Here is a 57,671-nt window from a genome sequence, read left to right as displayed (position 1 = left end):
TTTAAAAGGATATTATAGCTCTTCCAAATCAGTTTCCACAATCTGTACAGGTGCTATATGCTCTTGTTCTAATATAACCTGTAATCGTTTTTGCAATTCAAAACCGTCCTTTGACTCAGCCAGTAAAAAAGATTTTGAAAAGTCGTACCCATTCACAGAATAGCTCACTTCAAACATATACATGTTACTGTGCCACCTTTTCATAGGGATTAGATGGAACTAGATGATACTGTTCATGTCGTACCACTTGGCGTCCATCGATTCCAAGCTCGAAGAAGGATTCCATTTCAGAAATATCTACCATACTAGTATGTTCGAGTACACGGACAATAATAGAAATGAGTAGCTAACAATAGCTACTCATAATGGAATACCTATCATGGATGAGTAACCGTTTGAACCATCATATGGTATCAAAATTTATGCATCTTTGATGCAAAAGCTCCAAGTGAAAAGATGACTAGTATTACAAAGAACACAAGTTTAATAATCGCAAATGAAATGACAACGGCGAATATCAATAGCTTTAATATGGTTCGTAGTGACCATTTTACAATATTTAAAGATACACGCATGCTTAAAGCCCCCTATCGTGACGATTGCTCTTTGTTTTCTTCCCTGTCCTTCTCTCATTTTCCTCTTGTATTTCTTTACTGGTTGCGTTTTTGATTTTGTTCAAGTCGCCAACAGTTTGAACAGCATTTTTTGTATCGTCTATATCTATGCGGTCAGGTGTTCCATCATTATCTACATCCCGTTCTTTGAAATGTTCCAAGAAACTTTTTTCAAATACACATACGATTTGATAGCAGATCCCCGTCACTTTTGCATCCATCATGCTCCATCCCTTTCCGAAAGATAGGTGAAAAAACGATAGATCATGAACATATCCATCGTTTTTCTTTTCTATCGACTCATGGATTGCTTTTTGTGCTTTTCTTTTGCTATATCTTTTTGTTCTTGCTTTATTTTGTTATCTAGCTCTTTTACACCGTTCATTGAAAATTCAAATTTCTTGTCTTTCGCAGTCTCGTTTTCTTTTCCCTTTTCTTGTAGAGTTGTCTGTTTTTTGTTTCCTTCTGTTTGCTGTTCCGTCGTTTCTTTCGTTGTTTCATTTTTTAGTTTTTTTAATATATCAGAAAATACATGCGGATTCCATTTTTCCTCTACATTTTTTTCAGCTGAAGAAACATATTCAGAAACGATTTTTTCAATTTTTTCGATTTGTTCTGGTGAAAAATTTTGTTTCATTTTCTTGAAGTCATTATCGCTCTCTTTACCAGCGACTACGTTAACCTTTTGTTGCAAAAGCGCTTGTTCTTTTTCACTCAATGCGGAAAAAATAGCTTTCACTTTCTCTAATGGTTTTTGAGACGGGATGTCTGCTTGTTTCGCCACTGTGTTCTCTTTTTCGATTCCCTTTCCTTCTTTGTTTGTTTCCGCATCTCTCTGTTGTTTATAACGGTTTGCAAACATAGTTTCGACTCGTGTTACTTCCTGTGAATATAACCCTTTTTTGACGGCATCTAGCTCTTCTAATTTTTTGTACAGTTGTTTTTCTTGTTTGGATAAACGATCGTACGATATGTTTGTTTCTTTTGGTTTGTTTTGGTCATCTGTCGATAGGTTATCATAGACTTCTTTTACTTTTTTGGCTTGGTCTGGTGTTACCTGTTGACGAACTTCTTTCAAATCTTTTTCTGCTTGTCTGACTTCTTCTTTGTTTAAGACAACTATTTTTCGTTCTACTATATTTTTTAATGCTTTTTCAATGACATTTGCCTGTGTTGCGGAAAAGAAAAAGGAATAATCCTCTTTACCGTTTCTCACTACAGAAAAATCTACGCCTAATTTTTTTAGCTCTTTTTGATAATCTTGCAATTGTTGTTTTGTCAAATTTTCATCTAAAGCAATGACGCCCCCACTTTGTGCATGTTTTTTTATCAGGTCGCTAATTTTTTGTTTCCCGACTTTTGTATTGTTATCTAGGATGTAATCTTGAGGCTGATTCTCGTTGTTCTCGAGTAATTTTGTTAAGGATTGTAAAACAAATAATAAGGTTTGTTCTGATAGTTTAAAGGATTGTGCAACGATTTCCATCGCAATCCGTGTATTCTCATCTACAGTCACCATATCGATTCCCTGCCTTTCGTCAGTTCTTCTATAAATTATACCATTTTTCGGTCAAAGATGATATAATTTTCAGAAAGAATTACTGAGGTTTTAGGAAAAGGCAAGCTACGGGTTTGCCCGGGCAAACCCCAAAAACGTTGTTTTTGTCTTGGTAGGAGATTCCTACGACCTTTACAAATATATAGAAGCGATTTTTCATAAAATCCCTTCTATATTTGTTGTCGCTTTGCTCGAATTTTTGTGAAAGGAGAAATAAAATTGAGAGAAAATAGAAAAAAGGAAAGACTGGAAATTCAATTGTTTAAAGACGATAAAGAATTTGTAAAAAATAAAGCAACTGAATTAGGATATAAAACTGTATCAGCTTTTTTAATTGATAGTGCAAAAACACATTTTAAACTTGAAGTTGATATGAAAGTTTATAGGGATTTAACGAAAGAAATAAATTACATTGGCAAGAATATAAATAGCTTAATTAGAAGGATTCATACAGATGGCATTTACACGGATCAGGATATGGATTTTCTTAAAGTGAATCAGAAAAAAATTATCAAAATCATTCAGAAAGAATATGATCGATTATTGGATTTGAAAACCAAGTTTACTAGCGATAGTTTGACTAAAAAACAGAAGAAACAATTAATAGAATCCTTATCAGAAAATCAAATTCCACTCCCAAAAAAATTAGTATTAGAAGAAGTATATGAAAAGATAAAAGAAGATTTTATGTATATCATAGCAAGTATAGAAAACTCGCCAGCACAAAGTAAAGGAGTGGCAGAATATGTGTGGCAATATGTATATGGAGATACGCTGTATACATTAGAGGATAATCGACTCATAGAATTTGCAGATAAGATTTTTACGTTTTCACAAAAGTTAAAATTTAAGTTAGCTAAGCTGGATCAAATTTTTGAAGATAAAGATTGGTATGAATTAAAAGATATACTAGATGAATATGAAATTTATTAGGTAGGGATTGATGCCAATGTCAATTGTTAAAATACAAAAGGTCATGAATTTACAAGCGCTCATTCGTTACGGTATGCAAGAACATAAAACGAATGAGGAATTGGTTACCTCGTATGAGTGTTCGATAGAAACGATAGATAGGGATTTTAAAAGTGTTTTCGTTGACTATAATGAAAAGAATCATTGTAATAAAGATGTGCGTGCCAGAATGATTATTCAATCGTTTGATAGCGACGATAATCTGACACCAGAACAAGTGCATCAATATGGTGTAGAATTTGCTGATAATTATTTAAAAGGCAATCATCAATATGCAGTGATTACACATATAGAAACAGAGAATTTACACAACCATATTATTTTTAATGATATCGATTTTACTACATTAAAAATGTTTGATTCTAAGCGTGTGAATACGTTAGACCGATTACGAGAAGAAAATGATAAAATCTCGGAAAAGTATGGTTTGTCCATCATTGAAGAAGGGAGAAAGGGAAGGAACAAGTATGTAGATTTTAACGAGTATGTAGCTAGAGCAAAGAAGAAATCTTTCAAAGGAAGTTTAGAAGAAATGATTGATAAAAACATATCAAAATCAAATTCATTCCATGAATTTTTAAGGTTTATGCAACAAGAAGGATATGAGCATAAGCAGGGGAAATATTTATCATTTTTGAATCCAAAGTCAGGAAAGTTTATGCGGACAAAAACATTGGGTTTTCATTACCTTGCATCCTCTATACGGTTTAGAATAGAAAACAAAGATTATTCACCCATTCAAACAAGTATCATGAACAGACATTGGATAGACAAATCACATGAGAAATTTAAAGAGAATAAGGGACTTCAAAAGTGGGCTACGAAACAAAATATTCATTATCTACATGAGTTAAGTTCTAAGATGTATCAGCTAAACGTGTCCCTTTCGGAACTAGATGAACTGGAAGCAACGAAAGAAGCGTTAATGGACAGTTTTGAAAAGCAACTTTTAGGTATAGATCATGAGATTTTTAGATTAAATAAAATGAAGGGGTGTTTCCATATTTATAAAAAGAGTCATCCTTTGATCATTGCTTATAAAAAAGCTGAAAATAAAAAGGCATTTAAACAAGAACGTTATCATGAATTTAAAGAGTATGATGTTGCAAAACGTGATATGAATTATCTCAAAAAGAATTATGGTATAACAAATGAATCTGAATTACAGGATAAGTTGTCACGCATGACAGAAGATCGAAATGTATTGTATGGAAGTGTAGGGAAGGAACAAGAGATAGAAGAAAAGAAACAAGAGCAATCTAAACACCAGCATCGTAGAAAAGAAAATGAAAGATAGCAGGTTATAGCGCCTCAAAATAATGATGTTATATAGATATGTATAAAAGTCATATCTTGTTTCTTCCTATAAATTCTTATGAAAACAATAAGAATAAATGATATCATAATACAAAGGTATACGTTTGAATATTGAGAAAATAGATAAATTAGAAAACATATAGCAAAGGAAACGATATGAAAAGAATAAAAAGGAAACTACAAGAGTATGACTTGGCGTATATTTGTTATTACGCGGAAAAAATTGAGTTATCAGCGATTGCTGCGGGGTTTGATGCTGAAATTTCTACACCAGCTTTAGCAGTGTTACTACAGGAATTAAAAGAAAATGGTCAATTTGATACCTATAAAAGAAAGTATCAGGAATTACTGGAAATCATATAATAAAAAATAGACAAAGGCGGTTATTCATATGGAGAAGGTTTCACAACACGTATTAGACATTTTATCGGCTGGAATTGCAGAATATACACAAAATATTACATTAATGATAATGGCATATGAAGATGGATTAGACATGGTTGAGATAGAAGAAATTCAATCTGTATATGAAAAATTAGAAACAACGATGCTGTTTTATCAATCGCACGCAACGGGACCTGACCGTTTATTAAGTCAAGAATTGTATATCCGCTTACAGGAAACAATGCGACGTATGATGGGGAAAGAAGCACAAAAACCAGATGAGAGGGTATCTCGTAAGCTTTCTTCCTTGCCTAAAGGCGTCACGGTACATACAGAAGACGGTGAGCATACCTATTATGTTTTTCAGCATGAAATTCTCGGTCACATTGGACGTCTGTTTGTACGAGCAGAAGGCCTCAATTCCTTACATGTAGAAGCTGAAATGGCTGAGGGAGACAAGGGGAATCTTGTCAAAGAAAGAATGTTGCAACGCATTGTAGAAACATTTGAAAAGGATATTTTAGGAGTTTCTTAATTAGAGTTTAAAGATACCCATCCCCCCAGGAATATATGATGAAATTTCCAATATTCCTCTATATGAGTATATGATACAATCAAGGTGTTCCGTATATTCCATTATATTGAACACCCATAGCAAATGCCTACAAGCAGGAGGGCGCTTGTTCTTATTTTTCCCTTCAGGTAAGCTAACGACCTGAAGGGTTTTTATCGTTAGAAAAGGGACAGTTGGATTGGATCTTGTTCTTCTAGGCCTAGTGACAGGGTGCTTGCTCTAATCTGTAGAATTATTCCCATTAAAAGTAAAATACACTTGCATACTTTGAAAAAATGGTATTTCATTAAAAATCATTCGATTTCCTGTTATTTATGACCGTAAGTTATGACATCTGGTAACACTTTAAACTTACTGATTTCAAAATCATGGTTCAAAACTTGAAAGTTATGATACATAAAAATTTAGAGACATTAAAAAATCCAATTTCTACATTCTTGAGAAATTGGATTTTTTAATGACAAGATTAAATTGTAGAGTCTATTTATTCATTGTTTATTTTCTCTCTAATTATCTGTACAAATTCATTAAGATTTTTGCTTTGAATATTTTTGATGCCTACTCTTTCGTTTTTATTCCAAAAAAGTATACTAGGTACACCAAATAAATTCTTTTTCTCCTTCAGCTTTGATATATTTTCATAAAAATATTCATTAACCCATGCATCACCAACTAAATCAGGGCCGTAAAAGAATAATCTTTTATTTGTAGCAATTAATACTCCAGGACGTACAGGATGCCTAAATTCAAAAACGTCTAAAGATCCATGTAAAAAATCTAGAACTTTTTCATCTGAAGATAATATTGTCTTGGCTTGGTCTAATATATTTTGCATTGTAGGACTCCTTTATTATCTAATATCAATTATTATATCAGAAAATTCATAGAATTTTAAAACAAATATACATAATATGCAATTTTGCATATTATGTATATTTTTTACAGGAAGTAATTGAAAGAATATCCGTTATCGTTATATAATTCTAAATGTAACAACAATAAATCAATTTATATGGAGGAATAATTATGAAAGAACTAATCAAAGATGTTTTGTGCAAGCGGAAAATACAGAGAGTTGCAGCGAAAAGTGCAGAGGCTAGCAGCTCGATTTTTTAAATAGTAATTTTAGTGTTTCCAGAAGACAAAGCATTGCGTAAACGATAGCTTTCTCCCGTAAATGCAATAATGTGGGCATGATGGACCAAACGGTCCACCAATGCAGAAGTAAGCCGATTATCACCAAATATACGATTCCATTGACCAAATTCTAAATTCGAAGTAACTATCACACTTTTTTGCTCATAACAGTCGGCAATAATATGGAATAGGAGCTCCGCTCCTTGTTTTTGAAACGGTACATAACCTAGTTCATCTAAAATTAAGAGATCACATGATTCAATTTGTTTTTTTATACGAGTTAGATTCCCTTGTTTTAAAGCTTCTTCTAATATGCCTACTAAATCAGCTACTCGAAAAAACTTTACCTGATATCCTTGTTCACAGGCCTTTAAACCTAATGCTGTTGCTAAATGTGTTTTGCCGGTTCCAGGAGATCCGAGTAATAAAAGGTTCTGTTTTCCTTCAAAAAATCGCAACTCACTAATATGTTCTTTGCTTGTCGTAGAAGGTAAATGAATTTGTTCACCCCATTCATAATCTTTTAACCACTTTAGCTCTCTAAACTTTGCTTTTTTTATTAAAGTTGATACCTTTTTACTTTGTCGAGCTTCAATTTCTAAGTTTAAAATATCCTGTAAGAATTGTTCTTTATCTTCAAATACAACTTCATCATAATGCTCTAGAATAGAACTCAAATGTAATACTTTACAAGCTTCTTGTAGGTTTCTGTATGTCATAGTGAAAATGAACTCCTCTCTAAAGTTGGACAGAGTTTCCGATCGTATTGTTCTAAATCCGTTTCATAATCCACTAAAACGGATGGTGTGTGTTTCTCTTCCCATTTCTGCGGATAAGTTACTTGTTTAGCTTGTAATATGCCATCAAGTTCATAAGGAGTTTTTGATAGCCAATCCTCATTTTCTAAAACAATATGTAATTGTTGTAAAGAATACTTTTTGAGCAATCTTTTTATCCCTACTAAGCGTGATTTACGCTCTTCCGTTTGGAAGAGGAGATAATCCTGAACTCTCATAGGTAAGTATTTAAAATATCTTGAATAACGTACTACACGTGGTTTCTTTTCCCAATCTTCAAAAATTTCTTCCCAAGGAATGGGCCTATTTGTATGCATGTAAGGTCTATATTCTTTAAAGATTACTTCTCCTTCAGAAGTAAAACATGTAAATTGATCCCATTCTTTTTTTATGACAATAACTTGTTTGACATTTGTTTTGCGTAAAACAAATCGTTCTTGATCTACTGTAATTTCTCCATATTTATTTACAGTTGTAGTATCTAGTGAAAAGACCGATAGGTCTTCTAAAGGCAATGGCTTTAATGCATTTTTATCATCATTCCACAACTCCTCTATCATGATTTTCTTATCATAATGCGGTCGTTTTTGATCCTCTAATGCTTGTACTTCTAGCCACTGTGCAAGTTGTGAAAAACTTTCCATAACCGGTGAAGTTGTAAACCAATTATTACGTGTATAACTAACTTTACGCTCAACATTACCTTTTTCATGCCCGCTATAAGGGTTACATGGTTGTGTTTCAAAGTTATAATGCATTTGAAATTGTAAAAACGCTTCTGTATAAATACGATTTTCACCTTTTCCTATGGTGATTACAGCGGCGGATAGATTATCAATCCTAAGATGTGTTGGTACACCACCTGCTTGATGGAATAGCTGTTTTAAGCCTTCTAAAAAGCATTCCTTATTTTCAGCTGGTAATGGATAAGCAAATGCTGTATTGCTATGGGGAAAGCTTAACAATAGTACTTTAATATCTTTATATGCTCCATCTTTGACAACTGTCATATTTCCAAAATCAACTTGTGCTTCTCCAGGAGGATGTTCTAATCGTTCGTAACGTTTTTCTTTTGCTGTTTTTATCTGTGGTCTTCGATGTTGGATATAATCACATACGGTTCGATACGAACCTTGAAACTTATATTCTGTTTTTAATTGATTAAATATCTTTTTACTTGTTCTTCGTTCCTTACGGCGAAGCTTACTATCTTCCTCTAACCATAAATCTACAATTTCACCAAACTCACTATCATACATCATTCCTGTTTTTGTACAAACTGGACCAGTATCCGAAGGATACACTTCTTCATCAGCATACTTTTTGACAGTTCTCCAATTCTTTCCTAGTTTTCTTGCAATTTCAGAAATAGGGGTTTCTTGCCCATCCCCTCCAAAAGGTACATTAAGGATTGGTTCTATAAAAAGAAATGTCTTTAAATCAGTCTGTTCTACTCGATTCAAAGACATTTTAGTGATTTTATTTGTAAAGACAGATACAGTAAAGTTAAGATTCCCTCACTAGCCCACGTTTTTCGATTTCACGATATAACGTTGATTTTGTTACAGTCGTTTTTTTCTCGATCTGTTTAATTGTGTACTTTCCAGTTTTCCAAAGATCAATGGCATGATCTACTAAATCCTTGTTTTTTCCTTTACGCCCAAACTTTACTCCATTTCCCTTCGCTCTGAGCTTGCCTGCCATCGTTCGTTCACGAATGAAATTACGTTCCATTTCCGCAAACAGCCCCAACAGCGTAACCATTGCTTTGGTCATAATATCGTTGTTCCGGCGTGTGTCAATCCCGTCAGATATGCAAACGAGATGAATCCCCCTCTCAGTAAATGATTCGTAGGTCTTCAACACATCAGATATGGATCGTCCCATTCGGTCTAATTTGTAACCAACCACCGTATCACCGGGTTGCACTACTTCTAGTAACTGCTTAAATTCTGTACGGTCATTCACATTCTTACCTGATATCTTTTCACAAAATAGCTTATCGACACCATATCGTTGTAATTCTTCGATTTGTATTTCTAAATCTTGATGTGCAGCTGACACGCGAGCATATCCATAAACATTCCCCATTTAAATTCCTCTTTCCTGTAGATTTCCTCTTGATTATAACCTTACATTTAGGGAGAATAAATAGGGAACGTTCTAGACTAGGGAAATGGGGGTTCCTAAAGGCTTCCCTAAATTTCAGATTTTAGGGAATATAACGAGCTATATATGCTCTGTCACAGGGAGGACAAATATTATGGATATCGAAAAAAACACAACGAACCAAAAACGTTTGAGAATTCTTAATGAAGATGAAATACAAACGATTTATTCTATACCGAACTTTACCTATGAAGATCGCTGTCAATATTTTTCTCTCACTCAACCAGAAAAAGAATTGGTAGAAACATTCCGCTCTGTAAAATCTAAGGCTTACTTTATCCTACAACTCGGCTATTTTAAAGCGAAATGTTTATTTTTTACCTTCGATCTCCATGAAGTAACGGAAGATTTGCGACATATTCTAAAAAAAAATTTCAATGGTAGTAAAATAACTGACCTTAGTTCCATTGGTAAAGTTACTAAGCTTAAACAACAACACTTCATTCTTGAACTGTTCAATTACCAAAATTGTGATGCTGAAAAACGGCGACTGTTAAAGAAGAAGGCTCGTAAGTCTGCCACATTTTGTAGTAAGCCAATTTATATCTTCCGTGAAATGATGAATTATTTATCCGAACAACGGATTATTGTCCCTGGTTACAGCTTTATGCAAAAAACGATAGGGAAAGCCATTACCTACGAACAAAACCGTTTAATTACAATGTTGCAAAATCATCTGAGTGTACCCACTATCAAAGCATTGAAGCGATTGTTAGAAGATTCTTCAGGTCTATATGAAATCACCCGACTGAAACACGAACCGAAAGATTTTAGTATCACTGAAATTAAGAAGGAGATGGATCGAGGAAAGCAAATACAAAATTTATATCAACACGCTCAAACATTGCTACCCAAGTTTGCTATCTCTAACGAGAGTATCAAATATTATGCTTCCTTGGTAGATTATTACTCTGTTTATAAACTGAAACGATTAAATGAGTGGATTGGTTACTTGTATTTATTATGTTTTGTTTTCCATCGCTATCAACGGATGCATGACAATCTAATCCATACGTTTACATATCGAGTAAGACGTTACATGGATGAAGCGAAATCGGCAGGAAAGGAACAAGTATACAAATCTCATCTAGAAAGAAACCAGAATATAAGGAAAGTAGGAGAAGTACTTTACCTATTCACTGATGATCAAATCCCTGCAGAGGCTACTTTTCAGGAGATTCAGGATCGAGCCTTTGCTATCTTGGAACGTCCCAAATTGGCAGCCATCGCTGATCAAATCGTTACCAATACCAAATTAGATGAAGTTGCTTTCCGATGGGAATACATTGATCAGTTATCTCATCAATTTAAACGATCTCTGCGTCCCGTATTTTTGATGGTTGATTTCTTAGCCGCCTCTGCTCATGATCCATTGATGGAAGCTGTCCATTTTCTGAAAAAAGCTTTTATGAAAAATAAGCCATTAGGAAAGTATCCTTCCGATACGTTCCCTCAACAATTTATCCCTAACGGGATGAAACGATACCTCTATCAATTAAACTCTTTAGGACAAAAAGTGCTGCAGGCTGATCGCTATGAATTTTTCGTCTATCAACTTTTACGAAATGGTTTAGAAGCAGGAGATATTTTTTGTCGGGATAGTATCCGATTTCGCAGTTTTGAAGATGATCTCATTAGCGATCTAGAGTGGAAACAAAAAGAAACTTTACTTGCTGAGAACGGTCTAACTATTTTTAATCAACCGATTCAAGTCCATTTAGCAGAGCTTGAGAAGGAACTTGAAACTCGTATTACAAAGGTGAACCACCATATTGCATCTGGAGAAAATAAATATATTCAGATCAAAAAGCGTGGCTCACATAGTCGCTGGACACTTCCATATGTTCGTGATAGTGAATCGATGAATCATCCCTTCTTTGAAACGGTAAAGCCTGTTGAGATTAAAAATGTTTTGCATTATGTGAATCAACGCTGTCAGTTTCTTGAAGCATTTGAACATATTTTAGGTCGTTATGCAAAACAACCCCGGGAAGAGCAAACCCTAGTAGCGTGCTTACTCGCTTGGGGAACCAATATGGGCTTAGGGAGAATGGGTGACATTTCTGATATGAATCATTCCACTCTTATTTCCACATCGGATAACTTTATTCGATTAGAAACATTAAAAGAAGCAAATGATCGGGTCAGTAATGCTACAGCTAAACTGCCTATCTTTCAACATTACAATATTGACGAAGTTATTCATTCCAGTAGCGATGGACGAAAAGCTGAAACAGGTATTCATACGATTAATGCTCGTCATTCCCCGAAATACTTTGGGCTGAGAAAGGGGGTTGTTTCTTACACGATGGTAGCGAACCATATTCCTGTAAATGCGCGAATCATTGGAGCGAATGAACATGAAAGCCATTATGTATTTGACATTCTTTACAATAACACCACAGATGTTCAACCAGATGTACATTCCACAGATACGCATGGGACGAATGAAGTGAACTTTGCCATTCTCCATTTTTTTGGTTATCAGTTTGCGCCTCGTTACAAGAATATCCATGATAAAGTCAGTAAATCCCTTTATGGATTCAAACATCCCAGTCAATATGATGATGCGCTGATCAAACCTGTTCGAAAAATCAACATGAACCTGATTATAGAAGAGTGGGAAAATATACAACGTATCATGTTGTCACTTGCCCTTAAAAGTACGACACAAAGCATAATTGTCAGAAAATTGAGTTCTTATGCCCGAAAAAACAAAACCAAGCGTGCTTTGTGGGAATATGACAACATCATGAAAAGCCTGTATTTCTTACATTATATCGATTCCCCGCCTTTACGTCGTAATGTACAAAAGGCATTGAATCGAGGTGAAAGCTATCATCAATTATGCAAAGTAGTATCGTATGCTAATTTTGGTAAGCTACGTTTTAAAACGGAACAAGACCAACAAATATGGGAAGAATGTAGTCGTCTTATCGCGAATTGCATCATTTATTACAATGCCAGTATTTTGTCTAATATGCTAACTTACAGGGAGGAAAATGGTCAAAGTTCAGACATGTTGAAACAGGTTTCTCCGGTGGCGTGGCAGCATATCAATCTTTATGGTCGTTACGAATTTCATAGTAATCAAGAAATGATTAACATGGATGAGATTATTCAAGAATTAGCACAATCAAAAGCTATAACCGCAACAAAAAACCACACCTCATCTGAGTAATATTAGAAAAAAAGTACCTCTTAAACCAATAAAGTTTTGAGAGGTACTCCTTAATATACCTTTTGGAGGGGATGGGCAAGAAACCCCTAATAATTCCATAGTCGGAGAAGAATGTATACGTATTTTTGTAAGTTCAATCTCCTCAGCGTGATGACAATTGCCGTACCTGTATAATTTTTAAACGATCCATCACTATCTACGGAAAATTCTTAATAATTATAAATATCTTTATATTAAAATTTATGTTGATTATCAGAATTAAATGTGATAAAGTACATTTATAGGTTATTAATACCTTATTTAGATTTAAATTACATTGGAGGCTTAATTATGAAAAAGACAAATGATGAGTTAAAAATGGAAGATTTGGTTCAAGAATTAAATTTCGAAGAACTAGAAAACCACGTAGGAAATGGATGGCTTACTAAAGCACAATGCGCAGCTATGTTGGCTTCTTGTGGAGGCGGAGGCGCTTTTGGTTGTGGTGGTGGTGCAACTTCTTGCGAGATTTATAGAAGTTACTGTTATTAATATGAAAAGTAACTATTAATCATATAAATTCTATTTACAAATGAACGAATTTATATAGATCAAAAAGAAATTTCATCATATATTACGATGAAATTTCTTTTTGGTTTTAAATAAAAATTTATATCTTAAGGGAAGATGTATTATGTATAAAAAAAATTTCATACATACAAAGCAACTTGATAAACACGACTGTGGACTTGCTTGTATCTCTTCAATATTAAAATTCCACGGTCTTAATTATGGAATAGATTATCTACGAGATCTTACATTCGATAAAGAAGGTTATAGTTTAAAAGACTTAATTTCCCTATTTAAAAAATTCGATGATTTTTCTTGCAAGCCAGTACAAGTTAATAAAAATAAACTAATAGATGTATTAGAACGAATTAAAACTCCCTGTATTGCCTTAATAAATTATGATAATGAAGGTCATTATATAGTTGTTTATAAAAAAGAAAAAAATCATGTAGTTATAAGTGATCCCGAGGAAGAAAAAATCACTAAGATGTCAATTGAAGAATTTAACAATGTGTTTTCAGGAGTAATGTTAATCGTTGAGGGACCTAAAAAAGATTTTAATACAATAAATAATTCATCTTATAAAAAAACATTCTTTTTAAAAATTATAAAAGAAAACATACGATCTTTAATTATAGTATTTCTTTTATCCTTACTACTTGTCATATTAACAGTTGGATTATCTATGTTTTTAAAATTTGTAGTAGATCTTATTATTCCAATGCACTTAGACTCCTACCTACTTTACTTAGGAATAATATTCTTAATCAGTAATTTATTTCGTGTGTTTTTCGACTATATAAGAAATCTATGTATATTAAAAATTTCTTATAGAATAGATAAAAATATATCAGAAAAATACTTTAACAAAATAACTAAAATGCCCATTAATTTCTTCAAAAATAGGGATGATGGAGAGATTATTTCTAGATTTAATGATAGTTCTTATATTCGAAATATATTCAGCGTAAATATTGTATCTGCAGTATTAGATATCATCATAGTATTAGGAATAAGTTTTATTCTTTTTAAAATAAATCACATTCTATTCTTTACAGCTCTATTACCTTTACTCCTAATAATCTGTCTAACAATTATTTTTTATGAAATTCTTGAAAAAAGAAATAAAAATCTAATGATAAATAGGGCGAAAACGACTTCTTTTTTAGTTCAATTTATAAAAAACATGCCCACTATATATGCTTTTAATAAAAAAGAATACTTTTCAACATCATTTGAAAAAATATTTGACAAACAACTTAACTCAACAATGAAAGAATTAAAAACAGTAAATAACAATAACACTTTAAGATATTTGATTAACAGTTCTTCATCTATAATTATCTTGTGGATTGGATCTCAACAAGTTTTAAATGATGCAATTACACTAGGAACCTTATTACTTATTAATTCCCTTGTACTATTTTTGATAAATTCCTTAGACCGATTAATAAATGTACAATCAGATTTACAAAAAGCGTTTGTTGCAGCAGATAGATTCTTAGACATTTTAAATTACCCTATAAATAAAATAAAACACATAAAAAAACTACAACACATTTCCAAAATACAGTTTCGTAATTTTTCCTTTAGTTTTGATGAATTTAGCAACATTATTGAGAATGTAAACTTATCAATTCTTAAGAACGAGAAGATTTTATTAGTTGGAGAAAGTGGAGTAGGAAAAAGTACACTTGCACAAACATTAGTTAAATTTTATAACGTAGAGCAATCAAAAATATTTATTAATGATATAGATATTAATAATTTTAATGAAGAAGAATTAAGAAAAAAGATTATTTATTTAAATGAAAACCCATTCTTGTTTAAAAATACCATTGAAGAAAACCTATGTATGGGAAAAAATTTCGACAACAAAAGTATTATAAAAGCATGTCAAGTTGCAGAAATTTACGATCTTATAAACTCTTTACCACAAGGGTTTGACTTTCATTTAAATGAAAATGCTTCAAATTTATCTACTGGTCAAAAACAGAGATTATCATTAGCACGAGCTATTCTCCATCATCCAAATATTTTAATTCTAGATGAATCGCTTAGTAATGTAGATTCAAAAACATTTAAACAAATATACAGTAATTTATCTAAATTGGAATGTACTATATTATTTATCACTCATAACCCTGAAATGATAAATGATTATGATCGAAAATTCATTATTAAAGATAAAACAATAAAGGAATTTACAACTACAAAGGCGGTAAATATATGAAAAAAAGATTTTTTATTATAGCCCTATTAATAATTACTTCAATTTGCATAATAGGTTTCATTTCTCAATCAAATAGCCTAAAAAAACCCTTATACACAAAGATAAGTTTACAACAATATAAAGATGAAATAAAATCTAAGGATGAATTTGTTATTTATATTTATAAGACAAGTTGCCCAGGATGTGAACAAATGAAACCTATTGTAAACAAAATAATAAAAGAAGAAAATATTAATCTTATTGCAATGAATGTAGAGGAAGATAAAAATTTAGATGTATCTTTCTTAAAAGAACAAAAAATCACCAAAACACCAACTTGGTTACATTATAAAAATGGAAAAGAAATAGCACGGTTAGAAGAAGTACAATCAGAAACAATATTGAAAAACTTTCTTAAGTATAACTAACAACTAAATAAATCATAGGAGGAAAAAATGTTGAATAACTTAAATAAACTTACACAAGATTTAAGTTTAAAATTTCCTAATTCTTCACTGTTACAAGATATACAACTTATAAAAGAAGTTAATACAATGCAACATATAAAAATTAATTTCAAAGAAAGTTTAGAAGAGATGGTAAATAAATATCAAAAACTAAAATCTCCTTCTATTACTTGTGGAATTTTAACTTATAACGAAGAAAGATGTATAAAAAGATGCTTAAATAGTATTATTAACGAATTTGATGAAATTATTATCATTGATTCTTTATCAACAGATAATACAGTAGGAATTATAAAACAGCATTTTCCAAATACAAAACTAATTTTTGAAAACTGGATTAACGATTTTTCATTTCATAGAAATAAAATTATTAATCTTGCTTCAACTGACTGGATATATTTTATAGATGCAGATAACACCTATGATATAAAAAATAAAGGAAAAGCTAAAAGAATAGCAAAATTGCTAGATTTTTTAAAAATCAAATGTGTCGTTAGTCCTATAATTACTGAACACAACGGACATATATATACAGACACTAGAAGATTGTTTTCTTTAAAGAACAACCTTCTGTTTACTGGAAAGGTCCATGAAGAACCAATATTTATAGATAAAACTATTCCTAATAATATTACTGTAAATATTTATGTGCATCACGACGGATACAACCCTAAAATTGTTAACCAAATAACAAAAAATAAAAGAAATATTGAATTAACAAAACAAATGATTAACATAGAACCTAAAAATCCTAAATGGTTATTTTTTTACGCACGAGAACTAGAACAAGGAAATAAAGATAGTACATTAATAAAAAATGTATTATTAGAAGGAATAGAATTATACAATTCTATTCCTGATAAACATTATTATCTAGATACTATGTTACTACTTTGTAAAATACTTTTCCAAACTAATGACTTTAAAAAATTAAATGAATTACTAAAACTATTAGAACAAAATTTTCCGAATTGTTCTGATATAACTTATTATAAAACAGCTCTAATATTTCTAGATATACAATTAAAAGCAAAAAAACTAATAAATTATCTACAAATAAATTTGGATAACCCTGAAGAAAATAAATATAGTCTTATTAATTCAACAAATGATCATATTAAATATACAATGTTGAAATTACATTTTTTTCTAGGAGAATGGGATCAATCAATAGACATATATAGAAATTTAAAATCTAGAGAAATACAAAAAGAATTCTTAGAATACGCTAATAATTTAAAAGAAAAATTAAACGAAATTTGATAAGGAGTCATTTATATGAAACGACTTTCATTAAAACAATTTTCAATAATCTCCCTCTTGATTTCAACATTAGCTACCTTAGGTAGTTTATATTTTAGCGGAATTCTAAAATTAGTTCCTTGTGATTTATGTTGGTATCAAAGAATTTTAATGTATCCCTTACCATTAATTATTATCATTTCTTTGATAATAAAAGACGCTAATTCTAAATATTACCTTAGGATTTTATCTTTTTTCGGATTATTAATATCTTCTTACCAATATATAATTCAAAGCTTACACACAAAAAGTACTTTTTGTGATATTACTAGTGATTGTACTACTATTCAAATTGAATATTTTGGTTTTATTACTTTACCCTTTATGAGTATTTTATCTTTTTTATTAATTTTTCTATGTTCTTTCTGGATAGAAAAAAAATAACTTGAAATTATTTTTAAATTTCAAGTTACCTTAATCGTATATATTATAAAATCAATTAGATAATAAAAATTATAACTATAGAAAGGTTTTGATGATATGTTTACATTAGGAATTAACGTTAAAAAAACAAAAGAAGAATTAATTATTAAATGGCAATTCGCAAAAATTAACATTCCATTAAAAGAAATCATTGAAATTACTGAAGATGATACTTATGCTGGAGAAAAAAATAATGCTGTTCGAATAGGTTCACCCTATGGTACAACTAATCGCATTTTAATTAAAACTCAAACGCAAGATTACATATTATTTACTACTAACAAATCTAAAATTTTAAATGAAATAAATTCATAAAATATTAAATCAACAAAATAACATTCTTCCAGGCTTAGCTGGCTCTAATCTGTAACTTTAGATGGTAATTTGCGCTCTTTTTAAGTGCTAAATTACATTTAATTCAAAAAAGAATTTTGTACTTAGGGATTGTAATATCAAAAGAGGACAAAGAATTCCTAGACACATTTTAATTATTAAAGATGCATTTGATTAGAAGGATTCGCTATAAATAGCGAATCCTCCTGTTTTTGTGCAAATAATGACGAATCAAACGTTTGTTTAAACATTACGGCATGGATGTACCCTGTTTAACATGTATAATAGCAACCCCAACCTATCAAGAGAATCCCCTTAACAGGTATTACGTCTTCGCCAAATTTTGCAAGACACGTTTAGGAAATCGAGAGGGATGCAAATGTCTCCGCTGTTCTTTCTATATAATAGGAAGAAACTCAATTATCCTTTCTCTACATGGCATTCTTTTTTATCAGCATGTTTTGTATTTTCTTGCGCTTCATATTCTTTTACTAGTTTGTAAAAAGAAGAACGCTTTATCTGATATTTTCTCATCGCCCCGACGGCCGTAATTTTTCCGGATTGCCATTCCTCATATGCCTCAATAAATTGCTCTGTAATTTGTACGGGTGGTCTTCCTAAAAGTTTTCCCTGCTTCTTTGCTATTGCAATCCCTTCTGCTTGTCGTTGTTTGATATCATTCCTTTCTTTTTCTGCAAAGGCCGAAAGAATGGTAAGAGTTGCTTTTTGTACAGCCTGTTGAATGATATCATTCGTACTTTCTCCGCTATAATTCACATTAATAAAAGGTTCTTTAATAAATTGTAAGTTAATTCGCTGTTGTTCGTAATATCTAAATTCTTCTAGCACATCATTCATGCTACGACCTAATCTTGTTAAGGAATCAAAAACAATTGTATCGCCCGTACGAGCCAAGCGTTTTAGCATTTGATAATTTTCTCTCTTCATATTTTTCCCAGACTGCTTATCAATAAAAATGTCTCGATCTTCTATGCCAAGATATTTCATATTTTCGATCTGACGTTCTTCATTTTGGTCTTTACTAGAAACACTTGTTTAGTGCAAAATAAAAGTACAGAGTCGAGCAACGATTTTGTACATAGATAAAGTGCATAAAAAAAGGCTTGTCAGCTCTTAATAAATCCCTTACTGTTTTCGTTACCACACGAAACAGGAGGACTAGAAAGGATGCTAACAATGCCTGAAATTCATTATATCAAACATTTAAGAGAAAATGATGATTTAAGTATTTCTGAAATTGCAAGAAAACTAGGAAAGAATTGGAGAACTGTCAAAAAGTATGCTGATGAAGAAGTGTATCCTTCGGATACTGGTCCAGTTTGTACAAAAACAGGAATGATGTATGATAGTGAGTTTGGTGAAATTGTAGATTTATGGTTAGAGGAAGATAGTAAGCTTCGCCGTAAGGAACGAAGAACAAGTAAAAAGATATTTAATCAATTAAAAACAGAATATAAGTTTCAAGGTTCGTATCGAACCGTATGTGATTATATCCAACATCGAAGACCACAGATAAAAACAGCAAAAGAAAAACGTTACGAACGATTAGAACATCCTCCTGGAGAAGCACAAGTTGATTTTGGAAATATGACAGTTGTCAAAGATGGAGCATATAAAGATATTAAAGTACTATTGTTAAGCTTTCCCCATAGCAATACAGCATTTGCTTATCCATTACCAGCTGAAAATAAGGAATGCTTTTTAGAAGGCTTAAAACAGCTATTCCATCAAGCAGGTGGTGTACCAACACATCTTAGGATTGATAATCTATCCGCCGCTGTAATCACCATAGGAAAAGGTGAAAATCGTATTTATACAGAAGCGTTTTTACAATTTCAAATGCATTATAACTTTGAAACACAACCATGTAACCCTTATAGCGGGCATGAAAAAGGTAATGTTGAGCGTAAAGTTAGTTATACACGTAATAATTGGTTTACAACTTCACCGGTTATGGAAAGTTTTTCACAACTTGCACAGTGGCTAGAAGTACAAGCATTAGAGGATCAAAAACGACCGCATTATGATAAGAAAATCATGATAGAGGAGTTGTGGAATGATGATAAAAATGCATTAAAGCCATTGCCTTTAGAAGACCTATCGGTCTTTTCACTAGATACTACAACTGTAAATAAATATGGAGAAATTACAGTAGATCAAGAACGATTTGTTTTACGCAAAACAAATGTCAAACAAGTTATTGTCATAAAAAAAGAATGGGATCAATTTACATGTTTTACTTCTGAAGGAGAAGTAATCTTTAAAGAATATAGACCTTACATGCATACAAATAGGCCCATTCCTTGGGAAGAAATTTTTGAAGATTGGGAAAAGAAACCACGTGTAGTACGTTATTCAAGATATTTTAAATACTTACCTATGAGAGTTCAGGATTATCTCCTCTTCCAAACGGAAGAGCGTAAATCACGCTTAGTAGGGATAAAAAGATTGCTCAAAAAGTATTCTTTACAACAATTACATGTTGTTTTAGAAAATGAGGATTGGCTATCAAAAACCCCTTATGAACTTGATGGCATATTACAAGCGAAACAAGTAACTTATCCGCAGAAATGGGAAGAGAAACACACACCATCTGTTTTAGTGGATTATGAAACGGATTTAGAACAATACGATCGGAAACTCTGTCCAACTTTAGAGAGGAGTTCATTTTCACTATGATACACAGAAACCTACAAGAAGCTTGTAAAGTATTACATTTGAGTTCTATTCTAGAGCATTATGATGAAGTTGTATTTGAAAATAAAGAACAATTCTTACAGGATATTTTAAACTTAGAAATTGAAGCTCGACAAAGTAAAAAAGTATCAACTTTAATAAAAAAAGCAAAATTTAGAGAGTTAAAGTGGTTGAAAGATTATGAATGGGGTGAACAAATTCATTTACCTTCTACGACAAGCAAAGAACATATTAGTGAGTTGCGATTTTTTGAAGGAAAACAGAACCTTTTATTACTCGGATCTCCTGGAACCGGAAAAACACATTTAGCAACAGCTTTAGGTTTAAAGGCCTGTGAACAAGGATATCAGGTAAAGTTTTTTCGAGTAGCTGATTTAGTAGGCATATTAGAAGAAGCTTTAAAACAAGGGAATCTAACTCGTATAAAAAAACAAATTGAATCATGTGATCTCTTAATTTTAGATGAACTAGGTTATGTACCGTTTCAAAAGCAAGGAGCGGAGCTCCTATTCCATATTATTGCCGACTGTTATGAGCAAAAAAGTGTGATAGTTACTTCGAATTTAGAATTTGGTCAATGGAATCGTATATTTGGTGATAATCGACTTACTTCTGCATTGGTGGACCGTTTGGTCCATCATGCCCACATTATTGCATTTACGGGAGAAAGCTATCGTTTACGCAATGCGTTGTCTTCTGGAAACACTAAAATTACTATTTAAAAAATCGAGCTGCTAGCCTCTGCACTTTTCGCTGCAACTCTCTGTATTTTCTACTTGCACAAAACTCTGACATATCCAAATTGTTTATATTGCAATTCCTTCACCTCGACCATAATTATATCTCATTCTCATCTGTAAAGGTACATGAAAATTAAAGACATCTGTAAAGTGAAAACACAACTTTTATGGATGCGCTTTTCCCTATGTTTCTATGGATCTGTAAAAGTACACCTTTATGAACAGGTTGAAAAATACTATGCTAGTTATTATTATAAAATTAACCCTATATCTTAGAATTAACCGTATTTTAATTATCTGAATTCTCTTTCATAAATTCAATTGAAATGAGTGATGACATGCTTGCCGTTAGAATTGAAGAAATCTATCAAGAAATATTAGATGGAGACAGAAAGAAGTTTCCACCTGGAACTTGGAGTGAAGATGAAAATAATGAACTAGCTAGGCGTGTTACAAAATATTTAATTGAACAAGTGTTAATATGGAATATACAAGATCTTCGTGAAGGCTGGAATCAAAAATTAATTCAAAAAATGAAATTAACAACAGTGCTTGCAAAATATAATAACAGTCCTTATAGGATGTTAAATGATGCGTACCCAGGACACGTAAAAGAATGGGAATTAAAAATGGCCCCTCTACATTTTTGGACGAAGGAAAATGGATTGAACGCTTTGAAATGGACTATTGAAGAGAAAGAACAATTAGATGAAAAAGAAATTTTGAAAGTATATAGTACAAAATGGCTTGCAAAGCATAAACTTACGACTCCTTGTCGAATTTTTTTTAAAGACAGTCCTTATATGATGATTAATTCATTATATCCTGGAAGGTTTAAAGAGTGGCAATTTCAATGTGTTCCTAAATATTTTTGGACAAAAAAAATAGCAATCGAAGCACTACTATGGACCATTGAAAAAAAAGAGCAATTAAATGCGGGAGAACTCTTGCAAAAATATAGTCTGCGTTGGATAAAAGAGCAAAATTTATATTCACCTTGCTTCATTTTCTGGAAGGGTAGTCCCTACGCATTTTTAAATGAGTTATATCCGAATCGATTTAAAGAGTGGGAATTACTAGTAACTCCAAAAGGGTTTTGGACAAAAGAAAAAGCATTAGAAGCACTAAAATGGACAATTGAGGAAAAAGAAAAATTATCAGACAAAGAGCTAAAAAGCAAGTATAGTATGAAGTGGTTAATTCAACATGGTCTACGCACGCCAGTAAACCAATTTTTTAAAGATAGTCCGTATCAATTTTTAAATGATTTATACCCCAATCGGTTTAAAGAATGGGAATTACCGGTAACTCCGAATGGGTTTTGGACAGAAGAAAAAGCATTAGAAGCATTAAAGTGGACAATTGAAGAGAAGGAGCAATTGTCGGACGAGGAGTTGAAACGAATATATAGTGCTAGGTGGATTAAAAATCAGAAATTATCTGTGCCATTACATAAATTTTGGAGTAATAATCCATTTATTATGTTAAATTCTTTGTATCCAGGGCGGTTTAAGAGATGGGAATTCTCAGTATCTCCTTATAATTTTTGGACAGAAAAGAATGCGTTAGAAGCTTTACGATGGACGATTGAAGAAAAGGTAAAATTAACGGAGGAAACATTGCTACAAATATATACGGGAAAATGGATCAAACAGCAAGGATTGAAGTACCCTTGTGATAAGTTTTGGGGAAGCAGTCCGTATGATATGTTACATGCATTATATCCGAATCGATTTTCTAAACATATGTTAAAAGGATACAAGCATCAAAAAAAGAACAGACTATTGGTATAGTCCATCCTTTGAAAAGGGAATAATGGCAATTATTCTTCTTTATTATACCAAATTAAACAGAAAATTCGTTCTATTATACATTGAGAAAATACTCATCTTCTGAAGTAAGGTGGTTGTTATGAATAAAGGCGATGCCATTTTAAGATTGCTATCAGAAATTAAGTTGGAACTTAAGGAAGTAAAAGAACAAGTGGAACAAATGCAAACAAAATTAGATATATTCGAACAACAAAATCAAGTGAAGAACAAAGTGGAGCAAAAGAAACCAAAACAAAAAACAAACATAAAACCTGATAAAAAAGATAAGCCAGATTGGAAATATCCAGCTAAAATGAAATAACAAATTGAATAGTGACTTCCCCTGATATATAATGAATATAGACCATTCTTTTATTCAGTTGAGGGAATGAGCGGATGATACAACAGTATACGATTCTTATTCTCTCTTATATCTTCACACATCATATGAAAAGGGTGTGCTATGTGTATATGATTTTCTTATATCGATTTGATGTAAAAGAAAATGGCATTCAATTTGTTTTAAATAAACAAATTGCTGCTGATATGCTTCCACACCATGATATTCTATTGAGACCATTAGTGACAGTATTGGCTGAAACCTTACAATTGTATTGCTTGTTAAGTAAAGAGCCGACCTTATTAACGAGTAACATGCGAGAAAACGGTGAAATAGAAGTCATGTTCAATCAAGAATTAGGACAATGTATAGACGAGTATACAAAAAATCACGTGATTTTGAAAAATGGCAAACGAATTGCTGATATTTTAATAGAAATTCGGAATGCTTATACCATATACCACTAAACTTACAAGAATAGTAATACATATATAAATTTCAATTATAAAAACAATTGAAAAGAATGTAACAGAAGAAGTGTATCGTTTGAATTTCCAGATTTCCTTTTCTATTTTTCCATAGTAACATGAAAACTATCAGTAAATTGGATGCAAATAGATATCGAAGACAGGAGAGGGATTATACGTGGACAAGTCATGGTCTGGTAATTCTGCACAATTGTTACAAGAAATTGATGGAAAAATGGGCAGAATTGAGTCTATTCTTCATCAGGTTTATATAGACGGTTTGATAGAAGAAGCATATGAGATTCACGAGATGCTTATAAAAGTGTCCCAGTTATTGCTCATCTTACAACAAGACCTCAAGATGGCACCAATGGCAAAAGGACTAAGTTTACAACTCCAAAGTATACAGGAACAGTACAATCGCTTGTTTAGCAGGAGAGAAATACAAACAAAACTCTCTGAATAATCAGACAATAACAAGTAGGCATCTCATGTAGGGATGCCTACTTGTTATTGTCCCAAAATATGACGTATATCCGACAGGTCCATACTCGTAAACTTTGCAATATCTTCTATATCCATTCCGTTTTTATGCATGCCCTGAATTAGTTGGATTTTCCCTTCTTGAATGCCAACTTCTTTTCCTTTTTCCATTCCTTTTGCTATACCCTCTTGAAGCCCTTCTTCTTTTCCAACTTGCTTCCCTTTTTCCATTCCTTCTTCTATACCAACCTCACGAGCATGTGCTAATTTTGCTTGTTCATCAAATAATACTTTTTCACGTGCTTCATATGCGAGACGGAAAGAGCTACTCTGACTCATATTTTCCCATTTGTGGATTGCCTTCTGTAACATTGGATCTTGTTTCATGGCTATATCCTCCAACGTGTGGGTTAAATGTTCATCTTCGTGCGCTGGTAGTAAAAGTAACCAACGAGCGAATTCATTTTCCCACGGATTAATTTTTTCTTCTCTCCATTGTCTTACTAGCTTTGGAATCTCGATGAAATGTATTTCTAGGTCTTCAAGTAACACTTCCTTCTGTTGCCTGCTCCAAAATTCTCCGACTGTATGCATATCATCATAATGAGGAAAGAGCTTAAAATCTAATAGATTGATGGCAATCGTTTTTCGCAAAGAGCGGTAAGGCATCCCCTGCTCTAATTGGGATGTATATAACTTACTCCAATAATACAGGGAGCGTTTCACAATTTCTTGTGTATTTCGCAACTGAATTTCAATATTAACTTTTGTTTCATCTTGAAGTGTCGCTAATATATCTAGTATGGATAATTTATCTTCTTCGTATTCTTTATGGAGGTGTGGGTCTTCAATTTTTAGCGATACTATCGGTATAGATAAGGATTCATGCAAGATTGCATTTAAAAAAGAAATCAATAATTCCTCTTGTCCTTGTACACCAAATAATTGTTTAAAAGCAAAATCCACTCGTAAATTCACTAAAGGTTGATTCATAGAGTGAGTCACCTTTCTTATTTCATATTCTGTCTTTTTTGCTATTCCCCTTTTTCGGGGGATGGGCAAGAATCTATATATCTATTGTAGCGGAGAAAGGAGAGAAGAAGCAACCCTTGTGGATTTTTTGGAGGTTTTATTTTTATAAACATTGTGGTACGTGAAATTTTATATTATTCCTTAAACTTTCTCCTATATTTTTTCGGTATCTAGACCCGTTCTATCTGCAAATTCACCGCTCTGCTCTTTATACGTGCTTATCACGTTGTCTATGGCGTTTTCATCTTTCGACACAGGAATGCATTCACTATTCCTTTTTGTGTTGTTAGAACGGAATCTGAACGTTCATTTTTTACCCTCTCGATTAACTAATTGGATATAATTACCATGTCGAAGTGGACAGAACATTCTCCTGTACACCCTACATTACATGTGAATCGTCAAATGAGTCGTACAGTAAGACACCGCTCGGTGTTTCAACTCTTCATACGTGTGCAATCTTTGTTTCTCAAATAATTTCGGATGCTTCTGTCTATAGTATTGGAACAATTCTTCTCCATTGTTTTTTATCCGATATCGTCGTCTTTGTGCCTTTGTTCTTGTCATTTCTTCCTGAGCAATCTGTTCTAGAATCTGTAATGCCTGTGAAGAGGAGATTTCTTCCCCTGTCACATAGGCATGGATAAAAATAAGTTCTTTTACTGTAATATGCGTGTAATAGGAATTTCCACCCATAAAAGAATCCCCTCCTCGTGCTATTTTTGTATCCGTACATGATGAACTAGACAAATACACGAAGCGATCTGTTTATCCCATCAGGATGTTCACCGTTTGTTTCACTTTTTCATCATCCACTCGATAAAATACTTCTAATCCTTTTCGCTCATATGCTACAACCTTATTTGATTTTAACTTGCCGAGATGTTGTGAAACAGTGGATTGTGGCATATCAAAATACTGTTGTAATTCTGTCACATTTAAAGACTGTTTTTTTAGCAATTGATGTACAATTTGTAGACGAATAGGGTGTGCCAATACCTTTAATATCTCTGAAACACGTTCAAATTCGCTTATCTCCGTGCGAAAGATATTTCTCATCTTCTTTTTTCTCCCCCTTCCTTTTACAGGATAGCACTTCTATAAAACACTATAGTTACGAAAATAATCTGAACTTTATCGCCGCACAAACTCTCTTGCACCATTCTCTTTCTCCCCTTATACTAAAACAAATATTACTTACAATAAGAGGTGTCCGATGAATAAAACAGAATTAATCCAACAAGTAGCAATAAAAACAGGTCTCAAAAGACCACAAGCAAGTCTAGCAGTAGATAGCGTATTCGCATCCATTCAGCAAGCTTTGCAAAATGGTGACAATGTCCAGCTAATTGGATTCGGTACATTCGAAGTGCGAGAGCGTGCTGCACGAGAAGGACGAAATCCAAGTACGGGAGAATCTCTTATCATTCCTGCAAAAAAAGCACCTGCCTTTAAAGCCGGTAAACAATTAAAAGAAGCAGTAAACAACTAAATATGTAGCTGTCTATCAGACTACAGAAGCATGAAATCATTGGGATTCATGCTTTTTTATAATCGAATCGTTGAAATCGCATGTTTATAAATCAGGTGATTTTTATCATCGGATTCTACCAAAATAGAAAATGCATCATATTCTTTTACGATTCCTTTCATATGAAATCCGTTGATTAAAATCACAGAAGTGATCTTCTTTTTTTGTATGACTTCTTGTAATAACCGTTCCTGCATCGATACGGTATTTCTGGTTCTTTCTTTTAAAACAGGTTGTGCTTTTCTCTCCATCCTTCGTTCCCCCTCGTATTCTTAATCTCTGTCCAGATACTGTTCTAATTCCTCTAGAAGCTGTATCGCTCCTTCCGGACTCAGCATCAGCTGTCCGTCCGCCAACTTGATATTCTGGGAAGAAATTTCTCCTGTTATGAGACACGTACCATACGATTTATATTTTTGTAGAATGATATTTTCCCCTTCTACAAATATTTCTAATGGGTCTTTTTTGTGAATATGAAGGGTACGCATCATTTCTCTCGGTATTACGATACGACCAAGGGTATCTAGTTTTCGTACAATCCCTGTTGATTTCATCTGTCTGTTTTCCCCTTTTACAAATGGAATATTTTACATACCATATTGCCATTTCTATTTATCTGAAATGCAAGTATACTGAACAAAATTATATGTCTATCCGAAACAGGAGGGATTTTCATGTCTGTCTCCACATCCAGTTTACTCCAACTACAACAACAAATTACGGAACAAAAAAAGAAACTATATCGATTAGTTCGAACACACGGGTACACCCACCCACTTGTCATTGCCTGTAGTCAAGAATTAGATCAATTAGTCGTTCTTGTCATGCGCTATCTTTCCTCTTGATGAAGGAGGAATTCGAATTCGGCAAAAGAACCGAATTCGAATTCCTTATACACATGTCTCCTCTATTTTACCATACTTTTTCATAGAATGGTTTTTATAACCATTTTCGCATAAAATTTTTCTTTTTGCACATCCTAACATGACAATCCCATCCAACTACTGTTATTTACACCATAACTACATCTGTTTCGTTGGATTGTCATTGCTTATTTTTCCTTAACTCCATTCAAAATGAGGACAAGACATATCAACATACATCGTCTTGTCCTCATTTTATGATTTCACTCAAAAATAAAACGAATCACCTAAAGAACATATAGTAAGAACAGCAATTCCACCATACAATTCATTCATTGCACACGAAATCCCTACAGAATACTACAAAGTGGCATTGCGCTTTCTCCTGAAAGGCATAAGGGCACAGAAAGGCGTACTGTTCTTCCGTACGTCTTTTTTCATACGCTCCCCTTTCGCATAACAAATCAGCATTCCGATTCTTTCATTTGTTATGCGAATCTATTTCTCTTCTTCCATCCTTCTACTTTCTAACTCGCTTTCTAATTTCCGATACCACTTTCCTTTTTTTCGTGTGAAATACGTCTTTACTTCTACATACGGTATCCAAATATCACGTGCCTGAATTCGTTCCATCACACTATCTAACATATATTCTTCTTCATAACGTTTGGGTTTTCGCAAATACATGACGATAAAACCTCGATATTCTTCTTGTAACCATCCTGCTATCAAATTCTTCTGATTCTGTTTCAGATGTGACCATTTCTTGTTCGTTTGGAGAATTTGACCATTTACATGCTCATGATTTTTCATCGTTCTCCCTCACTTTGCTCACCATTATTTGTTCCTTTATTATACCATATTCTACTTTCTTTTCGTTGTACTCCCCCAACCTATCCCAAAACGGAAAAACACGTCCCCACAGCGATGGGAACGTGTTTTAGGAAATCAGCTATTTAAGTAACAACACTACTCATATTAACATGCTAATTTCCTCACGTAAATAAGGAGGCGGAAGAACTCCAGAAAAATCGTCTAAATGGGTTGTCACTGCACAGAAAGAACAAGAAGATTGTGCGAAGGTCCTTGACAGACACCTTTACATACGTGCGATGAACGGGCGGGCTAAAAACAGATACCCAAAAGGCTAAAAGTTCCGCAAGGAACAGGTTGTATTTTCTTCCGCTTTGCTTCAGAAAATCTCCACCTTTGGAGAGGGCCACTCTACGTTGTTCCGTAGCCCTTCCATCCTTGCCAAACTTTTTTTGGCACGTCAACGTATCGTTGCTAAGCTGACGACAAAAAAGGAGATTTTAGGTTCTTCAGCTTACACCGAATAGTATACGTGCCAAAACGCCTGTACTATCGTCCATTCATTTCATGTATCGTTACGTCAATCATGGGGACTAGCCCCCATACCCCCAGCTAGCTTCTGCCAAAAAAGAAGGAGACATTCTAAAATAAAGATATGCATTATTACATATCTTTATTTCTAATAAACATGGTATGATGTATACTATTCCCTTTAACTGTATAGCAAGTTACTACTCATTTGTATTTGTCTATTTTCAGAAAGCGACTGTATCATACAGTCGCTTTCTCATTCATGTCTTTGCTATTTTCTTTTTCTTCGGAAATACAAACTGAATATTCCCAGCGTCCAATTTTAAATACGCATCGAATTCCTTTTCTGATTTCCCTTTTAATCCTTTAAGTAACGTCGTTTTCTTACCCTCTAACAGCTTTATCATATTACTTTCACTAATCTTCTGTCCTAAAAATTCTTTCGAAACAGAAAACTTACAACTCTTTAGATTGTCTTTCGCATATCCAGAACAACCATATATCGTTTTCTTATCTACGACAGGTTTCCCGCAGGATGGGCACTCTCCTATATGATGTTCCGTTTTTTTATCCTCTACAAAGTCATTTATCGCCCATGCGTTTACTTGGTCTTTTGCTTCGTTGATGAGTTTCTGCGCTAACTTTTTGGAGGTTTCTACGAAAGGCTTATCCTTTTTCTTCCCTTCTCCAATTCCTTTCAAATATACTTCCCATTTTGCAGTTAATTCTGGTGAACCAATTGCGGTATCTTTAATGGCTTCCACCATCATTTTCCCTTTATTAGTTACATGTACGATGTTCTTTTCAATTTTGATATACAACAGTGTTTTGATTCTCTCTATAATGCCTGATCTCGTTGCTTCGCTGCCAATATCATGCTTTGCCATTACTGTAATTAGTTGCCCTTCTGTATATAGTTTAGGAGGTTGTGTTTTACCTTCATGTAACTTGATTTCTGTTGTCTCTACAGATTGACCTTGTTCTACAAGTGGAAGCGTCTGTTCTTTTTGATTCTCTTCCTCTTCTTTTCCAAACACGACTTGCCATCCAAGATGGGTAATTTGCTTCCCTGTCGATTTAAAAATATCTTGATTCACTTCAGTGAAAAAGTCTGTTTGATTATATGTCATAGGCTCATAGAACGTTGCTATGACGCTACGCACAACCTCATCATAGAGCCATCTTTCTTCTTTGGATAAGGTTTCTAAGTTAGGAACTTGATTCGTGGGAATCAGTGCGTAATGGTCTCCACATTTCTCATCATCCACGTACGCTTTTTGCTGTACAATCGTGTCTCTTTCTTTTTTTTCAATCAGAGTTTGATAATCTTTACAATTTGCGAGCTTTTCTAGAATACCTGGCAACTGTTCCGCTTCCGCTACAGGAATATGCTGATATTCTGTTCGGGGATACGAAAGCATTCTTTTATCGTATAGGCTTTGTGCAGTTTCTAGTACTACTTTAGGGGACATTTTATATTTCTTATTTAATTTTGCTTGTAAGCCCGACAGATTATATAATTTCGGCGCTTGTTTCAATTTTTGTTCCACTGTCACCTTTTGTATACGTGCTGTATGCTCTTGCAATTGTTGCAACTTTCCCTGTGCTTCTTCTTTTGAATGGAGTTTCATCATGTTATGATCTTGGAGGAGTTTTCCGACATAGGGTATTCCATTCGCATTAAAATGCCCATGAATTTCATAGAATGATTGCACTTTGAAATGCTCTAATTCTTTCTCCCGTTTGCGAATTAAGTGTAACAAGGCTGATTGCACCCGTCCTGCACTGAACACCTCTTTCACGCCTTTCTTGTCTCGGAACAACAACGTAAATACTCGTGAGGCATTCATGCCTATAATCCAATCGCTAACAGAACGGGCTTGTTCTTCTAAATAATAACTATATGTTTCTTCTGCATCTCGCAAGTTTTGAAATCCTTTTCGAACAGCATCCTGCGTCATACTCTTAACCCACAATCGTTTTTGTGGTGTGTCGTTCACACCTGCCATAATAATAATATTTTTGGCAATCGCTTCTCCAGCTCTAGCAGGATCAGTCGCAATAATAATTTCATCTGCTTTTTGTAGCCATTGTTTCGCATTTTGAAAAATCGACTTTTTATCTTTAGACACCTTCATTTTAAATTCTTCTGGAATAATAGGTAGTTGGTCCATACTCCAGTTTTTCCATTCTTCTTTATACTCGCCAGGATTACATAATTCGATAAGATGACCGAGTGCCGAAATCATGACGACTTCTTCGTCTCCAAAGATTTCTTTGTCCCTCACCGTAATATGTGTACTTTCTCGTTTAACGCTTTGAAAGGCTTCCGAGTAACTTTTCATTTGCTGCGGTTTTTCACATAGTATCACTTTCATATGAATTCCTCCCACTTTATGTTTCAATGTCGTCTCCTATATTTCTCATCCGCCTATAGATGGGTTCATTGCATATAACGCATCCACAGCGGTGTTTTTTGAATTTGAAAGTACGTACAAATCGTATCTAACATTTTCTCGGTTACCATGCCTTTTCTAATTAGATTGTGAATCTCAGATTCTGAAACTTCCATCGCATTTGCAAATTCTTTCATAGACAATCCTCTCTCTGTGTATAAAGAACCCACTACATGTCTGAAATTCCCAGCATTTCCTTGCTCGTATAACATTCTATACCGCCTATCTAAACCGTTTTGTTTCTTTACAAGTCTCTTGGACGGCGTTTGGTTACATTCTTTTTTGATTTTCTTTAACTCGTGTTCCACATGCTGTAGTTCCCATAACAACGCTTGGTAACTATATTTTCTTATCTGTTCTCTCTTCATATTTTCACTACTCCTTATCTTCTGATAGGATAACTGTATGCACATGATAGATAGAATCCTTTTGATCTAAATGTGCAACAGAAAACACATTTTCCGTACCATTCTTTTCTGTTTCAATGACGTCTGATAATAATTCCTCTACCTGTCTCGCATGCAATAGATGTTCGCAGTTATCACCTGTTTCTTTATCGTGTACATCCAAATACATAATATCGTTTTTCAAAATTCCCAAATGATTATCCTCTACAATTCCTGATACTAATTTGTACATCTTATCTCTTAGCTGTAATCGTTCCTCCATGCTACTAGGGAACGGAATGACATATAATTCATTTGGTTTTTTCATTAGAAATACATTATTAGTCGTTAATTCATTCGTCCATTTTTGTTTTTTGTCTGTTCGAAATAAATAATTCAAAAAATGCACAAGATGATCTTTATCGTTAAATCCTACTTTCTTCGAAAGTTCACAACGTACATGTATTGTAATCGTCATATGTTTTCCCCTACTTTCTTTTAACTTGTCAACTCTAATACATTTTCAAAGTTAATATCATGCGTGGCAATCTGTATGTTTCTTTCCGTACAATAATCAATCAGAATACGGCTGATTTCTTCTGATGGAACATCATTATATTTCCCCTTCGCTTGCACCAAAGACCACCGTCCTCTTCCGTTACAACGAAATTCTAAGCAATGTGTGACCTTCTCTTGTACTTTCTCTTCCATTACCACAATGTATACATCCTTATGGATTGCTTCCCGTGCATACGAACCGACACATATGTTTAATTTTGTTCCCACTGCTATTAAATGATGGTTGCTCGTTGCTAATAGAAAACGATATTCACTTGTTTCTGTTTCCAATTTCAGCTTTTCTTCCTTTTCGTACTGTATTTCCTCGTATGCGTATTCTACTTTACTTAGATCACTCGCCAGTACATCGTGTAATGTTTCTAAATCATACAATTTTGGTACTTCATACATCGGCATCTCTTCCTGTAACATTTCCATCATTCGCACGATATCTCTCATATATTCGAATACACAATCTTCCTCATTCCTGTTCACCTGTTGTATGATTGCGTTCGCAAACCTTTTTTCACTTTTGAAATGTTGTTTCATCCGTTCGAACTCCTGTAGATAATTCGGATGCAGTTGCCCGATTACATCTTCAATCGGCAGATTGTGAGAATGGATTACTTCAGGGATTCTTGCTAGGTTTTCTAGCATATATTGTTTTACATCCACATTCTCAATGAGATGGACAATATGTTTGTACCACACCCATACACGGGGATTTTCAAATAAAAGATTTCGTTCTTTCTTGGATACTTTCTTATCGAATACCCATTCTACAAGTTCTGACTGCTTATATGGCAACTGGGCTAACTGCTCCCGCTTATATTTATTATCTCTTACTTGAAATCTAAAGGTTGAATATTCCGTGAATTCTAATGGTAACAGCATCAATTGCGGATAGCGTAACAGAATCGGAAATTGCATGACACGAAGCTTTTGGTGTTCCGAAAACCATGTAGGTAAGATCGCCTGTAAGAAATCCTGATAAGCTTCCGTTTGTTCTATATACTGTACATGTGATGATGCAAACTTCCATGTATAGGAACATGCGCCAAATGTGATATTCGCGATCCGATTTTTCTTGGGATTCTGACTCTTTCTAATCAAATAGGTTTGTTTCGTTTGCTTATTATGAGTAATATTGTATCGGTATATCGCCGAGATTTTTCTCATTTTCATTTTCCCAAAATCAAATTTCAAAATGTGATGATAGAACGCACAACTGTATGTAATCTTATGGGCATCATCAAACACTTTTGTGTAAATAGGACTGATATAGGTCGCTCGCTCATATTTCTGAGTTGTTCTTTTTTTGCAAATCGAGCAATAGTACTTGTATTTCTCCCGAAATATTCGAATGTATGCTGGCGAGAACTGCTTACATTCTTTACAGTACACCAAGGAAACTGGTGTCTCTTCCGAAAAGATATCATAGGAATTCATATAAAAACTTTCCTGAAAAGGATTCTTATAAATGATTTCCACCGTAACCTCTCCTCCTTACCAACAGATTTCTTTCCTTTTTGGACGTTGCCGCTTAGATATCTTCATCATCTTTTTCTTTGATTTTCGAATTTGTTCTCCCATATATTCCAGAACACGAGCGGTTATTTTTTCTGGAAAGAATCCTTGTCGTTCTAACAGAATGTTCTCAATTACCCATACTTTTCTTGTGTAATACTCGTATTCTCCGCCTGTTTCATCTGCTGTCGCTTGCAAAGTATGTTCTTCTTTAGATGCTTTGTTGAGTAACTGTAAACCGTAATATGTTTGACTGCGTGCTTCTCTTACTTCCTTTAGCAACAAATACAAATCGTAAGTATGATACTGCTTCAACTCTTCTACAGACTGATGAATGTGTTCTAAGAAGAGTTGTTGTTGCATCTTAGTAAACTCAAAACGCTCACCATTTTGACAAAGCTGTAAGACACCTGTTTGTTGTTCCCGAATACGACCACCACAGAATTCACAAATTTCTTGTACAATGCCATTCTTATCAACCTGTATGGGAGTTGCACAGTATGGACAGTTCACGATTACCACACTTCCTTTCTTTTTTGATCATAGAAACAAGGATGTTTGATGAAGCAACTTATAAAATCATTTAAACCTATTATTATGAAATTAAAATTTTGGTTTTATTACCATGCTTGTCATGATTCACTTTTCCATTTTTTCTACTCTATATTTCTCGGCTACCATTCACCGTTGTTAATATTAGTATGGGTTCTCTTGGGGTTCTAAGAGCTTCTAGGTATTTATTGATATCAAACCAATATTTTTCGCCCTGCGAATGAAATTTATATCTTGGATGCTTCGTTATATCATACTTTTTATCTTTGAAGGGTTTTTTACCCAATATTTGAACGATACATTCATCACGTTCCATTGTTAATAATTCATCTTGTGTCATCAACGCTCTACCTAATTTGGAATAATTTTGTCCAAAGCTATCATTATTGGAGCGTGTTTTACTTTCGTTATAGTCATTGATTGTTTCTTTTCCAAGTTCTTCACTTAACGATTTAATGGTTGTTTTTTCTTTACTTCCTAAAAAAATAGATGTATCACAGTTACCATCAATTATGTTTGCCTTTTCTTTATAGATGTCTTTCAATTGTGCGAATGCTTGTAATATAATCGTAGCTGAAATGTTTCGTGAACGAATGGTTGCGATTAGTTTTTCGAAATTCGGAATTTTTCCGATGTTCGCGAACTCGTCTAATATAAATCTCACATGTGTAGGTAACTCTCCTTTGTATCTATCATCGGCAATTGTACATAACATATTGAAAAGTTGAGCATACATAATAGCCACAATAAAATTAAATGTTTCATCCGTATCAGGCACGACAATAAATAGTGCTGTTTTACGCCCTTTGTTTCCTAATGTATCTAGGTTTAATTCATCTTTTGATAGTAAATCACGTAGAGCAGGGATATTTAATGGTGCTAACCTTGCACCGCAAGAAATGAGAATACTTTTTGCCGTTTTTCCAGCTGCTAGTTTATATAATTGGTATTGCTTTACTGCAAAATGTGTAGGATCCTCTTTTTCTAGTTGTGCAAACATGTAATCTAACGGATTTTTATAATTCTCGTCATCTTCTTTTACCGTTGAGTAGGAAAGTAAATCCATTAATGTTCCTAGATGTTGTTCTTCTTTAGGGAATTTTGAAACAATTAAACTTAAATACGCTTGATATAATAATCTTTCAGCCTTTACCCAAAAATCTTCCCCTTTTTTTGCGCCTTCCCCTTCTGTATTTACGATAATTGTATTCACAAGTTTCAAAATATCTTGTTCGTTGTACACATAGGCTAGGGGATTATATCTCATACTTTTATTGAATTTTACAGTATTGAATACTTTAATTTTGTATTTCCCTATATTTTTTAACGCCATACCTATCTCATTTACAATTGTTCCTTTGGGATCGGTAACAACAAAGCTGGCATTCATTTGTAACATATTTGGTTTCACCATGAATCGTGTTTTACCACTACCAGACCCTCCGATTATAAGTACATTTTTATTTCGCCTTACCTTAAATGGAGCGTTTTTATCATCCAATCTAATCTTTGTATTCTGTGAAAATAGAATGTTATTATATTGGTCTTCTTCGTCATACATATCTTTTAAATCTTTTTCTACATTCCCCCACTGTGCTGAGCCATGTTCCACACCTTTTTTGTACTTCTTTTTATTCTTTTTCTTATCCCGTATAACAAATACAGCAAATCCTACTAGAAACAAGGGAACAAATAAATCAATCGTATGAAAGGACAACGGAAACGCATATAACAAATATTGTGGTTCTGAAAACAGATACTCGATCGCAATGCCTTCATTTCCTGCAAACGTCACTCTAAAGTAATAAAACAGATAATTTAAGAACATGAACAACATGACACCAAGAATCACATAGATTTTATTTTCCTTGATTTTCCCCATTTTGATACTCCTTGTATGTATGAGTCTTAGTGATAAGGAAGGGGGAGAAAACGTGCTCCCCCTTTTTTTTCCTGTCCCCAGCTTAACTAAATAAAGTTTTTAATTGAGGGACTAGTAACATTCCAATTAAAACAATACCTGCACCAGACATAAACTGTTTCATCCCCTGCGATTTTGCACCCGGATTATCATTCCCATACCCTTCTAACAAGTTGACAGCTCCCCATAATCCTAAACCAGCACCAATTAAATACACTAATTTTTGCATAACATCTACGCCATTTTTAAAAAATTCCACTTTTATTTCCCCTTTTCTTTATTCATATTTGGCAATTCATTTTTTATAAGAATAGATAATAAAATATCTATTCTATAACATTTTATCAGTGTAAGACCACCTTTTAGTAACAAGGTTGCACCGATTACAAGCAAGACGACTTGCGTCACAAGATATATGTCTAACATCGTCTATACCACCCTTTATAGATTTGGATTTTTTATTTGCACCTTCTCTTTCTGCTTTCTCTTTTTGAGAAAGAAAAAAATTCCAATCATGATACCAACCACAGCGATTCCACTACACACCATCATCCAAATTGACGTATGTTTCTCTTTCTTTTGTTCTCCTTTTTTCTCTTGTTTATATAAAAAACTATTTGCGCTATTTTTAGCGGTAGTCGGAACGATTTCTGTTATTTCTGTTGCATTCACTTGAACGGTTCTTGTATCCAGTCCTAAAAAGGTTGAACCTTTATTCACGTACCTTTCTGTATCCAAGGTAATGGTCGTATCTTGTCTCACCGCATATTCTTCATGAGCCTTTTCGTTTTCATCTATTAGTTTTATTGTTCTTCCATACGGTAGCGTGAGACTTGAAACAAATGCACCACTTTCATCTAAAAATTTGACCATGTACTTCTCGCCAATATGTTTATTTTTAAACACATATTTCGTTTCCGTGTATGCGGTAATTTTATTGCTATTTGCACTGTTTGAAGTCCCATTTTCTTTTCCCTTCGTACCATTTTGTAGAGAACCACCCAATGGATTACTTGCAACGGGATTCGCATGGTTCGTATTCGAATTTGTATTGTGCGGATCCGATTTTTGATTGTTATTTGTCGCTACACCTTTGTTGGCATTGGTATTGTCTGTTGTTCCAGTTGCTACTTGATTAGGTACTTCCGTTTTCGTTTCATTCGGGTTTTCTCTGTTGATTTTCTCTTCGTTTACTTCTTTGAAACGTTCATGTAACATCTTTTCCACTTGATCAGAAACATCCTTATCTATAATGGGGACTTTTTCAGATTCATTGATTACTTTTTCACTATTCTCCCATTTTGCATAAAGAGTGATAGAATCTCTCATATTGTCATTGCCAAATTTATTTGTTAACTCAGGATTTGTATACCAACCCATGAAAACCTTGTCTGTATGAGACAGTTTAGGCGTTTGCATCCTTTGACCTACATGCAATGTTACAGGCTCAATCTGTTCCTCTATATTCGTCACAAAGTTCACAGTGATTTCTTCTGTTGTATCGTCAATCCCATTGTTATTCAAATCCGAATAGAATTTAGCGTAATAGACACCTGTCGAATCCGTAATCTTTTTATCATCCATACCTTGTAATTTTTCTTCTACCTTTTTCCCATCACCTGTATCGACTATTTCAAACCAACCTGTAAACTTGTAATGACGATCTGGGTTTACATCGGGTAAAACATCTTTTAACTTTGCATCTTTCGTAGCGCTTTTTACTACTTCTTTTATTTGCTTATGGTTTTCTACTAAATTCCCACCCGCATCTTTCACATAAAACGTAACGAAAAGCTCCTGTTTAGTGGTTAAGACTGGTTTCATACGTAATTTTCCGTCTTTCATTTCAATCGTCCAATAACTTAACATTTTCCCGCTATTCATCTTTGGTTTCTCAAGATGCATGTCTTTATCACTCGTTACTACCATACTTTCCACTACATCATCCTTTTCATTCAGTACTTGGATCATCGTTTGAGATGGGACTTGTTCATGAAATAAAACTTTATTTTCGTAGCTCACTTTCACATAATTCCGAGCAACATTTTCATTTTCTTGTGTTTGTGTTAGATTATTTACAGTAGCAAGGACTGTTGTGTTACCTATGAAAGAAAGTGATAGAACACTACTGACTAAAACTCGCTTTGATTTTCCCCACATATCATGTATCCCTTCTGTTTAATTCTTTTTACCCTTTATTTTTGGGGGCATATGATTCAACTCCTCTTGCGCCTTGCTTAACCAATTCAAGCTAAATTCAACATGGTCCAACACCGATTCTCTTTTACTCGTATTCTCCTTATCACAAGAAGGATTTATATACTCCATAATGGCTTTTTCTACGTTGTCAAAGGGTATATTTGTTATTTGTACATTTGTTTCTTTTTCTAATTTTGCAATCATAAACCCATTCGTATAATACTCTGGCACTAGAATGGCTTTTTGATGATGGTTTAACACCATAAGTAGCAAGTTGAGTAAAAAAATATTTGTCCCTTGTTTGTCAACCAGAATATTTGTATTCTCTTCTATTTTTGTAAGGGGATATAACTTTGAAAATTCCGATTTATCAACTTGTATCTGTAACTTTTGTTCAACTTGCGCTTCCAATTGTTCATTATTCTGCGTTGGAAGCTGAAACATGTGCTTTTTTATATAGGCTTTAATCAACATTATTCATCTTCCTTATTGTGATTCGTTCTCTCATCTTCGAAATGATCTTCATAATTACCGTCTTTCATTCCTTCTTCCTCTTCATTTTGATTCTTTTTCTTGTTTTTCTTTTTCATGACTAAGAAGTAATATAACGTAACCCCAACTACAGCAATTATTAATACAATAAGTAGAAACGAATCATTGTTACTTTCTTCTTTTGGTTGTTCTAATGCTGATTGCGTATTTGCTATTGTTTTATCCGCTTCAGCTTGTTTTTGATTTGGTACATTCGGTTTCACACTTGCCCCATCTTTACTAGCTGTTGCAGTCGCTGTACCATCTAATGTTGTCTTTTTCACATCTGATAAAAAATACACATTGTTTTGGGTTTTATCTAAATCTACAATCAAGTAAAATACGTTACTATCTTTATCGGTAATTGTATAAAACGCTTTAGAACCGCTTGTTGTAAAGTCCGTTACTGTCCCTGTACCATCAACTTTTTTTCCGTTCACACTAGCAGGTGTCTGAGCTTCCACTTCTTGTTCTTTCTTTTCTCCCTTAACATCTGGTCCAGAAGGTGGCTCTCCTACTGATTTATTTTCTGTTACCTTTGGTGTTTCGGCTTTCTTTTCTTCCGCATATGCAAAGTTTGAAACACTTGCAAATAACAATGAACATATGAATACCGTTGCGAAAAACAATCGTTTAGTACGTTTTAGCATAACTTTGAGCTCCTTCTCGCATCATACTGGTATCTAGGTTACCTTCTTTCACTTCCGTTTCAACTTGGCTCTTTTCTACTTCATTACCAAGCGCCTTTAGTGCTTCATCAGGACTTACTCCTGTTTCTTGTAGGCGTTTGAACACCTCACTATATTTCAAGTTAAACAGTAGGTCCTTATCGGTAGCCAATCGACTTTTTTCTTCTTTCAAATTGTCATTTAATTTTTCAATTCGCTGTTCTCTTTTTGCAATTTTCCCCTCTAATTTTTGGATACGATCTGACAAAAAAACCACTCCTTACTACTTTTTTAAAACACATTATCTTTTCACTCTGTGAATTCCAGCAAAATGTTGTTGCCAATAGGACGTTTTCCAATTGTGATAACCAATCCCAGCACTTTGACTATCAAACATCGTATTTTCATCAATATAGAATGCAACATGGGAAATATGATCTGGTCCACCATATGTCCCTCTAAAGAAGATTAAGTCACCAGGTTGTGCTTCACTTGGCTGAATGGGTTCCGTTAGCTCATATTGCGTGAGTGCGTATGATGGTAAATCTATTCCAATTTGTTGTAATCCCCATGATGTTAATCCGCTACAATCAAATCCTTGTGTTGGATTTTTACCACCCCATACATACTCCCATCCCTGATACTTCTCAATTTCAACTAACACCTTTCGAAAATCTCCCGAAATGTTTGTACCAGGACCACCAATGTATTCACTGATTAATTCACCGTAAAAGAAGTTTCCCCCATTAATGTATTTATAAGGTTTACCTAACCTCAATGATGTTTCGTTGACATAGGACATCGTTCTTCCCGTTGTATTACCTAAACTTGGGGCTACTATCGTCCGTGAGTACTCTTCAGCTACCTCAAGGTTATACTCTCCCCCTCTTTTACCAAGCCATGTTGCGAAATAATTACCATAATTATAGGCTTGTGCTAATGCTTTCACATTATTTTCATACCCCATGTTGAAAGCTTTTAGAGCAAGCAAACATTCTTTTAAATGCTTGACACCTTGTCGAACTGACTCTTCTTCTGTTTGAAATACGTTTGGTCTATCATAACCAGCCGATTCCGACGACTGCATAATGTCGGGAGTCCCCGTTCCACCACTCTCCACCTGAATGATAGCTAACAGTAAATTTACATATGCCTCCATCCCTTGTGCGGTGGCCTCTTTTTCAACAAGTGCTCGCCATTTTTCAACTTCAGGCGATAAGTTTTTTGAAGCTCCAATGTTTCCACCCATTTGTTCTTGTGATGAAGATCCTGCACCAAACATGCCTGCAATGATTAAACAAAGCACCCCAATCAATATAATAGGTAAAACACCCGCTACTCCGCCACCCAATATGGCTGCAACCTTCGTTCCTATCATCTTTTGGATGTTTTGAAGATTAAATTTCCCTAGGCTTTTAAATAAATTAGCAATTTGATCCTTAGCGTTAGATGCAATGCTCGTAAGGGCTCTTGCCTTATTCTTGTCTCGAAGTGGCGTGTAGTACATTTTCTTTTTCATAGCTTTTTTCTTTAGGATAGTCCTAGAATCTATTTTGAGCTTTTTATCTTTAGAAAAAGGTATTAGTTTGCCTTTTTGCTTACCCATTTTTCCTAATTTCGTATTTATTTTTATTCTATTTTTAACGAGCTTTTTTGTGGCTCTAGCAATTTTTGTGGCACTTTGACTCGCTATTTTTACACCATCGTCACCTTGTTCTAACGCTTTTTGATACTTTAAAGCGCTACTTCCGGCTACATTTGTCGTTACTTTTGTTAACTTTTTCGCTGTTACTTTTGTTAGCTTTTTTACACTAGTCTTTTTATCTAGCTGTTTTAATTTTTTGAGGCTTTCAATTTTCCCTTTATCAAGTGTTTTTATATAAAACTTTTCTTGCCTTCTGTCCCTTAATTTCCAAAATCCTTTTTTAGCTAATCCAAATCCTTTTCTGGTTAATCTATAACCTTTAGTAACCCCTTGACTGGCTACCTTAACGCCATCATCACCTTGTTCTAACGCTTTTTGATACTTTGTAATACCACCTTTTAATGAATCCTTTGTAGTCTTTGCAGAAGTTTTAGCGCCATATTTCAAAGAGTTTTTTGCATCAATTAAGGATTTTTCAACTTCAGCTTTTGTAGCAATCAATGAATTTTTACCAAGTTTTCCAATAAACTGTATTCCCTTTTGGACTTTTGGATTAGCATTGAATAATTTTCTAGATTGTTTCTCGTTTTCTCTTAAAATTGACTTTTCCGTTTGGCCTACTTGTTTTTGTCGGGACATTTTTAATGCTTCTGGTTTTTTAACATCTTTGATTAGACCTTGTTGTTTCATTTTTTGATTCATATGTTGAGACTGTTTAGAAGATTGCTTTTGTAATTTTTCTTGCCCTGTTTCTTGTAAGCTTTGAAGGATACTTGTATTCTGTAAAACTTGTTTCTGCTTAGATGTTTCAAAATGGTTATCGACCCTTTGTATCGCACTTTCTGGTTGTTGAAACTCTTGGTTACCGTGCTGTAATAACTTAGAAGACTGCTTTTGTAACTTCCCTTTCCCTGTCTCCTGTTGCTGACCTTCTATAGTACTTGTAGCCTGTGAAAGTTGTTTTTGCTTGGCTGTTTCATATTTCTTATTTACTACCCGTACCGTACTTTCTTTTTGCTGAAACTCTTGGTTGCTGTGCTGTGATACCTTAGAAGACTGTTTTTGTAACTTCCCTTGTCCTGTCTCCTGTTGTGGGCTTTCTATAGTACTTATAGTCTGTGAAAATTGTTTTTGCTCGGCTGTTTCTTGTTTTTTATTCAATGTCTTTACGGTACTTTCTGGTTGATAAAATTCTTGGGTGGTGTGTTGTGACAGCTTAAAAGATTGCTTTTGTAATTTCCCTTGATCGGTCTCTTGTTGTGGGCTTTCTATAGTACTAGTAGTTTGCGAAAATTGTTTTTGTTCGGCTGTTCCAAATGTTTTATTTAGTACCTTTGCGGTACTCTCTGGTTGATGAAATTCTTGGGTGGTGTGTTGAAATAACTTAGAAGATTGCTTTTGTAACTTTTCTGGCCCAGTATCCTGTTGTGGACTTTCTATAGTGCTTATAGTCTGTGAATACTGCTTTTGTTCGGCTGTTTCATACGTCTTATTTAGTACCCTTGCGTTACTTTCTTGTTGATGAAATTCTTGGGTGCTGTGTTGTGACAGCTTAGAAGATTGTTTTTGCAATTTCCCTTGATCGGTCTCTTGTTGTGGACTTTCTATAGTTCTTGTAGTCTGTGAAAATTGTTTTTGCTTGGTTGTTTCGCATTTCTTATCTACTACATGTACCGCACTTTCTTGCTGTCGAAAGTTGCTATTTGTTTGATCAGATATTTTTTTCCTAATCAAGTTTCAGCAGCCCCTTTCATCAACCGTTTGCTTCCATTCTGAAACGTTTAATCTCCTCCGGCTTTGTTGTCATAACTGGATATAAAGAATTATTTTTAGGAAATTCATCCTTAAAGGGTAAAATAAAGCCAGAATAATAAATGAGCCCTTCTCCTTCTTTCGAGTTCGTAATATACTTCGCTTGGTAATCACTAATACCCAATTTACTTTGTAAAATGATTCGATCACTTGTTGCTTGATTTAATAAATAAACAAATTCTGTATTATCAAGGATTGTTTCAATCGCTGGACTAGATAATAAATCTTTCACGTTTTGCGTCATACCCGTTGGTATACCGCCCCATTTTCTAAATCTTTTCCAAAACTCTACACTATATTTTGCCGTTTGTTCTTCCGCTAATAATTTATGAAACTCATCCATGTAATACCAAGTCTTTTTATTTTCATTCCGGTTCTTCGTTACTTTGTTCCAAACATGATCTTGCAGCACTAACATACCTAATTCCCGTAAATTAGAGCCCAATTCTTTAATATTGAAACAAATCAAACGGTTATTCACATTAATTTTTGTCCGATGATTAAAAACATTCAATGAACCATAGACATATAATTCTAATGCGTCTGCCAGCTCTTCTCCTTCTGTTTTTTTAGTGGCTACTAAAGCCTTATATAAATCTTCCAAAATCGGTATATTTTCAGGTATTGGATTTTCAAGATAGGAACGATAAATCAAGCGAACACATTTATCTACCAGTGTTTTTTGTTTTGCGGTTAGACCCGCTTTCCCCCCTGCCACAACTTCCATCAAAGTAAGAATGAACTCCGTCTTAAATGAAATGGGATTCGCTCCTTCTGCATAGTCTAATGAAATGTCTAATGGATTAATAAAATCCTCTGAACCAACAGATACCTTAACAATCTCTCCCCCTAGCCTCTGCACAAATGGGGTGTATTCTTCCTCTGGATCACAAATTAAAATGTCATCTGTCGTTCTCAAAAAAGTATCTATCATTTCCCGTTTAGAAGCAAAGGATTTCCCAGCGCCAGGTGTACCTAGCACCAATCCATTCGGATTTTTCATGGCTTTTCTGCTCACTTGAATCAAGTTATTACTTAGGGCATTTAAGCCATAATATACGGGTTCTTGCGCTTCTTGATATAGCTCTAGCGTTGTAAAGGGCACGAATATAGCCGTAGATGATGTTGTCAATCCACGCTCTAATTCTGTTTCATTCATGTTTTCTCCCAGTGGTAACGCACTAATAAATGCTTTCTCTTGCTGTAATTTCAATTTTTTCAATGTACAATTTTGTTTTTGAGCCACCGCATGTAATTTGTAAATGGCATTCTCTAATTCTTTACGTGTGTTTTCAAACACGATCATCGTAAATGTTACATAGAAATATTTTTCATTTTCCCTCTGTAAATCTTTTAAGATTTTCCTGCTTTCTTCCACGTGCATATTTAAATCCGTCGGCAGAATGTCCATGTCATACCCGCTACGTAGCGCCTTTTTTTGTTCCTCAATTTTAATACTGTCTAAATCAGATGCTTTCGATTTCACCATTTTGACAGCTTGTTGTTGTCTTAAGTTACGAATATGCATACTCACAAGCATTTCAAGGTCTAATTCTAAAAAGTCCGCTAACACTCGGTCCGACAATTCTGTTGCCTCGATGTTTAAATGTAATGCGGCTGCATGTTTGTTGTTGACTGTAAATTCATCTGTGCGGGATTCAAAATCTATGCGCTTGGGTGCAATCCAATCTTTTGTTGTTCCACTACGTAATTGCTCTTTCGGAACGATTTCTAAGTCTTTATAATATTCCGAACTATGATTCAGCAAATAATTTATGATCGATAACCGCTCCATCCCGTTTAGATTTTCCAACCCTACCCCTAACGGTTTAAAATGATCTCTAATATTCTCTTCGATACTTGCTAAGCGTCTAACGGCATTCTTATAAGAAACATCTGTAATAGAAAAAACTAAATATTTATTTCGGACAATCCCATTATTTCCTTTCTGCCTTTGTTCCTCCAAATAAGAAAAGTATTCTTCTTGCATGACCTCAAAATCTTCAATTTTACTCCTACTTTTACTATAGGCAAGTACTTCCTCATTCTGTTCTGCACACATACGATAATTCATAAAGCAAAATTGAACTTTAATTGTATCGTCGAAAGAATTCAGCAAGGTACTATATTCGGCGAAAATCCTTTGTTTGATTTCATCTGGTGATAATTGATACGATATGTCCGAAAAACGAATCATTCTGTTATATACGTTCTTTCCAACATAACAAATCCCATTCGGGTACATCTTGTTGTAATGTAATGTTTCTTGTGTCGTTTTTCTTTTGGGTCGCTTCGAATCAACGAGTTTTTGCAACATTTGAAACAGGTTTTGACGTTCTAATCTTGCGCTTTTCATTCAACATATTCCTTTCTTTTGCTACTATAGCGTTCCGTTTCGATACTTGAAAAGTTCTTTTCCGTGGGTTCAGAAATGTATATTCTACATACAACTTCAGCCACGTTTCAGCTGGCATACCATCTTTGGTAAAAATGGTAGCGAAAAGGACTGGACTTGCTGTAAGGAAAAGACCAAATAAAGCAACATCCACACTCACCTTTTTCAAGATAAAAAATACCGGTAACCCAACTGCTAACGTGATAGAAAATCCGATTAGTTGTCTTTTGGTTAAACCGAAAAACAATTTTGACTTGATATGCTTTAACTCTTTGGGAATAGATACAACGAAATTGTTATTCATTCTTATCTAGCCCCTTCCTTAGTGCACCCGGCATCTCTTTCAAAAATCTGAATTCCTCCATACATAGAGCTCCTTGCCATGATTTTTTATTAGGGAACATGATTTTTAAGAAAATAAACAGTAAGAAAAATGTCCAAATCGCAAGAAGCACTATTATCACTACACCGAGTAAACTCACCATCTTTAATTCATCTGATACAACATGATTTGTGGTATATTCGTATAGGTCATAGGTGTGTGTTGCCAGTAAATGTAACTCAATCGCTGTTCCAATCCAAGTTACGAGTGAAATAACACCAAACGTAATCAATACTTTTTTATGTTTCCTAGCCCATCGCTTCATCTACATCACCCCCACTACAGATTTAGCAAGTGTATGCGTCTTCGTGAGCGACAAGACTAAAATCCCCATCGAAATGACCATCAACACCAATCCGAATAATCCCGTTCCTTCTGTCGCTATTAAACCACTTGCTTTCTCGAGTAATCCAGCATATACGATTAAACAAACCAACATGAAATAGCCCTGTAGCATAAGCGCTAATAAATGTTTCACATATGTCTGCCCAATATTCCCAATCCATTCTCGATTCAAAAACGTTGCAAACGGAATGGGCGCAACTGAAATGTAAAGCAGAATGGTAACCATACGACTCCACGCTACCAAATAGATAATACCACTCATAAGAAATGTTACAATTAAAACAATCGCAGTCACAATCCACATCGATATCGCTGTCCCTACCGCTCCTTCTTCCATAGAATCCACAAGATTTTTCGCGATAGAAGCGGGTATCTGCAAGGTGGAAGCGGGCACTTTATCGGTTATCCATTTCCCAAGGTCGAATACCGCTAGTGTGATGTCAAACGCATTACTTAATAATAAGATCATTCCACTGGTTTTTATAATTAAAAACAGTAATTGTCCCGTCTCAAAATCTCCACCACGATTTTTTTCAACTACCAATTGATAGAGTTCATAACAAAACACATAGGTTAAAATCAGCCCTGCAACGGGCAAGATGGCGGTATCTGATATCACTCTAAGATTCTCAACAATGGTTTGTGAAAATTCTGTTGGTGTTTCTGACACATTTGTTTGAACAGTATCCACACTTTTTTGAAACAATTCCGCAGTCATAGTAAGGAAACTTTCGGTACTATCTCTAAACATCTTAAAAAGCAAATCTGTGATACCTTTTATAATATCGTCTAACATTCATCCACCTCGTTTAATTCACATCGATATAAACAAGTTTGTTTGTTTTATTTAGTTTTTGAACAACCTTGAGTTGTAAGCTTTTGTTCTTCGCATATTGATTTGGAATCGCTAGTGCTACCTTTCCTGTGGGTTCAAAAGTCGATTTCGCTCTATAATTGGCAGTCATATATCTTTGCTGGTAATCTACAAATTCATTCTCACTCGCTACTTCATCTTCACCGATAACAAGTCCCGAACCTGTATTTAATACATACCCTTTAAATGGATCGTGTCTAGCTTTTTCACTGATTTCATGTTTCATATGAATGATGAGCTGTTTATAATCTTTTTTGAGCTTTATATTATTTTTGCTTATATAATCGTTATACTTCTCCCGTAATTCTAACTCTGATGACTCATCAAAATCTTTCAGTTCAACATGCGTAATACTCCGTGTAAAGGTAACGATTTTCCCCTCAATATTATAGTTGTTATCTTCCAAGATAGGCACTGGCAAGTGCACTGCGTCATTTTTTTTAACACTTTTTATTGATGTCTGTTCTGTGACACGATTGTCCTTTGGTCCACTACAAGCCCCTAACAGAGAAACTGATACGAGTATGCATACTGCTGTTTTTGTTAACCGCAGTTTCATCCCCTCCTCTTTATTTGTTACCGTATCCGCCGAAAGCATGCACCTTCCTACCGCCTTGCGCTACGCTACAGTTGCTACACCCGTTGTTTGCAAACATTTCCTGCTCGCAAGCTCACGATAAATCTTCACAAACAACAGGTTCATATAACATCCCTTTTCTTTCACCATAGACTCCTTAGCGTAATTACGATAGATTCGGTTTCTTCTTTTGTGCAAGTATTTCTTGCAACCTTTTCCATTCTTCTTCGAATGTTCCCTTGGGGTCTATCATATATACCTCTCCTCGTTGCGTAACAAGGTCATACATCAACTCTGTATACTTCTGTTGTCCCATACCCCTAAGTGCTCTCGTTTTCATATTTTCTGCCCTTGTACATGTTCATCTAGAATTTGTAGCGTAAGATGCATCGCTTCCTCAGGAATCTGCCCATCAAACCGCTTCATAACTCGGTAAAATGGATGACTCTCATGTAATACATCCATAATATGAGAGCGTATATAGGGGTTCTTTTCCATTTGTGTGAAGAACATTTGCAAATCAGCTAAAAATCCCTTTTCTTTCGGAAACATACGCAGATACAGTATCGTACTTGCTAAAAAATCTACCACCGTGTCTTTCCAAACACTCGTCTGTTCCACAGCCTGATATGTCTTACTAGAAACGACCAAGTCTTCTGCATATCGGTTTAACTCTTTCATTAAATTGAACTTTTTACCTCTCCCCGGTTTCCCAAGGATTAATCTATTTTTCTTCCCTTCCGCTCCCACCATAGGTAAAGTCAACGGATTGATGTACATCCCCTCTATACTTGGTGTCAAAAACATGTTTAAATACCCCTTTCATCGTTTTATTTTTTTATATCGTTAAACAGAAATATAAAGTATTATTAACAAGCAGATTCATCTAAGTCTATATGGAAATCAAATATTTCCATCACTGCTTTAGGCACTTCTATAAAACTCGCAATGATTTTAATACCGCATGCCTGAAGCTCCTCTAGCAGCTCCATCAATTCTTCGGGGTTCTGAGCATACCATCTATTTCCTTCGTCTATACATACTACATCTGAGTGTAAACAGGTTTCTCGTTCTTTCGCACCCAGTACTGCGGAATCTTGTGAAGAAAGACAAATGACTTCTACAGCGCCTACCTTCTCCCCATACGCTCGATATTCTCCATCGCGATCCAGAATCGTCACTTTGTTACTTATTCGGTTCTGATGGGATATGAACTGTTTCATGACCAACGTTTTCCCTTTACCCGCTCCACCACTAACCAGAATATTCCCTCTATCTGAAAATTCAGTGTTTTTATGGTGCATACCATGTTCAAGGAGCATTGCTGTTAGTGTGTCGATTATCCCATTCCTTATTTTATATCCTGAAGAGGCCAGTATCCTAAATATGTGATAAGATGGGTGATTCTCCTCCATTGACTTCATACATTCTGTTATATATTCCTCTTGTTCCTTTGCCATTTGTAGAAAATCTACAGTTTGTTTTACATCCACGTACAAGAGTTCTCCACTCTTTTTTTGCATATACATCATACAGCCTGCTAATAATTCGATAGCGGCTTCTACCCAAAACCCTTCTTGTTCTCTTGGTTTAACAAAGGTTCTCGCAATTGCCATTGCCTGACTATATTCAGAAATTTCACTTCGATTCATTCCCATTGCTTCCCCAGATTTCCCAACTACCAATTGATTACACCGCATTTTTCTCCCTACTTTCTATTTGTTATTGAAAATCAGGTATTCTCCCTACCGATTTAGCACTTTCTCGGTAAAATAAGTACAACTTTGTGCAGAATAATTATCCCGATTATCAAATAGCTCTCGGTAGTGCACCATCATGTCCATCCATTCTTCTTTTGAAATTTCCTGCGCCTCAGCATAACCGATCCCTACAGCTTTGGCATACGAATCAATTGTCCATTCTATGGTATAACCACTACCTTTTAATAACTGCTGATTCCGTTCAAAAGATAAAATTGTTTCTTTGTCAAACGAACATCTGACTAAATCTGTTAGATAACAAGTTGCTCCATTTTTCAAGAGCAGACGTTGGTCTGTCAATTCCTTTCCTTCAAACAATCGCTCCTGTCCATTTTCATCAAATACTTGAAACAAAACATCGACACTCATAGAGCTCACGTCTTCTCCTTTATTCACAATTGGTTCGTTTGGTATGAATACATAGTCATACCCTAATCGATATTTCACCACTATACTTCATCCTTTCTTTGAATATCCCTCTTACATAATAAATGAATAAAAAAGAAATAAAGATTCTAAATGAATGTGTACTTACTAAAAATTAAGTATATAATGTATATTAAACCTACTTTTTAACTTTATAATATGTTGGTTCAAAAAGATGGTTTATAGGCTTATTTAATAAATCAGCAATTTTTCGGGCACGCCCAGCATTAACACCCGATTGCCCTTTTTCAATCGCTCGAAATACTTCTACATTAATACCTAATTTTTCTGAAATTTTACGTATAGAAAGGTTTTGAGATATACGTTCTAAATATAACATTAAGGTTCTCCTTCCATTTTTTAATGACATTTTAAGAGTCTTTTCAAATACTATAATATCACTTTTAAGGTAAAAGTCAACTTAAAAAGTTGTTTTTTGCCTTAAAAGTGAAAAAACTTTAAGAAAGAGGTTTTTTTATGACTGCAAGTAAATTTGGTGCTCATGTTAAAATTTTACGTTTGGAAAAACAATGGTCTCGTAAAGAGTTAGGGGAAAGAGTTTATGAAACTACAGGAGTTAAATTTGCTATAAGTAGTCTTTCAAACTGGGAAAATAATGGTGCAGAACCTCCCTACAATGTTTTAATGGGATTAGCAAAAATATTTGGTGTTAGTGTTGATTTTTTGATCGGATATTCAGACGAATTTCCATATAAAGAAATAGATCTTGAAACCCAATCCACACCTTCAATCGAGCTCTCAAATTCCAAAGTGGAAAACTCTCCCACTATAAATCAAACCTCTAACGATGTGTGGCGAATCCCTGATGAATTGCAAGAGGAACTATCCTCTTTACCTGTCGAAAAACGTGAACTTTTAAAGAGTCAATTAGATGAGTTTCTAATTTTCCTTAACTTTAAATATGAAAAATTCAAGAATGATTGTCAGTTTGAATATGACCGTTATCAAAAATACCTTAAATATGAAATAAAAAACGCTAGTCAAACTGACTAGCGTTTTTTATTTCATATTTAAATGACAATATTGCTATTTTTCAAAAATAGTTATAAACTAATAGATATAGAATTTCATTTTTGGTATAAATATCTAGCAATTTCTAAATATATTCATAAAAAAACAAAACCCCACCACCTAGTTTTTAATTGGCTCAAAGTTTGGCGACTAGACCAATTAAAAACTCCAAAAGATAGGGTTTTAATTCACACTAAAAGTATATTTGATTTTCTTTAATATCATACTTGATATTAAAATTATATCATAACACATATACAATGTGAATATAAAACCTCTGTTTTTCCGGTTAATTTACGGTGGGAAAAATAGGAGGGTTTTTCTGTGCTAAAAAGTACTGAACATGTAACTGCAAATGATTTTACAAGCGGCGTTCAAATTGGTACAAACTCAGTTCAAACACATATACGATTTAGAAAGAATAATACACCATCCAAATTCCTCATGCATGGGCCTAAGTTTTTTGATGAGCTTCGTATATATTTAATCAAAAATAACGAGCTTGGAGAATATGCTTTGCCTTCATCAGCATTAGCCACTTACATTTTACTTCACTATAAGGTAAATGATTTAGGGCGACTTCCTCGCGATTTTAAACTATCTATTATCGCGAACGAATCCGATATCCCCTATACAACTATTCATACAGGTTTCCAAGCTTTACTTCATTCTGGGCTTGTTAGAGAAATTTTTATTAACGGAAAAATTCCAGTTTATGAAATTTGCAATTATGCAAGATTAAATCGTACAGCAAAAGAAACAAAAGATAATGATGGAAAACTTTCATATTTTCGAATCCCTAACTTATTGTTAGAGACTTCTATTTTAAAAGAGTTAGTTTCCCATCGTGACAGCAAAGGTATCATTGAACTTTTAAATCTATGTAATAATTTCACTCGTGAACTTAAATTTAAGAGTAAAGATTCCATTGAAAAATACACGTTACCTCGCAACATGGACGGCTTAAAGAAACGTTTAGGGCGAAATGCAAAAAAAGTTCGTAACTACCTAGAGATTATTTTACCAATCTTTAAATTTGATGCTGCTGCAAAAAAGGTTAGAAACCCACGTAAAGGGCGGATAGCACGCATACGTGAAAAAATCCAACAAATTGTTATCACTCAATTTACAGTTAACATCAATTCTGCATGCGTGATTGAAAATGATCGAGCTGAAATTAGACAAACAGAAGCTAAAATGCGTAAAGAAGCAACAGCCCGTCTTGAATCCATTGGCATAGCATTAACTACTAAAGATCGTAAAGACATTGTTGTTTCTTATAAAGGAGAAGTATCACGAATCGCTACATATATTAAAAACAAACAACTTCGTGATGATTTTATGACGTATACCATGAGTTATGCAATGGATCAATGTGAAAGTTTCTTAGCACTTGGAGAAAAAATAAAATCACTTGGTGGCATGATACGAGCAAAACTGCGTGAATCGTTTATTCCATGGGCGGAACGATATTTAGACGATGATACGCGTCATGCACTTGTACTGGAACTCATTTCTCATGATATTGATGTACCTGATGCATTCCGACTTACTTAAATTAAAAAAACGAATAGATTATGAGCCTTGTTCAAAAAAATCACTAAAGACAGGGCTATTTGTCATGTTGAAATAAAATAGACAATCTTTCTATTATCCTATAATTCTAAAAAACAGTAGGTTTGATTTATCTTCCCCTACTGTTTTTTTGTACTTCCATATGCTTAATTACGTCTAAACACTTGTGGGTTTGTTAATAATTTAATAATTATATTGTGTAAAACTTATTAAGTTATTTTAAAGCATGTTTAGAACTGTATAATATGTAACTGTATTTATGGAAAAGTTAGTATTACGATTTAAATTTTCAGACATTCCCCCCATCCTTAGAGCCACAGGGGATTTCACCTTCTTCTCTTTATCTATATAATATTTGTATTTTTTATATTTATATTGAAAAATTCATATCATAATTGAAGTTAATACTTATTATATGGATTTACACATAAACAAATGAAAAATAAAATTAACCACTATTTTTTCATCGTAATAATAAGACTTCGTGTCTAATAAAAAGATTCTACGATTTTTTAATGTAAATAATTCATAAATACGCTAATTATCATGTACACTTGCTGTAGAACAAATAGGAGCTTTATATTCCTTATACCAACTATAACGAGCAAATCCCCCCATTTCACTTGAGAATCATATAAGCTACTCCGTAGGGCAGTATTATCAATTAAAACGCAGGGAGTCAAACCTAAATTTATTTCTTGTAGAATTTGCTTATAGATCAATGGAATACCTTCGTTGCGAAATCAAGTATCTACACGTGAAAAAGTAGAGATATGAGGAACACAAGAAAGACTACAGAATGTATGAAATGAAGAATATTGATATAAAAATCAAGTTAACTTTTTAAAGTATCCATCTGGAATATAGCTTTCAAGAAAAAACATTTCAACAAATCTTTTTTATATATAGCTGAACAACCTGTAAAAAGCGGAACGCCTCTAATTTCTTAAATATTATAGACTAGTTATATAAACTTTAAATAATATGATTTTAATATGAAATTAGTTCCAAGAAATATAAACACATAATGGTTTTATGAATAGAAATTCGGGTAAGGGTATTTATCAACAAAAATAATATTAATTTCATATTATTTTTGTTGATAAATTATTTATAGCGTGTTTAAATATAATTATCTTAAGTTTAAATAATATCAATTTTATACTATATTAATATGAAATCGAAATGGAGGATGTAAAAATGGAACAAACACAAGTATTAGATATGTTAGCTATAAATGTTGAGGCTGATTTGGGAAATAGTAACTTGAAAATTTTTGTGAATAATGAATATGTCACCGTTCCTAATGTGTTTAAGCGTGTACATGGGGCTATTGAATCTTACGAACCAGACATAGATAAAAATGTAATGAACCTATTGGATGAGTTATATGTCCATATTACAAGTTGTGCGATTGAACGGGATGGAAGTTTTTTAGTTGGAGAACGAGCGATGAAAAAAGGAAGACCCAAAGGGATGAATATTGATTATGGTAAAAAGCACGCAGAAGATTTGCCTATAATTAGTGTTTTAAGTGTTGTAGCTGCAAAAGTTATTCAACAAATCTATAAAGAGAAAAAAACATTGCCTAAGGTATTGTCATTAAATGTAGATTTGATTACTGCAATTCCAGCGAGTCAGCATACACCGGATACAGCTAAGATGCTATCCAATCGTTTTCAGGAAAAAGAACATGTTGTTATCGTGTATGTAGGAGGAGAAAAGGTAACAGTACAAATAGAATTTTCTCGTGCGCGTGTTACAAAAGAAGGCGCAACCTCATTATTTGCTATGATAGATGGGGAACAAGATATGTATAAAGAATTTCAAAATTTATACCAAGAGAAATTAAAAGGAATAGAAGTGACCGGAGAATATTTTACAAATAAAAAAATATTGCATGTGGATATCGGTGACGGTACAACAGAATATATTTATACGATTAATCAAAAGCCTGTTTTAGGAAATTGTACAGGAGAAAGACAAGGTATTGGGCATGCGTTGGAAAAAGCGTGCAAATTATTAAATAAAAAACGTGATACAAATTATAATAGGCATCAATTTGCTCAAATTGTTCTTCATGATAATAAAGATCAAGAAGATGCGCAAGGTTTCTTGTATGAAACGAGATATGAAGAATCTGAATCTATTATTGAAAGTGTTGAAGAAAAATACAATGAAGAAACAGCAGGTCAAGCGGAAATTATTGCAGTGTATGGTGGTGGTAGTATTGGATTACGAGCGGAGTTCTATAATAAAATATTGAAGTTTTGTGATAAACGAAACATTTTGTTGTTCTATGTACCAGAAAAATATGCAATTACAATGAATCCGTTGGGTATGAATAAATTGCGCAAAGCTATGGATAGTAAATAATAGTGAACAAACGATTATTTAGATTATAAAGTAGGTGGATAAATGGCACGGGAAAAAGAAAAAGTAACCTATAATTGGAACTATAAAAAAATTAAAGATGAGCCTCTTTTTTCAGAATGGCTAGCTAATCAAAGTAATATAGCAGGTACTTTAAATACATTAGCACAGTTTTCAATTAGATTATTAGGTACAAATGATGTAGAGCATTTTGACTCTCAAAAAAAATTAGCAGAATTATTATTAAAACAAGATGAACAATTTATTTCTGCAATTGTGAGTATATTATCTAATCAGACTGTTTATGATAATAATTTAATACTGCACAATTCAAGGAACGATATAGAATCGCATATAGATAACCAAGTGAAGGTGGCATCTACTTTAGAAGAGGGAATCATTAAACAAAAAGAAAGTAAGGATGTAAATAAAGAAATAAATGAAAAAGATTTCTTTTGATAGTATGTCAAGCGATAAAAGACCAAATTGGCATCCGGATATTACATGCTTTATTTTCCACAGAAAAAATATAAAAAAGAGTAGGATTTTTGATCCTACTCTTTTTTATATAAGAAATATAGGGAATTTTTGTATTAACCAGCATCTCCATGTGATGAAACTTTTGCAAAATTTATTTTTGCAGAAACCATCTGTATATTATCTGAGGGAGGAAAAGAGGAGAATTGCCACAATAAACAAATAGAAAATAATCCTATTAAAGTCATTTTTGTGAGTTTCATTTTAATAACTCCTTTTGTTTTAGTTTTTCAGCTGCGATATAAGCAGAACGGAAATATTTGCTCGAATTTTTAAAATCTTCAAGTTGATAAAATATATTAGCAAGAGTTTCACTATATTCTTTAACATAGCTAAATAAACCTTCTTCTTCAAAATATAATATACCGTCGGAAATAATTGTTTCTAGTTGATTTATTGAATCTTTATTATTCAATGATTTTAAAATTTGAAAATGGTGTATATATTCTATATTTTTTAATTCTAAACAGAAATTCAAACCCACATCTATAACTTCTAATGCTTTTTCATATTTTTGAAGTTTATAATTTTCTTTGGCTAGAATAAATAAAGCCTTATAATGATCGTGTTGCTTTGTTAGAACTTTAGAGGCCTGTTCAATAGCCAAAATAGAGTTACCTATTTCAGAATATAAAAACCCTAAATTATGAGTAGTTATTATTATACCCTTGTTATTTTTTAATTCGCTGAACATAGATTGAGCATTTTTAAGATATTCTTCTGCTAAATCATATTTCTTTTCATGTATATTAATAAGCCCTAACAAATTTTCGCAGAATGCAAGTGATAACGTACTTTCAATATTTTTTTGGAAAATACTTTTAGCTTTTGAAATATGCTGGTTTGCTAAATTCATTCGGTCTCTATAACAGTAATAAATGGATAAGTGATAATAAAATTCTGCTACTTCTAAATCATCATGAATTGATAATAAGAGTTGCTCTGCTTGTTTATAATGATTTTCAGCTTCATTAAAATGTCCGATAGTTTGAGCGTGAATTGCTTTGAAAAAATGATAGTAGTAGCTAAAATAGTCTTCTTTTGAAGAGATAGCTTCTAAGTTATCAATATTTTCAAAGCTATCATTCCTGATAACTAAGTTGCTGATTAAATAATTATGACGAAAATTGAGTAGAGAGTAATAAAAGTATAAATTTTGTTCTTGTTTATAGTAATCTACATATTCGTCACTTTGTTGTTTGAGTTTTTTTGCACTTGAAACATCACGAGAGCGAATAGAGATATACCAATCGTTTAATGTTTGTATTAAAAATTCTTGCCCCTTGAGCTTAACGTGCATATAGTCCTCCCCTTACATTAATAATATTACGGATTGTTTTTTAACAATTACTATAACTATTATGGTGGGAAATTATAGTAAATATTGTATTGATGTGTTGAATACATTGATGGAATTAATATATTCAACTTTCTGATTTTTTTGTCATTTAAGATTTGTATATTTGATGATAGCAAAAAAAATATCGTTTTTGAATGGGTAAACCAACTTTCTCAACATCTCTAGAAATTTTTTTGTTGAGGGATTGACCGCAATGTTCCCCGTTTACATTGAGATCCAAAAGCAGTATAAAAAAATCCGAACATCGTTTGGTAAAGGAAACGGAAAAAAATAGCCTAAAATATATAGATTAGTATGTATAGTAGGATGGTTGTTCCGAAAGAAATATTTGAATTTTCTATCATTATTATAGCAAATGTTGAGAAAAGAAAATATGTAAATATGCATATCCAAGATTTATCAAAAAACGTGGATTTTTCGTGTACAACTTTAGTTTTCCTCTATTTCATCATATATATCTAA

At 33.6% G+C, this 57,671-nt stretch carries 62 protein-coding genes and 2 pseudogenes; 23 read left to right on the top strand and 41 right to left on the bottom strand.

Annotation, left to right across the window (positions count from 1 at the left end; translation table 11 throughout):
* Positions 1-12: 12 nt before the first annotated feature.
* From MHI28_RS35515 to MHI28_RS35500, 4 genes are all read right to left on the bottom strand, one after another.
* On the bottom strand, positions 13-183 hold the full coding sequence (locus MHI28_RS35515; protein WP_166669627.1) for a hypothetical protein: 171 nt from the start codon (positions 181-183) through the stop codon (positions 13-15).
* Positions 184-413: 230 nt separating this feature from the next.
* Entirely contained in the window at positions 414-575 is a 162-nt protein-coding gene (locus tag MHI28_RS35510; RefSeq protein ID WP_166669628.1) for a hypothetical protein, read from the bottom strand.
* A 2-nt stretch (positions 576-577) separates the two neighbouring features.
* A complete protein-coding gene (locus MHI28_RS35505; RefSeq protein ID WP_242071542.1) occupies positions 578-835 on the bottom strand; it encodes a hypothetical protein in 258 nt (85 codons plus the stop codon).
* 71 nt (positions 836-906) lie between these two features.
* Positions 907-2,133: a DUF3801 domain-containing protein gene (locus tag MHI28_RS35500; RefSeq protein ID WP_277547438.1), complete on the bottom strand. Its 1,227-nt coding sequence runs from the start codon at positions 2,131-2,133 to the stop codon at positions 907-909.
* A gap of 258 nt (positions 2,134-2,391) precedes the next feature.
* On the opposite strand from MHI28_RS35500, the gene MHI28_RS35495 reads away from it, so the two are divergent.
* The 4 genes from MHI28_RS35495 to MHI28_RS35480 all read left to right on the top strand — a co-directional run bounded on the left by MHI28_RS35495 (position 2,392) and on the right by MHI28_RS35480 (position 5,380).
* Positions 2,392-3,105: a hypothetical protein gene (locus MHI28_RS35495; protein ID WP_023523691.1), complete on the top strand. Its 714-nt coding sequence runs from the start codon at positions 2,392-2,394 to the stop codon at positions 3,103-3,105.
* Between the two features lie 16 nt (positions 3,106-3,121).
* The gene (locus MHI28_RS35490; RefSeq protein WP_256426002.1) at positions 3,122-4,441 is read left to right on the top strand and encodes a relaxase/mobilization nuclease domain-containing protein; all 1,320 of its coding nucleotides are present in this window, start codon (positions 3,122-3,124) and stop codon (positions 4,439-4,441) included.
* 176 nt (positions 4,442-4,617) lie between these two features.
* Entirely contained in the window at positions 4,618-4,824 is a 207-nt protein-coding gene (locus MHI28_RS35485; RefSeq protein WP_023523689.1) for a hypothetical protein, read from the top strand.
* A gap of 28 nt (positions 4,825-4,852) precedes the next feature.
* On the top strand, positions 4,853-5,380 hold the full coding sequence (locus MHI28_RS35480; RefSeq protein ID WP_023523688.1) for a hypothetical protein: 528 nt from the start codon (positions 4,853-4,855) through the stop codon (positions 5,378-5,380).
* Between the two features lie 523 nt (positions 5,381-5,903).
* Here MHI28_RS35480 and MHI28_RS35475 read toward each other — a convergent pair.
* From MHI28_RS35475 to MHI28_RS35460, 4 genes are all read right to left on the bottom strand, one after another.
* The gene (locus tag MHI28_RS35475) at positions 5,904-6,254 is read right to left on the bottom strand and encodes a PH domain-containing protein (RefSeq protein WP_340829420.1); all 351 of its coding nucleotides are present in this window, start codon (positions 6,252-6,254) and stop codon (positions 5,904-5,906) included.
* A 277-nt stretch (positions 6,255-6,531) separates the two neighbouring features.
* Positions 6,532-7,275: an IS21-like element helper ATPase IstB gene (istB, locus tag MHI28_RS35470; protein WP_340829417.1), complete on the bottom strand. Its 744-nt coding sequence runs from the start codon at positions 7,273-7,275 to the stop codon at positions 6,532-6,534.
* Positions 7,272-8,822, bottom strand: a complete 1,551-nt coding sequence (istA, locus tag MHI28_RS35465; protein ID WP_340829414.1) for an IS21 family transposase — start codon at positions 8,820-8,822, stop codon at positions 7,272-7,274. The genes istB (MHI28_RS35470) and istA (MHI28_RS35465) overlap by 4 nt, the downstream gene beginning before the upstream one ends.
* Before the next feature lie 37 nt (positions 8,823-8,859).
* On the bottom strand, positions 8,860-9,444 hold the full coding sequence (locus MHI28_RS35460) for a recombinase family protein (RefSeq protein ID WP_078188238.1): 585 nt from the start codon (positions 9,442-9,444) through the stop codon (positions 8,860-8,862).
* A 172-nt stretch (positions 9,445-9,616) separates the two neighbouring features.
* Between MHI28_RS35460 and MHI28_RS35455 the strand changes: the two genes are divergently transcribed.
* From MHI28_RS35455 to MHI28_RS35425, 7 genes are all read left to right on the top strand, one after another.
* Positions 9,617-12,703 (top strand): Tn3 family transposase, encoded by a 3,087-nt coding sequence (locus MHI28_RS35455; RefSeq protein WP_340829412.1) that lies wholly within the window; start codon positions 9,617-9,619, stop codon positions 12,701-12,703.
* 330 nt (positions 12,704-13,033) lie between these two features.
* On the top strand, positions 13,034-13,234 hold the full coding sequence (locus MHI28_RS35450) for a sublancin family glycopeptide (RefSeq protein ID WP_078187489.1): 201 nt from the start codon (positions 13,034-13,036) through the stop codon (positions 13,232-13,234).
* 142 nt (positions 13,235-13,376) lie between these two features.
* On the top strand, positions 13,377-15,485 hold the full coding sequence (locus MHI28_RS35445; protein ID WP_078187488.1) for a peptidase domain-containing ABC transporter: 2,109 nt from the start codon (positions 13,377-13,379) through the stop codon (positions 15,483-15,485).
* Positions 15,482-15,892 carry a thioredoxin family protein gene (locus MHI28_RS35440; protein WP_078187487.1) on the top strand — a complete coding sequence of 137 codons (411 nt, stop codon included), beginning with the start codon at positions 15,482-15,484 and terminating at the stop codon, positions 15,890-15,892. Before MHI28_RS35445 ends, MHI28_RS35440 begins: the two co-directional genes overlap by 4 nt.
* Before the next feature lie 27 nt (positions 15,893-15,919).
* Complete coding sequence (locus MHI28_RS35435) at positions 15,920-17,194, top strand: SunS family peptide S-glycosyltransferase (RefSeq protein WP_078187486.1); 1,275 nt, start codon at positions 15,920-15,922, stop codon at positions 17,192-17,194.
* A 15-nt stretch (positions 17,195-17,209) separates the two neighbouring features.
* Positions 17,210-17,617, top strand: a complete 408-nt coding sequence (locus tag MHI28_RS35430) for a disulfide bond formation protein B (protein WP_078187485.1) — start codon at positions 17,210-17,212, stop codon at positions 17,615-17,617.
* A gap of 96 nt (positions 17,618-17,713) precedes the next feature.
* Complete coding sequence (locus MHI28_RS35425) at positions 17,714-17,971, top strand: SunI/YnzG family protein (RefSeq protein ID WP_078187484.1); 258 nt, start codon at positions 17,714-17,716, stop codon at positions 17,969-17,971.
* A gap of 438 nt (positions 17,972-18,409) precedes the next feature.
* Here MHI28_RS35425 and MHI28_RS35420 read toward each other — a convergent pair.
* A pseudogene (locus MHI28_RS35420) lies at positions 18,410-19,039 on the bottom strand (recombinase family protein); the annotation flags it as partial.
* 138 nt (positions 19,040-19,177) lie between these two features.
* Here MHI28_RS35420 and istA (MHI28_RS35415) point away from each other — a divergent pair.
* The 6 genes from istA (MHI28_RS35415) (at position 19,178) to MHI28_RS35390 (ending at position 24,531) form a co-directional block, all read left to right on the top strand.
* Positions 19,178-20,689 (top strand): IS21 family transposase, encoded by a 1,512-nt coding sequence (gene istA / locus MHI28_RS35415; RefSeq protein ID WP_078188121.1) that lies wholly within the window; start codon positions 19,178-19,180, stop codon positions 20,687-20,689.
* Positions 20,686-21,429, top strand: coding sequence for an IS21-like element helper ATPase IstB (gene istB, locus MHI28_RS35410; RefSeq protein ID WP_172404313.1), 744 nt, complete (start codon positions 20,686-20,688; stop codon positions 21,427-21,429). The genes istA (MHI28_RS35415) and istB (MHI28_RS35410) overlap by 4 nt, the downstream gene beginning before the upstream one ends.
* Positions 21,430-21,785: 356 nt before the next feature.
* Entirely contained in the window at positions 21,786-23,240 is a 1,455-nt protein-coding gene (locus MHI28_RS35405) for a hypothetical protein (RefSeq protein ID WP_088029414.1), read from the top strand.
* Positions 23,241-23,358: 118 nt separating this feature from the next.
* A complete protein-coding gene (locus MHI28_RS35400; protein ID WP_078185722.1) occupies positions 23,359-23,580 on the top strand; it encodes a hypothetical protein in 222 nt (73 codons plus the stop codon).
* 149 nt (positions 23,581-23,729) lie between these two features.
* Positions 23,730-24,065 (top strand): hypothetical protein, encoded by a 336-nt coding sequence (locus MHI28_RS35395; protein ID WP_134208736.1) that lies wholly within the window; start codon positions 23,730-23,732, stop codon positions 24,063-24,065.
* Between the two features lie 178 nt (positions 24,066-24,243).
* Positions 24,244-24,531, top strand: a complete 288-nt coding sequence (locus MHI28_RS35390; RefSeq protein ID WP_078185720.1) for a hypothetical protein — start codon at positions 24,244-24,246, stop codon at positions 24,529-24,531.
* A 44-nt stretch (positions 24,532-24,575) separates the two neighbouring features.
* Here MHI28_RS35390 and MHI28_RS35385 read toward each other — a convergent pair whose 3' ends face one another.
* The 3 genes from MHI28_RS35385 to MHI28_RS35375 all read right to left on the bottom strand — a co-directional run bounded on the left by MHI28_RS35385 (position 24,576) and on the right by MHI28_RS35375 (position 26,639).
* A complete protein-coding gene (locus MHI28_RS35385) occupies positions 24,576-25,541 on the bottom strand; it encodes an Rpn family recombination-promoting nuclease/putative transposase (protein WP_078185719.1) in 966 nt (321 codons plus the stop codon).
* 426 nt (positions 25,542-25,967) lie between these two features.
* On the bottom strand, positions 25,968-26,276 hold the full coding sequence (locus tag MHI28_RS35380; RefSeq protein WP_197263154.1) for a 50S ribosomal protein L7ae: 309 nt from the start codon (positions 26,274-26,276) through the stop codon (positions 25,968-25,970).
* 72 nt (positions 26,277-26,348) lie between these two features.
* Entirely contained in the window at positions 26,349-26,639 is a 291-nt protein-coding gene (locus tag MHI28_RS35375; RefSeq protein WP_197263153.1) for a metalloregulator ArsR/SmtB family transcription factor, read from the bottom strand.
* Positions 26,640-26,796: 157 nt separating this feature from the next.
* On the opposite strand from MHI28_RS35375, the gene MHI28_RS35370 reads away from it, so the two are divergent.
* A complete protein-coding gene (locus tag MHI28_RS35370) occupies positions 26,797-27,072 on the top strand; it encodes an HU family DNA-binding protein (protein ID WP_277547472.1) in 276 nt (91 codons plus the stop codon).
* A 56-nt stretch (positions 27,073-27,128) separates the two neighbouring features.
* Here MHI28_RS35370 and hfq read toward each other — a convergent pair whose 3' ends face one another.
* Positions 27,129-27,362, bottom strand: coding sequence for an RNA chaperone Hfq (gene hfq / locus MHI28_RS35365; RefSeq protein ID WP_197263151.1), 234 nt, complete (start codon positions 27,360-27,362; stop codon positions 27,129-27,131).
* Positions 27,363-27,383: 21 nt separating this feature from the next.
* Positions 27,384-27,665, bottom strand: coding sequence for an AbrB/MazE/SpoVT family DNA-binding domain-containing protein (locus MHI28_RS35360; RefSeq protein WP_197263150.1), 282 nt, complete (start codon positions 27,663-27,665; stop codon positions 27,384-27,386).
* Between the two features lie 120 nt (positions 27,666-27,785).
* Here MHI28_RS35360 and MHI28_RS35355 point away from each other — a divergent pair, with 120 nt between their 5' ends.
* Positions 27,786-27,956, top strand: coding sequence for a Spo0E family sporulation regulatory protein-aspartic acid phosphatase (locus MHI28_RS35355; RefSeq protein ID WP_197263149.1), 171 nt, complete (start codon positions 27,786-27,788; stop codon positions 27,954-27,956).
* A gap of 516 nt (positions 27,957-28,472) precedes the next feature.
* Here MHI28_RS35355 and MHI28_RS35350 read toward each other — a convergent pair.
* The 24 genes from MHI28_RS35350 to MHI28_RS35235 all read right to left on the bottom strand — a co-directional run bounded on the left by MHI28_RS35350 (position 28,473) and on the right by MHI28_RS35235 (position 50,672).
* Positions 28,473-28,787: a transposase gene (locus MHI28_RS35350; RefSeq protein WP_078185714.1), complete on the bottom strand. Its 315-nt coding sequence runs from the start codon at positions 28,785-28,787 to the stop codon at positions 28,473-28,475.
* 791 nt (positions 28,788-29,578) lie between these two features.
* Positions 29,579-31,696, bottom strand: a complete 2,118-nt coding sequence (locus MHI28_RS35345) for a type IA DNA topoisomerase (protein WP_277547471.1) — start codon at positions 31,694-31,696, stop codon at positions 29,579-29,581.
* A gap of 65 nt (positions 31,697-31,761) precedes the next feature.
* Entirely contained in the window at positions 31,762-32,142 is a 381-nt protein-coding gene (locus MHI28_RS35340; protein WP_207312747.1) for a hypothetical protein, read from the bottom strand.
* A gap of 7 nt (positions 32,143-32,149) precedes the next feature.
* Complete coding sequence (locus tag MHI28_RS35335; protein WP_197263142.1) at positions 32,150-32,638, bottom strand: hypothetical protein; 489 nt, start codon at positions 32,636-32,638, stop codon at positions 32,150-32,152.
* Positions 32,639-32,658: 20 nt separating this feature from the next.
* Positions 32,659-33,897, bottom strand: coding sequence for a PcfJ domain-containing protein (locus MHI28_RS35330; RefSeq protein ID WP_242071535.1), 1,239 nt, complete (start codon positions 33,895-33,897; stop codon positions 32,659-32,661).
* A 327-nt stretch (positions 33,898-34,224) separates the two neighbouring features.
* Positions 34,225-34,758: a hypothetical protein gene (locus MHI28_RS35325; RefSeq protein WP_277547468.1), complete on the bottom strand. Its 534-nt coding sequence runs from the start codon at positions 34,756-34,758 to the stop codon at positions 34,225-34,227.
* A gap of 148 nt (positions 34,759-34,906) precedes the next feature.
* Positions 34,907-36,679: a VirD4-like conjugal transfer protein, CD1115 family gene (locus MHI28_RS35320; protein ID WP_134208725.1), complete on the bottom strand. Its 1,773-nt coding sequence runs from the start codon at positions 36,677-36,679 to the stop codon at positions 34,907-34,909.
* 82 nt (positions 36,680-36,761) lie between these two features.
* On the bottom strand, positions 36,762-36,977 hold the full coding sequence (locus MHI28_RS35315) for a Maff2 family mobile element protein (protein WP_078186799.1): 216 nt from the start codon (positions 36,975-36,977) through the stop codon (positions 36,762-36,764).
* Positions 36,978-36,979: 2 nt separating this feature from the next.
* The gene (locus MHI28_RS35310) at positions 36,980-37,144 is read right to left on the bottom strand and encodes a hypothetical protein (RefSeq protein ID WP_166669646.1); all 165 of its coding nucleotides are present in this window, start codon (positions 37,142-37,144) and stop codon (positions 36,980-36,982) included.
* 15 nt (positions 37,145-37,159) lie between these two features.
* Complete coding sequence (locus tag MHI28_RS35305; RefSeq protein WP_340829370.1) at positions 37,160-38,878, bottom strand: InlB B-repeat-containing protein; 1,719 nt, start codon at positions 38,876-38,878, stop codon at positions 37,160-37,162.
* Between the two features lie 18 nt (positions 38,879-38,896).
* Positions 38,897-39,391: a hypothetical protein gene (locus tag MHI28_RS35300; RefSeq protein ID WP_078186797.1), complete on the bottom strand. Its 495-nt coding sequence runs from the start codon at positions 39,389-39,391 to the stop codon at positions 38,897-38,899.
* Positions 39,391-40,098 carry a CD1107 family mobile element protein gene (locus MHI28_RS35295; protein ID WP_197263144.1) on the bottom strand — a complete coding sequence of 236 codons (708 nt, stop codon included), beginning with the start codon at positions 40,096-40,098 and terminating at the stop codon, positions 39,391-39,393. Before MHI28_RS35295 ends, MHI28_RS35300 begins: the two co-directional genes overlap by 1 nt.
* Entirely contained in the window at positions 40,082-40,393 is a 312-nt protein-coding gene (locus tag MHI28_RS35290; RefSeq protein WP_277547459.1) for a hypothetical protein, read from the bottom strand. Before MHI28_RS35290 ends, MHI28_RS35295 begins: the two co-directional genes overlap by 17 nt.
* A gap of 24 nt (positions 40,394-40,417) precedes the next feature.
* Positions 40,418-43,495: a lysozyme family protein gene (locus MHI28_RS35285; RefSeq protein WP_340829360.1), complete on the bottom strand. Its 3,078-nt coding sequence runs from the start codon at positions 43,493-43,495 to the stop codon at positions 40,418-40,420.
* A 19-nt stretch (positions 43,496-43,514) separates the two neighbouring features.
* Positions 43,515-45,929 (bottom strand): VirB4-like conjugal transfer ATPase, CD1110 family, encoded by a 2,415-nt coding sequence (locus tag MHI28_RS35280; RefSeq protein WP_078186794.1) that lies wholly within the window; start codon positions 45,927-45,929, stop codon positions 43,515-43,517.
* The gene (locus tag MHI28_RS35275) at positions 45,871-46,272 is read right to left on the bottom strand and encodes a PrgI family protein (RefSeq protein ID WP_078186793.1); all 402 of its coding nucleotides are present in this window, start codon (positions 46,270-46,272) and stop codon (positions 45,871-45,873) included. The genes MHI28_RS35280 and MHI28_RS35275 overlap by 59 nt, the downstream gene beginning before the upstream one ends.
* On the bottom strand, positions 46,265-46,615 hold the full coding sequence (locus tag MHI28_RS35270) for a hypothetical protein (protein WP_078186792.1): 351 nt from the start codon (positions 46,613-46,615) through the stop codon (positions 46,265-46,267). The genes MHI28_RS35275 and MHI28_RS35270 overlap by 8 nt, the downstream gene beginning before the upstream one ends.
* Complete coding sequence (locus MHI28_RS35265) at positions 46,616-47,491, bottom strand: VirB6/TrbL-like conjugal transfer protein, CD1112 family (RefSeq protein WP_078186791.1); 876 nt, start codon at positions 47,489-47,491, stop codon at positions 46,616-46,618. It lies immediately after the preceding gene.
* A gap of 13 nt (positions 47,492-47,504) precedes the next feature.
* Positions 47,505-48,167 carry a hypothetical protein gene (locus MHI28_RS35260; protein ID WP_307838769.1) on the bottom strand — a complete coding sequence of 221 codons (663 nt, stop codon included), beginning with the start codon at positions 48,165-48,167 and terminating at the stop codon, positions 47,505-47,507.
* Positions 48,168-48,312: 145 nt separating this feature from the next.
* Entirely contained in the window at positions 48,313-48,486 is a 174-nt protein-coding gene (locus MHI28_RS35255) for a hypothetical protein (protein ID WP_340829349.1), read from the bottom strand.
* On the bottom strand, positions 48,483-48,953 hold the full coding sequence (locus tag MHI28_RS35250; protein WP_078186790.1) for a hypothetical protein: 471 nt from the start codon (positions 48,951-48,953) through the stop codon (positions 48,483-48,485). The genes MHI28_RS35255 and MHI28_RS35250 overlap by 4 nt, the downstream gene beginning before the upstream one ends.
* Before the next feature lie 62 nt (positions 48,954-49,015).
* Entirely contained in the window at positions 49,016-49,846 is an 831-nt protein-coding gene (locus MHI28_RS35245; protein ID WP_134208723.1) for a hypothetical protein, read from the bottom strand.
* 45 nt (positions 49,847-49,891) lie between these two features.
* The gene (locus MHI28_RS35240) at positions 49,892-50,356 is read right to left on the bottom strand and encodes a hypothetical protein (RefSeq protein ID WP_197263077.1); all 465 of its coding nucleotides are present in this window, start codon (positions 50,354-50,356) and stop codon (positions 49,892-49,894) included.
* Positions 50,357-50,471: 115 nt separating this feature from the next.
* The gene (locus MHI28_RS35235; protein WP_023523648.1) at positions 50,472-50,672 is read right to left on the bottom strand and encodes a helix-turn-helix domain-containing protein; all 201 of its coding nucleotides are present in this window, start codon (positions 50,670-50,672) and stop codon (positions 50,472-50,474) included.
* Between the two features lie 137 nt (positions 50,673-50,809).
* Here MHI28_RS35235 and MHI28_RS35230 point away from each other — a divergent pair, with 137 nt between their 5' ends.
* Together MHI28_RS35230 and MHI28_RS35225 are read left to right on the top strand one after the other, a co-directional pair.
* Positions 50,810-51,346: a helix-turn-helix domain-containing protein gene (locus MHI28_RS35230; RefSeq protein WP_197263076.1), complete on the top strand. Its 537-nt coding sequence runs from the start codon at positions 50,810-50,812 to the stop codon at positions 51,344-51,346.
* A 342-nt stretch (positions 51,347-51,688) separates the two neighbouring features.
* Complete coding sequence (locus MHI28_RS35225; protein ID WP_197263075.1) at positions 51,689-52,921, top strand: hypothetical protein; 1,233 nt, start codon at positions 51,689-51,691, stop codon at positions 52,919-52,921.
* Between the two features lie 558 nt (positions 52,922-53,479).
* Here MHI28_RS35225 and MHI28_RS35220 read toward each other — a convergent pair.
* Positions 53,480-53,882 (bottom strand): annotated as a pseudogene (locus tag MHI28_RS35220) (ISNCY family transposase); the annotation flags it as partial.
* 257 nt (positions 53,883-54,139) lie between these two features.
* On the opposite strand from MHI28_RS35220, the gene MHI28_RS35215 reads away from it, so the two are divergent.
* Positions 54,140-55,315 carry a ParM/StbA family protein gene (locus MHI28_RS35215; protein ID WP_078186785.1) on the top strand — a complete coding sequence of 392 codons (1,176 nt, stop codon included), beginning with the start codon at positions 54,140-54,142 and terminating at the stop codon, positions 55,313-55,315.
* 42 nt (positions 55,316-55,357) lie between these two features.
* The gene (locus MHI28_RS35210; RefSeq protein WP_078186784.1) at positions 55,358-55,771 is read left to right on the top strand and encodes a hypothetical protein; all 414 of its coding nucleotides are present in this window, start codon (positions 55,358-55,360) and stop codon (positions 55,769-55,771) included.
* A gap of 134 nt (positions 55,772-55,905) precedes the next feature.
* On the opposite strand, the gene MHI28_RS35205 is transcribed toward MHI28_RS35210, so the two are convergent.
* Both MHI28_RS35205 and MHI28_RS35200 read right to left on the bottom strand, forming a co-directional pair.
* Entirely contained in the window at positions 55,906-56,052 is a 147-nt protein-coding gene (locus tag MHI28_RS35205) for a hypothetical protein (RefSeq protein WP_176116579.1), read from the bottom strand.
* Positions 56,049-57,149, bottom strand: a complete 1,101-nt coding sequence (locus MHI28_RS35200; RefSeq protein WP_197263074.1) for a response regulator aspartate phosphatase — start codon at positions 57,147-57,149, stop codon at positions 56,049-56,051. The genes MHI28_RS35205 and MHI28_RS35200 overlap by 4 nt, the downstream gene beginning before the upstream one ends.
* Positions 57,150-57,671: the final 522 nt, after the last annotated feature.

Origin of the sequence: Bacillus sp. FSL K6-0268 (assembly GCF_038005425.1) — a bacterium.
GTDB classification, from domain to species: domain Bacteria; phylum Bacillota; class Bacilli; order Bacillales; family Bacillaceae_G; genus Bacillus_A; species Bacillus_A thuringiensis_S.
This window is presented reverse-complemented; position numbering and strand designations above follow the sequence as displayed.

Excerpts from the sequence above, each read along its gene's own strand:
- MHI28_RS35515 (WP_166669627.1), bottom strand. The coding sequence starts at position 183 with ATGTATATGTTTGAAGTGAGCTATTCTGTGAATGGGTACGACTTTTCA.
- MHI28_RS35510 (WP_166669628.1), bottom strand. The coding sequence starts at position 575 with ATGCGTGTATCTTTAAATATTGTAAAATGGTCACTACGAACCATATTA.
- MHI28_RS35505 (WP_242071542.1), bottom strand. The coding sequence starts at position 835 with ATGGATGCAAAAGTGACGGGGATCTGCTATCAAATCGTATGTGTATTT.
- MHI28_RS35500 (WP_277547438.1), bottom strand. The coding sequence starts at position 2,133 with ATGGTGACTGTAGATGAGAATACACGGATTGCGATGGAAATCGTTGCA.
- MHI28_RS35490 (WP_256426002.1), top strand. The coding sequence starts at position 3,122 with ATGTCAATTGTTAAAATACAAAAGGTCATGAATTTACAAGCGCTCATT.
- MHI28_RS35485 (WP_023523689.1), top strand. The coding sequence starts at position 4,618 with ATGAAAAGAATAAAAAGGAAACTACAAGAGTATGACTTGGCGTATATT.
- MHI28_RS35480 (WP_023523688.1), top strand. The coding sequence starts at position 4,853 with ATGGAGAAGGTTTCACAACACGTATTAGACATTTTATCGGCTGGAATT.
- MHI28_RS35475 (WP_340829420.1), bottom strand. The coding sequence starts at position 6,254 with ATGCAAAATATATTAGACCAAGCCAAGACAATATTATCTTCAGATGAA.
- istB (WP_340829417.1), bottom strand. The coding sequence starts at position 7,275 with ATGACATACAGAAACCTACAAGAAGCTTGTAAAGTATTACATTTGAGT.
- istA (WP_340829414.1), bottom strand. The coding sequence starts at position 8,822 with ATGTCTTTGAATCGAGTAGAACAGACTGATTTAAAGACATTTCTTTTT.
- MHI28_RS35460 (WP_078188238.1), bottom strand. The coding sequence starts at position 9,444 with ATGGGGAATGTTTATGGATATGCTCGCGTGTCAGCTGCACATCAAGAT.
- MHI28_RS35455 (WP_340829412.1), top strand. The coding sequence starts at position 9,617 with ATGGATATCGAAAAAAACACAACGAACCAAAAACGTTTGAGAATTCTT.
- MHI28_RS35450 (WP_078187489.1), top strand. The coding sequence starts at position 13,034 with ATGAAAAAGACAAATGATGAGTTAAAAATGGAAGATTTGGTTCAAGAA.
- MHI28_RS35445 (WP_078187488.1), top strand. The coding sequence starts at position 13,377 with ATGTATAAAAAAAATTTCATACATACAAAGCAACTTGATAAACACGAC.
- MHI28_RS35440 (WP_078187487.1), top strand. The coding sequence starts at position 15,482 with ATGAAAAAAAGATTTTTTATTATAGCCCTATTAATAATTACTTCAATT.
- MHI28_RS35435 (WP_078187486.1), top strand. The coding sequence starts at position 15,920 with ATGTTGAATAACTTAAATAAACTTACACAAGATTTAAGTTTAAAATTT.
- MHI28_RS35430 (WP_078187485.1), top strand. The coding sequence starts at position 17,210 with ATGAAACGACTTTCATTAAAACAATTTTCAATAATCTCCCTCTTGATT.
- MHI28_RS35425 (WP_078187484.1), top strand. The coding sequence starts at position 17,714 with ATGTTTACATTAGGAATTAACGTTAAAAAAACAAAAGAAGAATTAATT.
- istA (WP_078188121.1), top strand. The coding sequence starts at position 19,178 with ATGCTAACAATGCCTGAAATTCATTATATCAAACATTTAAGAGAAAAT.
- istB (WP_172404313.1), top strand. The coding sequence starts at position 20,686 with ATGATACACAGAAACCTACAAGAAGCTTGTAAAGTATTACATTTGAGT.
- MHI28_RS35405 (WP_088029414.1), top strand. The coding sequence starts at position 21,786 with ATGCTTGCCGTTAGAATTGAAGAAATCTATCAAGAAATATTAGATGGA.
- MHI28_RS35400 (WP_078185722.1), top strand. The coding sequence starts at position 23,359 with ATGAATAAAGGCGATGCCATTTTAAGATTGCTATCAGAAATTAAGTTG.
- MHI28_RS35395 (WP_134208736.1), top strand. The coding sequence starts at position 23,730 with ATGATTTTCTTATATCGATTTGATGTAAAAGAAAATGGCATTCAATTT.
- MHI28_RS35385 (WP_078185719.1), bottom strand. The coding sequence starts at position 25,541 with ATGAATCAACCTTTAGTGAATTTACGAGTGGATTTTGCTTTTAAACAA.
- MHI28_RS35380 (WP_197263154.1), bottom strand. The coding sequence starts at position 26,276 with ATGGGTGGAAATTCCTATTACACGCATATTACAGTAAAAGAACTTATT.
- MHI28_RS35375 (WP_197263153.1), bottom strand. The coding sequence starts at position 26,639 with ATGAGAAATATCTTTCGCACGGAGATAAGCGAATTTGAACGTGTTTCA.
- MHI28_RS35370 (WP_277547472.1), top strand. The coding sequence starts at position 26,797 with ATGAATAAAACAGAATTAATCCAACAAGTAGCAATAAAAACAGGTCTC.
- hfq (WP_197263151.1), bottom strand. The coding sequence starts at position 27,362 with ATGGAGAGAAAAGCACAACCTGTTTTAAAAGAAAGAACCAGAAATACC.
- MHI28_RS35360 (WP_197263150.1), bottom strand. The coding sequence starts at position 27,665 with ATGAAATCAACAGGGATTGTACGAAAACTAGATACCCTTGGTCGTATC.
- MHI28_RS35355 (WP_197263149.1), top strand. The coding sequence starts at position 27,786 with ATGTCTGTCTCCACATCCAGTTTACTCCAACTACAACAACAAATTACG.
- MHI28_RS35350 (WP_078185714.1), bottom strand. The coding sequence starts at position 28,787 with ATGAAAAATCATGAGCATGTAAATGGTCAAATTCTCCAAACGAACAAG.
- MHI28_RS35345 (WP_277547471.1), bottom strand. The coding sequence starts at position 31,696 with ATGAAAGTGATACTATGTGAAAAACCGCAGCAAATGAAAAGTTACTCG.
- MHI28_RS35340 (WP_207312747.1), bottom strand. The coding sequence starts at position 32,142 with ATGAAGAGAGAACAGATAAGAAAATATAGTTACCAAGCGTTGTTATGG.
- MHI28_RS35335 (WP_197263142.1), bottom strand. The coding sequence starts at position 32,638 with ATGACGATTACAATACATGTACGTTGTGAACTTTCGAAGAAAGTAGGA.
- MHI28_RS35330 (WP_242071535.1), bottom strand. The coding sequence starts at position 33,897 with ATGAGAAAAATCTCGGCGATATACCGATACAATATTACTCATAATAAG.
- MHI28_RS35320 (WP_134208725.1), bottom strand. The coding sequence starts at position 36,679 with ATGGGGAAAATCAAGGAAAATAAAATCTATGTGATTCTTGGTGTCATG.
- MHI28_RS35310 (WP_166669646.1), bottom strand. The coding sequence starts at position 37,144 with ATGTTAGACATATATCTTGTGACGCAAGTCGTCTTGCTTGTAATCGGT.
- MHI28_RS35305 (WP_340829370.1), bottom strand. The coding sequence starts at position 38,878 with ATGTGGGGAAAATCAAAGCGAGTTTTAGTCAGTAGTGTTCTATCACTT.
- MHI28_RS35300 (WP_078186797.1), bottom strand. The coding sequence starts at position 39,391 with ATGTTGATTAAAGCCTATATAAAAAAGCACATGTTTCAGCTTCCAACG.
- MHI28_RS35295 (WP_197263144.1), bottom strand. The coding sequence starts at position 40,098 with ATGCTAAAACGTACTAAACGATTGTTTTTCGCAACGGTATTCATATGT.
- MHI28_RS35280 (WP_078186794.1), bottom strand. The coding sequence starts at position 45,929 with ATGAAAAGCGCAAGATTAGAACGTCAAAACCTGTTTCAAATGTTGCAA.
- MHI28_RS35275 (WP_078186793.1), bottom strand. The coding sequence starts at position 46,272 with ATGAATAACAATTTCGTTGTATCTATTCCCAAAGAGTTAAAGCATATC.
- MHI28_RS35270 (WP_078186792.1), bottom strand. The coding sequence starts at position 46,615 with ATGAAGCGATGGGCTAGGAAACATAAAAAAGTATTGATTACGTTTGGT.
- MHI28_RS35265 (WP_078186791.1), bottom strand. The coding sequence starts at position 47,491 with ATGTTAGACGATATTATAAAAGGTATCACAGATTTGCTTTTTAAGATG.
- MHI28_RS35260 (WP_307838769.1), bottom strand. The coding sequence starts at position 48,167 with ATGCTTTCGGCGGATACGGTAACAAATAAAGAGGAGGGGATGAAACTG.
- MHI28_RS35255 (WP_340829349.1), bottom strand. The coding sequence starts at position 48,486 with ATGAAAACGAGAGCACTTAGGGGTATGGGACAACAGAAGTATACAGAG.
- MHI28_RS35250 (WP_078186790.1), bottom strand. The coding sequence starts at position 48,953 with ATGTTTTTGACACCAAGTATAGAGGGGATGTACATCAATCCGTTGACT.
- MHI28_RS35245 (WP_134208723.1), bottom strand. The coding sequence starts at position 49,846 with ATGCGGTGTAATCAATTGGTAGTTGGGAAATCTGGGGAAGCAATGGGA.
- MHI28_RS35235 (WP_023523648.1), bottom strand. The coding sequence starts at position 50,672 with ATGTTATATTTAGAACGTATATCTCAAAACCTTTCTATACGTAAAATT.
- MHI28_RS35230 (WP_197263076.1), top strand. The coding sequence starts at position 50,810 with ATGACTGCAAGTAAATTTGGTGCTCATGTTAAAATTTTACGTTTGGAA.
- MHI28_RS35215 (WP_078186785.1), top strand. The coding sequence starts at position 54,140 with ATGGAACAAACACAAGTATTAGATATGTTAGCTATAAATGTTGAGGCT.
- MHI28_RS35210 (WP_078186784.1), top strand. The coding sequence starts at position 55,358 with ATGGCACGGGAAAAAGAAAAAGTAACCTATAATTGGAACTATAAAAAA.
- MHI28_RS35205 (WP_176116579.1), bottom strand. The coding sequence starts at position 56,052 with ATGAAACTCACAAAAATGACTTTAATAGGATTATTTTCTATTTGTTTA.
- MHI28_RS35200 (WP_197263074.1), bottom strand. The coding sequence starts at position 57,149 with ATGCACGTTAAGCTCAAGGGGCAAGAATTTTTAATACAAACATTAAAC.